Origin of the sequence: Acinetobacter sp. YH12045 (assembly GCF_013419925.1) — a bacterium.
In the GTDB taxonomy this organism is placed as follows: Bacteria; Pseudomonadota; Gammaproteobacteria; order Pseudomonadales; family Moraxellaceae; genus Acinetobacter; species Acinetobacter amyesii.
The window spans coordinates 1-57671 of sequence record NZ_VOZE01000001.1; the positions used below are offsets into that span (position 1 = coordinate 1).

The 57671-nt window shown below is 39.6% G+C and carries 53 protein-coding genes (1 of these 53 running past the window's edge); 33 read left to right on the forward strand and 20 right to left on the reverse strand.

The features are described from left to right. From FTU02_RS00005 to FTU02_RS00020, 4 genes are all read left to right on the forward strand, one after another. The coding region (locus FTU02_RS00005) for a DUF2345 domain-containing protein (RefSeq protein ID WP_180155106.1) at positions 1 to 1064 on the forward strand (1064 nt) is incomplete at its 5' end. Then, positions 1057 to 2772 (forward strand): hypothetical protein, encoded by a 1716-nt coding sequence (locus FTU02_RS00010; protein ID WP_180155108.1) that lies wholly within the window; start codon positions 1057 to 1059, stop codon positions 2770 to 2772. The genes FTU02_RS00005 and FTU02_RS00010, both read left to right, overlap by 8 nt. A 1-nt stretch (position 2773) precedes the next feature. After that, positions 2774 to 3745, forward strand: coding sequence for a PoNe immunity protein domain-containing protein (locus tag FTU02_RS00015; RefSeq protein ID WP_180155110.1), 972 nt, complete (start codon positions 2774 to 2776; stop codon positions 3743 to 3745). Positions 3746 to 3925: 180 nt separating this feature from the next. Then, positions 3926 to 4366, forward strand: a complete 441-nt coding sequence (locus tag FTU02_RS00020) for a hypothetical protein (protein ID WP_180155112.1) — start codon at positions 3926 to 3928, stop codon at positions 4364 to 4366. 71 nt (positions 4367 to 4437) lie between these two features. Here FTU02_RS00020 and FTU02_RS00025 read toward each other — a convergent pair whose 3' ends face one another. After that, the gene (locus FTU02_RS00025) at positions 4438 to 5217 is read right to left on the reverse strand and encodes a ferredoxin--NADP reductase (protein WP_078189109.1); all 780 of its coding nucleotides are present in this window, start codon (positions 5215 to 5217) and stop codon (positions 4438 to 4440) included. A gap of 106 nt (positions 5218 to 5323) precedes the next feature. On the opposite strand from FTU02_RS00025, the gene tsaA reads away from it, so the two are divergent. After that, positions 5324 to 6034, forward strand: a complete 711-nt coding sequence (gene tsaA, locus FTU02_RS00030) for a tRNA (N6-threonylcarbamoyladenosine(37)-N6)-methyltransferase TrmO (protein ID WP_180085769.1) — start codon at positions 5324 to 5326, stop codon at positions 6032 to 6034. A gap of 39 nt (positions 6035 to 6073) precedes the next feature. On the opposite strand, the gene FTU02_RS00035 is transcribed toward tsaA, so the two are convergent. Next, positions 6074 to 7045, reverse strand: a complete 972-nt coding sequence (locus FTU02_RS00035; protein ID WP_180085767.1) for a hypothetical protein — start codon at positions 7043 to 7045, stop codon at positions 6074 to 6076. 186 nt (positions 7046 to 7231) lie between these two features. Between FTU02_RS00035 and FTU02_RS00040 the strand changes: the two genes are divergently transcribed. The 4 genes from FTU02_RS00040 to FTU02_RS00055 all read left to right on the forward strand — a co-directional run bounded on the left by FTU02_RS00040 (position 7232) and on the right by FTU02_RS00055 (position 11581). Beyond that, positions 7232 to 8989 carry a GspE/PulE family protein gene (locus tag FTU02_RS00040; RefSeq protein ID WP_180027311.1) on the forward strand — a complete coding sequence of 586 codons (1758 nt, stop codon included), beginning with the start codon at positions 7232 to 7234 and terminating at the stop codon, positions 8987 to 8989. Between the two features lie 104 nt (positions 8990 to 9093). Further along, the gene (locus FTU02_RS00045; protein WP_180155114.1) at positions 9094 to 9456 is read left to right on the forward strand and encodes a NirD/YgiW/YdeI family stress tolerance protein; all 363 of its coding nucleotides are present in this window, start codon (positions 9094 to 9096) and stop codon (positions 9454 to 9456) included. 132 nt (positions 9457 to 9588) lie between these two features. Continuing rightward, the gene (locus tag FTU02_RS00050; protein ID WP_180155116.1) at positions 9589 to 10257 is read left to right on the forward strand and encodes a response regulator transcription factor; all 669 of its coding nucleotides are present in this window, start codon (positions 9589 to 9591) and stop codon (positions 10255 to 10257) included. Positions 10258 to 10261: 4 nt separating this feature from the next. Continuing rightward, positions 10262 to 11581, forward strand: coding sequence for a HAMP domain-containing sensor histidine kinase (locus tag FTU02_RS00055; RefSeq protein ID WP_180155118.1), 1320 nt, complete (start codon positions 10262 to 10264; stop codon positions 11579 to 11581). Between the two features lie 197 nt (positions 11582 to 11778). On the opposite strand, the gene hemP is transcribed toward FTU02_RS00055, so the two are convergent. After that, positions 11779 to 11949 (reverse strand): hemin uptake protein HemP, encoded by a 171-nt coding sequence (gene hemP, locus FTU02_RS00060; RefSeq protein WP_078189103.1) that lies wholly within the window; start codon positions 11947 to 11949, stop codon positions 11779 to 11781. A gap of 147 nt (positions 11950 to 12096) precedes the next feature. Between hemP and FTU02_RS00065 the strand changes: the two genes are divergently transcribed. Then, positions 12097 to 12996: an NUDIX domain-containing protein gene (locus FTU02_RS00065; protein ID WP_180155120.1), complete on the forward strand. Its 900-nt coding sequence runs from the start codon at positions 12097 to 12099 to the stop codon at positions 12994 to 12996. A gap of 544 nt (positions 12997 to 13540) precedes the next feature. Here the strand turns inward: FTU02_RS00065 and FTU02_RS00070 are convergent. Together FTU02_RS00070 and mrcB are read right to left on the reverse strand one after the other, a co-directional pair. Then, complete coding sequence (locus FTU02_RS00070) at positions 13541 to 14023, reverse strand: tetratricopeptide repeat protein (protein WP_078194433.1); 483 nt, start codon at positions 14021 to 14023, stop codon at positions 13541 to 13543. A gap of 76 nt (positions 14024 to 14099) precedes the next feature. Further along, a complete protein-coding gene (gene mrcB / locus FTU02_RS00075; RefSeq protein ID WP_180155122.1) occupies positions 14100 to 16493 on the reverse strand; it encodes a penicillin-binding protein 1B in 2394 nt (797 codons plus the stop codon). Between the two features lie 152 nt (positions 16494 to 16645). On the opposite strand from mrcB, the gene FTU02_RS00080 reads away from it, so the two are divergent. Together FTU02_RS00080 and FTU02_RS00085 are read left to right on the forward strand one after the other, a co-directional pair. Further along, positions 16646 to 17584, forward strand: a complete 939-nt coding sequence (locus FTU02_RS00080; protein ID WP_078189100.1) for an NAD(+) kinase — start codon at positions 16646 to 16648, stop codon at positions 17582 to 17584. A gap of 2 nt (positions 17585 to 17586) precedes the next feature. Further along, positions 17587 to 17853, forward strand: a complete 267-nt coding sequence (locus tag FTU02_RS00085) for a YeaC family protein (RefSeq protein ID WP_078189099.1) — start codon at positions 17587 to 17589, stop codon at positions 17851 to 17853. Positions 17854 to 17944: 91 nt separating this feature from the next. On the opposite strand, the gene FTU02_RS00090 is transcribed toward FTU02_RS00085, so the two are convergent. Beyond that, positions 17945 to 18943, reverse strand: coding sequence for a glycosyl transferase family protein (locus FTU02_RS00090; protein WP_180155123.1), 999 nt, complete (start codon positions 18941 to 18943; stop codon positions 17945 to 17947). Between the two features lie 408 nt (positions 18944 to 19351). On the opposite strand from FTU02_RS00090, the gene FTU02_RS00095 reads away from it, so the two are divergent. Beyond that, complete coding sequence (locus FTU02_RS00095) at positions 19352 to 20698, forward strand: dicarboxylate/amino acid:cation symporter (RefSeq protein WP_180115329.1); 1347 nt, start codon at positions 19352 to 19354, stop codon at positions 20696 to 20698. A gap of 170 nt (positions 20699 to 20868) precedes the next feature. Then, complete coding sequence (locus FTU02_RS00100) at positions 20869 to 22011, forward strand: acyl-CoA dehydrogenase family protein (protein ID WP_180155125.1); 1143 nt, start codon at positions 20869 to 20871, stop codon at positions 22009 to 22011. 145 nt (positions 22012 to 22156) lie between these two features. On the opposite strand, the gene FTU02_RS00105 is transcribed toward FTU02_RS00100, so the two are convergent. Then, entirely contained in the window at positions 22157 to 22687 is a 531-nt protein-coding gene (locus tag FTU02_RS00105) for a DJ-1/PfpI family protein (protein ID WP_180155127.1), read from the reverse strand. Positions 22688 to 23257: 570 nt separating this feature from the next. Between FTU02_RS00105 and pheA the strand changes: the two genes are divergently transcribed. The 4 genes from pheA to FTU02_RS00125 all read left to right on the forward strand — a co-directional run bounded on the left by pheA (position 23258) and on the right by FTU02_RS00125 (position 28265). Further along, a complete protein-coding gene (gene pheA, locus FTU02_RS00110) occupies positions 23258 to 24367 on the forward strand; it encodes a prephenate dehydratase (protein WP_180077541.1) in 1110 nt (369 codons plus the stop codon). 69 nt (positions 24368 to 24436) lie between these two features. After that, positions 24437 to 25528, forward strand: a complete 1092-nt coding sequence (hisC, locus tag FTU02_RS00115; RefSeq protein WP_180155129.1) for a histidinol-phosphate transaminase — start codon at positions 24437 to 24439, stop codon at positions 25526 to 25528. A gap of 3 nt (positions 25529 to 25531) precedes the next feature. Continuing rightward, a complete protein-coding gene (locus tag FTU02_RS00120; protein WP_180155131.1) occupies positions 25532 to 27781 on the forward strand; it encodes a bifunctional prephenate dehydrogenase/3-phosphoshikimate 1-carboxyvinyltransferase in 2250 nt (749 codons plus the stop codon). Positions 27782 to 27893: 112 nt separating this feature from the next. Beyond that, complete coding sequence (locus FTU02_RS00125; RefSeq protein WP_180009482.1) at positions 27894 to 28265, forward strand: hypothetical protein; 372 nt, start codon at positions 27894 to 27896, stop codon at positions 28263 to 28265. Between the two features lie 84 nt (positions 28266 to 28349). Here the strand turns inward: FTU02_RS00125 and FTU02_RS00130 are convergent, their stop codons facing one another. Further along, a complete protein-coding gene (locus tag FTU02_RS00130; protein WP_180155134.1) occupies positions 28350 to 28874 on the reverse strand; it encodes a hypothetical protein in 525 nt (174 codons plus the stop codon). Positions 28875 to 29159: 285 nt separating this feature from the next. Further along, positions 29160 to 29786, reverse strand: coding sequence for an alpha/beta hydrolase (locus FTU02_RS00135; protein WP_111885325.1), 627 nt, complete (start codon positions 29784 to 29786; stop codon positions 29160 to 29162). A 125-nt stretch (positions 29787 to 29911) separates the two neighbouring features. Between FTU02_RS00135 and yaaA the strand changes: the two genes are divergently transcribed. From yaaA to FTU02_RS00155, 4 genes are all read left to right on the forward strand, one after another. Beyond that, on the forward strand, positions 29912 to 30694 hold the full coding sequence (yaaA, locus tag FTU02_RS00140) for a peroxide stress protein YaaA (protein ID WP_180155136.1): 783 nt from the start codon (positions 29912 to 29914) through the stop codon (positions 30692 to 30694). A 957-nt stretch (positions 30695 to 31651) separates the two neighbouring features. Beyond that, on the forward strand, positions 31652 to 32974 hold the full coding sequence (locus FTU02_RS00145; protein WP_111885323.1) for an NCS2 family permease: 1323 nt from the start codon (positions 31652 to 31654) through the stop codon (positions 32972 to 32974). Positions 32975 to 33040: 66 nt separating this feature from the next. Further along, the gene (locus FTU02_RS00150) at positions 33041 to 34042 is read left to right on the forward strand and encodes an adenosine deaminase (protein ID WP_180155138.1); all 1002 of its coding nucleotides are present in this window, start codon (positions 33041 to 33043) and stop codon (positions 34040 to 34042) included. A gap of 56 nt (positions 34043 to 34098) precedes the next feature. Continuing rightward, on the forward strand, positions 34099 to 34473 hold the full coding sequence (locus FTU02_RS00155; protein WP_078194399.1) for a hypothetical protein: 375 nt from the start codon (positions 34099 to 34101) through the stop codon (positions 34471 to 34473). A gap of 52 nt (positions 34474 to 34525) precedes the next feature. On the opposite strand, the gene FTU02_RS00160 is transcribed toward FTU02_RS00155, so the two are convergent. Continuing rightward, positions 34526 to 35083: a cytochrome b gene (locus tag FTU02_RS00160; RefSeq protein WP_180155140.1), complete on the reverse strand. Its 558-nt coding sequence runs from the start codon at positions 35081 to 35083 to the stop codon at positions 34526 to 34528. 212 nt (positions 35084 to 35295) lie between these two features. On the opposite strand from FTU02_RS00160, the gene FTU02_RS00165 reads away from it, so the two are divergent. Next, positions 35296 to 35685 carry a hypothetical protein gene (locus FTU02_RS00165; RefSeq protein WP_078189082.1) on the forward strand — a complete coding sequence of 130 codons (390 nt, stop codon included), beginning with the start codon at positions 35296 to 35298 and terminating at the stop codon, positions 35683 to 35685. Positions 35686 to 35778: 93 nt separating this feature from the next. Then, positions 35779 to 36345 carry a ribonuclease HII gene (gene rnhB, locus FTU02_RS00170; RefSeq protein ID WP_180155142.1) on the forward strand — a complete coding sequence of 189 codons (567 nt, stop codon included), beginning with the start codon at positions 35779 to 35781 and terminating at the stop codon, positions 36343 to 36345. 95 nt (positions 36346 to 36440) lie between these two features. Here the strand turns inward: rnhB and csrA are convergent, their stop codons facing one another. From csrA to alaS, 3 genes are all read right to left on the reverse strand, one after another. Then, entirely contained in the window at positions 36441 to 36695 is a 255-nt protein-coding gene (gene csrA, locus FTU02_RS00175) for a carbon storage regulator CsrA (RefSeq protein WP_078189080.1), read from the reverse strand. 248 nt (positions 36696 to 36943) lie between these two features. Beyond that, positions 36944 to 38224, reverse strand: a complete 1281-nt coding sequence (locus FTU02_RS00180) for an aspartate kinase (protein ID WP_078194395.1) — start codon at positions 38222 to 38224, stop codon at positions 36944 to 36946. A 346-nt stretch (positions 38225 to 38570) separates the two neighbouring features. After that, positions 38571 to 41264, reverse strand: coding sequence for an alanine--tRNA ligase (gene alaS, locus FTU02_RS00185; protein ID WP_180155144.1), 2694 nt, complete (start codon positions 41262 to 41264; stop codon positions 38571 to 38573). A gap of 574 nt (positions 41265 to 41838) precedes the next feature. Between alaS and FTU02_RS00190 the strand changes: the two genes are divergently transcribed. Beyond that, entirely contained in the window at positions 41839 to 42867 is a 1029-nt protein-coding gene (locus tag FTU02_RS00190; protein WP_180155146.1) for a type I glyceraldehyde-3-phosphate dehydrogenase, read from the forward strand. A gap of 199 nt (positions 42868 to 43066) precedes the next feature. Then, positions 43067 to 43369, forward strand: a complete 303-nt coding sequence (locus FTU02_RS00195; RefSeq protein WP_078189224.1) for a hypothetical protein — start codon at positions 43067 to 43069, stop codon at positions 43367 to 43369. Between the two features lie 158 nt (positions 43370 to 43527). Here FTU02_RS00195 and FTU02_RS00200 read toward each other — a convergent pair whose 3' ends face one another. Further along, the gene (locus FTU02_RS00200) at positions 43528 to 43827 is read right to left on the reverse strand and encodes an AzlD family protein (protein ID WP_180155148.1); all 300 of its coding nucleotides are present in this window, start codon (positions 43825 to 43827) and stop codon (positions 43528 to 43530) included. Continuing rightward, positions 43824 to 44570: an AzlC family ABC transporter permease gene (locus FTU02_RS00205; protein ID WP_180155150.1), complete on the reverse strand. Its 747-nt coding sequence runs from the start codon at positions 44568 to 44570 to the stop codon at positions 43824 to 43826. Before FTU02_RS00205 ends, FTU02_RS00200 begins: the two co-directional genes overlap by 4 nt. 142 nt (positions 44571 to 44712) lie before the next feature. On the opposite strand from FTU02_RS00205, the gene FTU02_RS00210 reads away from it, so the two are divergent. The 6 genes from FTU02_RS00210 (at position 44713) to FTU02_RS00235 (ending at position 50703) form a co-directional block, all read left to right on the forward strand. Next, on the forward strand, positions 44713 to 45168 hold the full coding sequence (locus FTU02_RS00210; protein ID WP_180155152.1) for an Lrp/AsnC family transcriptional regulator: 456 nt from the start codon (positions 44713 to 44715) through the stop codon (positions 45166 to 45168). A gap of 320 nt (positions 45169 to 45488) precedes the next feature. Then, complete coding sequence (locus FTU02_RS00215) at positions 45489 to 46655, forward strand: ATP phosphoribosyltransferase regulatory subunit (protein WP_180155154.1); 1167 nt, start codon at positions 45489 to 45491, stop codon at positions 46653 to 46655. Positions 46656 to 46721: 66 nt separating this feature from the next. Continuing rightward, positions 46722 to 48041: an adenylosuccinate synthase gene (locus tag FTU02_RS00220; protein WP_078189071.1), complete on the forward strand. Its 1320-nt coding sequence runs from the start codon at positions 46722 to 46724 to the stop codon at positions 48039 to 48041. Positions 48042 to 48601: 560 nt separating this feature from the next. Continuing rightward, complete coding sequence (locus FTU02_RS00225) at positions 48602 to 49405, forward strand: M48 family metallopeptidase (RefSeq protein ID WP_078194387.1); 804 nt, start codon at positions 48602 to 48604, stop codon at positions 49403 to 49405. Between the two features lie 97 nt (positions 49406 to 49502). Continuing rightward, entirely contained in the window at positions 49503 to 49811 is a 309-nt protein-coding gene (locus tag FTU02_RS00230; RefSeq protein ID WP_180155156.1) for a hypothetical protein, read from the forward strand. Positions 49812 to 49923: 112 nt separating this feature from the next. Further along, positions 49924 to 50703, forward strand: a complete 780-nt coding sequence (locus FTU02_RS00235; protein WP_078194384.1) for a M48 family metallopeptidase — start codon at positions 49924 to 49926, stop codon at positions 50701 to 50703. Positions 50704 to 50859: 156 nt separating this feature from the next. On the opposite strand, the gene FTU02_RS00240 is transcribed toward FTU02_RS00235, so the two are convergent. The 3 genes from FTU02_RS00240 to FTU02_RS00250 form a co-directional block, all read right to left on the reverse strand. Next, positions 50860 to 51342, reverse strand: a complete 483-nt coding sequence (locus FTU02_RS00240; RefSeq protein ID WP_078194383.1) for a peptidylprolyl isomerase — start codon at positions 51340 to 51342, stop codon at positions 50860 to 50862. A 136-nt stretch (positions 51343 to 51478) separates the two neighbouring features. Further along, positions 51479 to 52780 carry an NAD(P)/FAD-dependent oxidoreductase gene (locus tag FTU02_RS00245; RefSeq protein ID WP_180155157.1) on the reverse strand — a complete coding sequence of 434 codons (1302 nt, stop codon included), beginning with the start codon at positions 52778 to 52780 and terminating at the stop codon, positions 51479 to 51481. A gap of 103 nt (positions 52781 to 52883) precedes the next feature. Beyond that, positions 52884 to 54197, reverse strand: a complete 1314-nt coding sequence (locus tag FTU02_RS00250) for a D-alanyl-D-alanine carboxypeptidase PBP6B (protein WP_180155160.1) — start codon at positions 54195 to 54197, stop codon at positions 52884 to 52886. Positions 54198 to 54377: 180 nt separating this feature from the next. Here FTU02_RS00250 and FTU02_RS00255 point away from each other — a divergent pair, with 180 nt between their 5' ends. Continuing rightward, on the forward strand, positions 54378 to 56081 hold the full coding sequence (locus tag FTU02_RS00255) for a M61 family metallopeptidase (RefSeq protein WP_180155163.1): 1704 nt from the start codon (positions 54378 to 54380) through the stop codon (positions 56079 to 56081). A gap of 185 nt (positions 56082 to 56266) precedes the next feature. Here FTU02_RS00255 and FTU02_RS00260 read toward each other — a convergent pair whose 3' ends face one another. After that, on the reverse strand, positions 56267 to 57295 hold the full coding sequence (locus tag FTU02_RS00260; protein WP_078194377.1) for an ELM1/GtrOC1 family putative glycosyltransferase: 1029 nt from the start codon (positions 57293 to 57295) through the stop codon (positions 56267 to 56269). Positions 57296 to 57436: 141 nt separating this feature from the next. Next, positions 57437 to 57671, reverse strand: the 3' portion of a protein-coding gene (locus FTU02_RS00265; protein ID WP_078194376.1) for an rRNA large subunit pseudouridine synthase E. 554 nt of this gene lie beyond the right edge of the window; only the last 235 of its 789 coding nucleotides appear in the window; its start codon lies beyond the right edge, outside the window; the stop codon is at positions 57437 to 57439.

A 57671-nucleotide genomic window follows, 5' to 3' on the forward strand; every position in this document is an offset into this window, starting at 1 on the left:
GCACACACCCACAACAACAAGCAGCAGCAATGCACCTCGACGCACAAGCGGCGAAAGAACAAATCGAAGCCAACTTAAACAGCAGTAAAGCCTTAAGTGAAGTGGCGAAAAATCAACAAACTGACCCGCTTGAAGTCTTAGATAACCTAAAAAACTTCCTTGCACAAATCGAAAAAGGAAGTAAAGAAAAAGCTGATGCCTTTAAACAAGCCCTAATGATTTTATCTGCACCAAACTCAATTGCTGTGAGTAGTCAGGAAGATATTCATCTTTCAGCCGATGGGCAGATCAGCCAAAGTGCAGGCGATAGCATCAACCTCAGCAGTCAAAAATCCTTAATTGCCCATGCACAAAGCAAGATCAGTCTATTTGCAGCACAAGAGGGATTACGTGCTTATACAGGCAAAGGCAAAGTTGAAATCCAAGCCCAAGGTGATGGGGCGGATTTGATTGCCCGAAAAGGTATTCAAATTATTTCCACAGAAGAAAATGTTGATATAAAAAGTCCAAAGGAAATTATTCTTACCGCTGGTGGGTCACAACTTAAAATTACTAGTGCAGGAATATTTCCAACAACTGCGGCAAAGTTTGAGGTAAAGGCGGGACAGCATAAGTTTGTGGGTGGAGCTCAAGTCAGTCCAGTAATTCCACCGTTACCAACTTTGAATATTAAGCCTGCATGGATTGAGCTGGCATTGCATACTGAAAATTTAGAACCAGTGTCTAATGCACCTTTTACAATCATTTTTGAAGATGGATCAACACTCAAAGGAACACTGGATAAAAGTGGATTTAAACGGATTGAAAATGCACCCAATATGAAATATGAAGTTTTCTTTGGTGATACGGATCATATAGAACCATTACGGCCTGTAACAGAATTAGTTGTAACAGAAGAAAATATTTTAGATGATTTAAAAAGTATTGGAATTGATGTAGAAACACCAGATTTTGATTTAGAAGGCTTCTTAAGAGAGTGTTCGGGAAGAGATTTAGACCCATTTAATGCTTTAAATGATTTGATTGCACAACAAGAACTAAATGAGGGCGAAAATAATGGCTAATACACAAGCCCCAAAGACTTTAACAAATGATCCTAAAGCAGATGCTATTGTTGCGATTGGTACTGCTATCACTTTAGGCGCAGTGCCATTCGCAGGTCAAGCAATAGATATCTATGATACAGTTGAAGGGATATGGGGAGTATATAGTAAAAGAAATAGTACCCAAAAAGAGAAAGATGAAGTTACTGTAGATCTAATTTTAGCTTTAATTGGGTGGATGCCTGGACCAGGTGATGGAATAAAAAAAATATTTAGATTGGTCAATCGTGAACCTAAGAAATATGCTCCAGTGATGATGGATTTAGTTCGTTATGTTGCACAAAAGAGCGGTATAAATACAAATATAGAACAGCTTATTTTAGATGCTACAGACAGTTCTAAATTAAAACCCTATCTTAATAGTGCTAAAAAAGTCATAGAGGATTCAAGCCTTTATGAAAGTCTTCCTAAAGATAAGCAAAAAATAGTTGGTGATGTATTCAAGATATTGACTCAAGTATTTATGGCTTCAGTAGCATTATTGGAGAGACGTGTTATTGATTGGCTGAGTTTTGCTCCTAACAATGTTGCCTTTTCGAATAAGATGAAAAAACGAGGAGGACATAAGGAAAAAGTTCCTGAGCCGAAGAAAGAAAACACGAGTAATAGAGGATCAAATGCTCCCAAATATGGGAAACCAAGCAAGCAGCTATTAGCTACAATTGCTTCGCAAAACCTAGATAAGATTACGACAGGTTTAGTAGGTGATATGGGGGAGCATATTGCTGATTATTATTGTGCAGAAAAATTAGGATGGGGGAAATCTTGGAAAGGCCATGATCTAGGACCAAATGGAAATTGGGGCAAAACCAATCCCTCAAATACTGTTGCAGGTAAATTAAGTAATTCACATAAACTTTTTCTATTGAAAACAGGAAAATCGAATGGTCAAGGATTGGATGCAGTTTGGAAAGTCAGTTCGAATGCGCAAAATGGTGGTAAGCCATTTGCTATTGTAGAAGCTAAAAGCCATTTACCAATCACAAAAAAACCACATGGTTATTTCAAAGGGAAAAACCCGAATAAGCCATCTATGGCAAGTCGTTTAGATGTGAATGGGATGGAGGCTGTAAAAAGGGAATTAAAAACACTAGGTGCGTTATTACTTGATGGTGAAAAATCAGGTACAGCTGATGCAAAATCTTATGCCAATGATGGAGGCTCGGGGAAACCTAGTGGTGGGGGAGCAGGTAAACCAGGCGGGAAACCAAATACTACTGGAAGTGGAAAACCTAGTATGGGTAATTCTGCAAATCCTCCTAAGCCTGCTGGAAAGCAGAATAAAACTCAATTAATTGTGCAAATGAGTGAGGAATGGATTTCAAAAAATATATCAAAGTCCGTACATAGAAACATTTTTTCGATATTTAAAGAAGATGGTGGAAAAGTATATTCTCGGTATATTATTTATAGCCCCCTATATTCAGATTCGTCAATTGAAGCATTAAAAGTTTCACAAATTCCTGCTGCGATAAAGGATGCAATAAATCATGCAAAAGTTCTTATGGCTGGGCAAGATGATAATGAGCAGTTGCATAGGGAGCATGCAGCTGTTTTATATAATGAAAATGAGGTGAAGGCGATAGTTAACAAAATAAAAGCTAAATTAAAAGCTAAATACTCTAAGAGTCTAAATGTAGATATTTCAAATTTGAATCAGGAAAAATAAGATGATACAGCAACATAAAAGACGACAAATTTTTTTAACTGAGGATACTTATATTGAAACCACGAAGTATTTATTAAACTCTTATCAAAGGTTGGTTCAAAAAAAAATTGAGTATAATGGATCCATAAATGATTTAAGACGGTTAAATTATTATATCGCTGAAGAAGCTTATCAATTATTTAGTTTACATTATACAATTGGTAAGTCGATTCAACCTCTCAGAATAGAATTAGAAAATATAATTACGAAATATGAAGAATATACAATAGCATTACGCAAAGACGAAGATGATGAAGATTGGGCGCCATTTTATTTTACAGCTATAGATGAGTACGAAAGATGTATGCAGTTGATAGGACTGTGTTATCTATTACACAGAAGAGACTTATTACCACGTATTGCAGCGATGCAAGACAAAATTTACCATGAGCAAACAGAACAATTAGATACGCTGTATGAGGATTTTTTATCATTTGAGTTGACGGATAGATATGATGTGGATCAATGGTTTTTTGATAATCCATATCGCCCATTAATTTTTAGTAAATATAGAGATACTAAACAAGAGAGTATTCAAGATATACAGGAATATTTGAAATTATGGTATCCCGCATTTGAAAGTGCAGCTTGGCATGATACCCATAAAATGGATGAAGGTTTGTACTTTGGCTATTGGGCTATAGAAGCTGCTGCTTACGTTTATTTGCTAGATTTAGATGATAGCGAAATAACACATATGATTTATCCAAAAGATTTGGTTAAATTTGCCAGAGAATTTATACCTTCCGAGAAAGATATAAGTAATCCAAGTACAAAAACTCTAAGATGCGAAGCAGGACAAATTTGCCCTAAAACAAGTGAATGGTATAGTCCTGCGAATAACATGGAAAAACGTTATTTTAGACAGGGTGATGTTATGCCTGAGATTAAAGATAACCCTTGGGGTTTAACGATTTGGTATCTGACTGAATAAGTAGATGCCATTCGGGGGGGCATTTTGAAATGGATGCGAATGTATATTGGCAGTTTACTGGTGATAAATAGGATAAATTTTCCTTTTGGTTCTTCGTTTCTAATGGATAATATTTTTAATTTTCTTTGATTATTATTTTATTTAAATAAATTAAAACCCCATATTTTTTAAAGGATAATAATGAAAGTTTTAAAAACGAATTTAATGCTTATTATGCTTTCAACAATGAGTTTAATAGGGTGTAATACACATTCAACAAAAACTTATGTATTAACGACAACATCTTATGGCTATGATGTCAATTATATTCCTTATATAGTCGAATTAAATGGTGAAGAGTTGGGTGGTGGATTTGGTAGTGGAACAAAAAGATCAGCAGTGTTAACAGGGTCCCAATATGTTAAATGGGGTGAAACAAACAGTTCGCGTAAACATAAAGCTATAAATGTTCCTTTATTAATTTCTAAAGACTTAAAAGATAAAAAATATTTAGCAGTCCATTTATACCCAGATGATAGTGTTGAGATTACTCTTTCAAATGAATTACCTCGTGCTACAAATAAAGGTTTAGAGTGGAGAGCAAAAATTATTGATGAATTGAAGGTAAAAGAAGAAAAATAGCTGTATTAGTCATGAGTGGCATATAGATAAAAAAAAGCGCATGATGACATGCGCTTTTTAATTTACACTAATTATTTTTCAACGAATGCACGCTCGATCACGTAGTCGCCTAGAACTCCCATCTTAGGAGATTCTTTCAGGCCGTGCTGGTCAAGTAGTGCAGCAACGTCGTCTAGGAATGCAGGTGAACCGCAAAGCATTGCGCGGTCAGTTTCAGGGTTGAAACGAGGAAGACCAATTTTTTCGAAAAGTTGACCAGATTCAATGGCAGTAGTTACACGGCCCTGAGTATGGAATTCTTCACGAGTTACCGTAGGGTAGTAAACCAATTTTTCTTTCGCGCCTAATTCACCAAAGAATTCGTGGTTAGGAATTTCATCTAAGATTAAATCTTGATAAGCCAATTCCGAAATGAAACGTGTACCATGTACAACGATGATTTTTTCAAAACGTTCGTAAGTTTCAGGGTCACGAATTACAGAAAGGAACGGTGCAAGACCTGTACCTGAAGAAAGTAGGTATAAGTTTTTACCAGGGTTTAAGTCATCTAGAACTAAAGTACCTGTAGGTTTTTTAGACACTAAAATTTCATCGCCAACTTTTACTTTTTGTAAAATAGACGTTAAAGGACCATCTGGAACTTTAATAGAGAAAAACTCTAATTCTTCTTCATAGTTTGCGCTTGCAATAGAATAAGCGCGCATTAAAGGCTTACCATTTACTTCAAGGCCGATCATCACAAATTGACCGTTTTTAAAACGTAACGCAGTATCGCGAGTGGTTTTAAAAGAGAATAAAGTGTCATTCCAATGGTGGACGTGAGTAATCTTTTCGACGTTAAAAGCAGCCATTAAAGGTCTCAATAAAATTATCAAATTAGAACAGCTTACTATTCTAATCTAAAATCATTCTCGATAAACTGAATATATTTAATTGAACTTATCAGAAAAAGTGATTATGTCTGAGCTTAAAATGCCAATTATCGGGTATATGAAATCTCCCTACCGAGAAAAGTTTGGTATTCCACGTCAGCCAAATTTGGTGCAAGTCGAATCTTATATTGAAATGGTAGAACCTTATAACGATTTAATGGCTTTTGAAGGGATTGAAGATTTTAGTCATCTTTGGTTGATTTGGCAGTTTCATGAAAATAAAAATGTAGATTCGACAAAATTTCGTCCGCAAGTTCGTCCTCCGCGTTTAGGTGGTAATCAAAAAATCGGGGTATTTGCGACACGAAGTATGTATCGACCGTCACCTATGGGCTTGTCGGTTGTGCAGCTCAAAGGGGTGAAAAAAGTCGGTAAATCGGTACGTGTCTATGTTGTCGGTAGTGATTTGTTGGATGGAACACCAATTTTAGATATCAAACCCTATATTCAATATTCAGATGCAGTTATGGATGCGCAAAGCGGTTATGCGCAGGATGAGCCAGAAAGAAAATCTGTGATTTGGTCAGAGCACGCTGAGCAACAAAAACAGGTATTTTTGAATAATGGCAATTTAACCGAACAATTAACAGCAGAACTGGAACAAGTATTGAGTTTAGATCCACGTCCTGCTTATCAGCATGATGATGAACGTGTGTATGGCATGTTATTTGGTGGACTGAATGTAAAATTTCAGGTCTGTGATCTACAAATTCTGATTATTGATATATCTCAATAAAAAAGGAGCTTTTAGCTCCTTTTTTATTAAATGTGTAAATTATTTATTTGCCGCAAAACTTTGTTTGATCGCGTTAAGAGCAACATCGTTATACATGCTGCAAGAGTTCTCAGCTAATTGTTTAAACTCTAAAAATTGAGTTTTTTGAGTAGGATTAGTTGAAGTATTTATCCAATTATCAATAACCTTAATTAAATCCTGCATATTGTATTCCACTCCTTTAGGAGATAGGTAAGCGTCATAAAAACGATTTTTATATTGAGCTACGCCATATTCACTCTCATCATCAGCTACGGTATAGGCTACAGTATCTTTCATGATGTATTTTTTCGCAGTAATATCTGTACTAAGATCAGCCCACCAGTCAGCTAAAAAACTTTGACTATCACTATCTGAGGAATCTGTTAAATCTAAATACTGTTCACTATTTGATACTTTATTTAATTGTAAACAGCGAGAACCAGCGGGAAACTTAATATTTGAAATAGCTGTTAAGTATTTGAGAGCATCGTTAGAAATATAGTTGCTTGAATCAGTAATATTATTTTTTATGATCCAATAATTATAGGCATCAACCTGAGATGCTAGGATTTCACCTTCAAGATTGAAAGATTTCATTGTTGTCGTAATTTTTAGACCTGATGAATTAATAGAGGAATGAGGACTTAGCGTCCACACATTATTTGCAATGGATATATTGCCATTCAGATAGCCATACGAACTGTGTAGAGATCCTTCATCATACAAGCCATTCGCTGTGACCATAAATGAATCGCTACTTTCTGAAGTATATAGTTTACCATTATCGATAGTTGCAGTATCACTTTCGTATGACAGCACATCACTTTCACTGTCGAGTTCAAAAGTTGACCACTGTTGGAAAGCAGCATTTGGTATCGTTGGATTTTCGCTGGAGTCATTATTAGAGGTTGAGTTTCCACCGCCACCGCCGCAGGCAGTTAAGCTAAGAATAGTCATGGTACAAATTGCTAATATTTTTATTTTCATCATAAATCTTCTTATATCGTTGTTATAAAGCCCTGATAGGCAACTTTATTATAGCTTAAATTTATGAATGTTTTCATTAATAACAAAAATAGTATGCTTTCAGAAAACCTATGTGCAAAACACAAATGACACAAGCGTGCCTTTAGAATTTTTTGCTATAGTAGTTTTATGTTTGGGGAACATAGAACAATGACTTTTAATTTTGAAATTGACACTTCTTGGTGTTTAGACCAATTACAAAAAGATGGACGTATTACTGAACGGGACAAAATACTGATTCAAACCACGCACCGTCAGCGTGAGCAGTTGAAATGGCATCCTTTACAATGGATTGCCAATTTTAATTTAGTCGATCAGAGTCATCCACAGTCTACCTTAACATTGAATAGACTCTGTCAATGGTTAGCAGAAAAGTCTGGTGTACCGTTTTATATTATCGATCCTTTAAAAGCTGACGTGCCTGCTTTGACAGCCATTATGTCGCAAGAATTTGCAGTACGAAATCGCATTTTAGCGGTTGAATTACAAAATGAGCATGTGTTGATTGCAACGGATCAACCTTATAAAAATGAATGGATTGCCAACTTAGAAAGAACGGTATTACCACGCAAGATTCAACGTGTATTACTCAGTCCAGATCAACTACAGCGTTATTTGGTTGAATATTACCAAGTGAGTCGTGCGGTCAGTAATTCGCAAAAATCATCGAGTTATGACCGTGAAAATAAAGGCGTTGAAGCGCTATTACAATTAGGTGATACACAAAATCCAGATGCCAATGATCAGCATATTGTGAAGCTTGTGGATTGGGTCTTACAGTTTGCCTTCGAACAAGGTGCAAGTGATATTCACCTCGAGCCGCGTAAAGATACAGGAAAGGTTCGTTTTCGTATCGACGGTGTATTGCATACCATCTACAACATGCCTGCAAATACACTGACAGCTGTGGTTTCACGAATTAAGATCTTAGGACGGATGAATGTGGCGGAAAAGCGTAAGCCGCAAGATGGACGTTTAAAAACCCGTACACCCAAAGGCCAAGAAACAGAGCTACGTTTATCGACGCTGCCAACAGCCTTTGGTGAAAAGTTAGTCATGCGTATTTTTGACCCTGAAGTCTTGGTACGTAGTTTCCAACAGCTCGGTTTTGAAGGGCGTCTGTTGGATGATTGGAAGGCCTTAACCAGTCATAGTCACGGTATTATTTTAGTGACCGGTCCGACGGGTTCGGGTAAAACCACCACGCTTTATTCATCACTCAAACAATTGGCAACCGAAGAAGTGAATGTCTGCACCATTGAAGACCCGATTGAGATGTTAGAGCCGAGCTTTAACCAAATGCAGGTGAATACAGGGATTGATCTGGGCTTTGCCGATGGTGTACGGGCTTTAATGCGTCAAGACCCTGACATTATCATGGTCGGGGAGATCCGAGATCATGATACGGCAAATATGGCGATTCAAGCCGCATTAACAGGTCATTTGGTGCTTTCAACTTTACATACCAATGATGCACCATCGAGTTTGACGCGATTACATGATTTGGGTATTCAGCCTTTTTTAACGGCAGCGACTATTTTAGGGGTTTTGGCACAACGTCTAGTTCGTCAACTGTGTCCACACTGCAAGCGTGAGACTTTTATCAATGAACAAGAGTGGAAACATTTGACCTTTGAATATGCGATTCAAATGCCTGATTTTGTCTACGAGGCGGTGGGCTGTGATGAATGCCGTCAAACGGGGTATAAAGGCCGTGTGGGGATTTATGAATTTATGCCGCTCAGTATTGAAACCAAGCAATTGATTGGTGCCAATGCAGATTTAACCCAATTACGTACACAGGCACGTAAAGAGCATGTCGAACCATTACGAATTGCAGGTGCGCGTAAAGTACTTGCAGGTGTGACGACTTTAGAAGAAGTTCTGCGTGTCGTACCGCTCAACTAATGGTTCGATCAAATAAATAAAAACGTCTTTGCAGCTTAAGATTCGACTCATCTTGCTTTGTTTAAATAGCGCTATCGAAATAGACAAAGTAAGAGAGATCGAAGATGAAAACATTCACTCAATTGGTATGTGGTTTAGCATTTGCAGGTGTGACATCGGTTGCAGTCGCGAATACAGCAGTTAATCAAACAGCTGTTGCACCGATGAAAACCACATCAGTGAAACATGCCTTAGGCTTAAAAGATGATAGTAAAGTTCAATTGAAAGGTTATGTTGTCAAATCGATGGGCGATGAAAAATATCAGTTCCGCGATAGCACAGGCAGCATTACGGTGGATATTGATGATGAACTTTGGCAAGGCAAAGCGATTTCAGCTAAAACACCAGTAACGCTCATTGGTGAAATCGATATTGATTACAAACCGACGAAACGCGTTGAAGTTGATGTCGATCAAGTAAAATTTTAATTTAGCCTGTTATTCATTTCAGTGCTGCTCCATAAAAAAACCACGGCTTGCTGTGGTTTTTTTATGATATGAGTAGATATGAGCAAAAGTTCGATACACTGAAGTCGGAACCATAGAAATAGGGTAGGTAAGATGCGAATTTTATTGGCAGAAGATGATACATCCCAAGCAGACAGTATAAAAACATGGCTTGAAATGGATGGCTATAGTGTCGATTGGGTTGAGCGAGGCGATCACGCTATTTTGGCTTTAGAACAACATCAATATGACTGCATACTTTTAGATCGTGGCTTACCAAAAGTAACTGGTGATGAAATTTTAAAACGTATCGTACAGTTGCATCCGCTTACACCAGTTTTATTCATTACTGCTCGGGACAGTATTGCAGATCGTGTTGAAGGTTTAGATCTGGGAGCCCATGATTATTTGGTGAAACCCTTTAGCTTGGAAGAGTTGTCAGCAAGGGTGCGTGCCCAATTACGCTTGCATCATCAACAGCGTGATAATTGTCTGACTTTTGGTGATTTAAGTTTAGATGTACATGCCAAAACGCTGCGTAAAAATGCGGAATTGATTACGCTGACATCGCGTGAATATCAAATCTTGTATAAGATGTTGTTAAATCCTGAGCATATTATGACGCGTAGCCAACTCGAAGAATCACTCTATGCTTGGGGCGATGAAGTTGAAAGTAATGCGATCGAAGTTTTTATTTACCAATTACGTAAAAAGATTGGCAGTGATTACATTAAAACCTTAAGAGGTTTGGGTTATCGCATGAATCTTCCTCAACAAAGTTAAGTCTATGAGTGATAAAAAAAGCATTTCCTTACAGTCGCAACTGATTAAAACCTCACTGCTCAGTGCAATTTGGGCGGGAGCAATCTCCCTGTGTTTGATGTTGGGATTTGGTCTTTATCACATCATGAGTGTACATGATGCCCTGATGGACGAAGTGGCTGACATGCTCACTGCTACTGATCTCACGCTGAAGCAAGACGAACAAATAGATGAGCTGAGTGAAGAGTTTGATATGCAATATCAACTCATGCAAGAGCAGCAAGTCTTAACCACGTCGGAACAACACACAGCATTTGAACATCAGCTCAATTTAAAACATGGGCTGCATTATCAATGGAGAGAAGGCGCGTTATGGCGTAGCTATGCACTTCAGGACGATGGATTAACCGTACAAATCATTCAACCGATGAAAACACGGCTCAGAGAAACGCTGCAAAGCGTACTAGGCTATGCAGGGATTCTATTGATTGTCTGGTTGATCCAATGGCTCTTACTGCATATTTTGATTAAACGTCAATTGAAAGTTTTACAGCTTTTTTCAAAACAAATCGCTGAAAAAAATGTAGATGACTTACAAGCCATTGTCTTAGCTGAACCTGTATTACAGGAACTAGAGCCGATCCAAACACAACTGAATTTTTTATTAAACCGATTAGATCAAGCCTTAGAGGCGGAACAACGCTTTACCTCCGATGCCTCACATGAATTACGCTCACCGCTGTCTGCGATTCAAATGCGACTTCAGGTATTAAAACGAAAATATCCCGACATTCAGCAGGATTTATTGAGCATACAGCACGATGTTAATCGAGGAACACGCGTGTTGGAAAATCTACTAATTTTGGCACGGCTCGACCCGACGCAATCGGAGCAATTAGATAAAAAACAAGACGACTTAGAACAGCTGAGTTTACAAGTCCTTGACGCTTTACAGCCTTTTATTGAAGAAAAGCAGATCGAATTGAAGCTACAGACCCAGTCTGTACAGTTTGAGATGAACGCAGAGTTGATGTTTAGCTGTCTACGCAATTTAGTCGATAACGCTATTCGCTATAGTCCTACGCAAGGACAGGTCAAGATTGATTTAACGGTAACAGCACAGCAGGCGGTTTGGACGATTGAAAATCAAGGTGCAGGACTGACAGCCGCAGAATTGCAACGTATTGGCGAGCGGTTTTACCGCGTATTGGGAACGAAGACGCAAGGTTCAGGTTTAGGTATTTCAATTGCCCAAAAAATTGTACAGTTACATCAAGGCCATTTAAGTGTGGATGCATCTGAACTGGGTGGCTTAAAGGTACAACTCATTTTTCCAATCCGCTAAAAACATAATTTGCCCTATTGAATTTGAGCGAAAGAGTATTGTGAGAGGAAGATGAGTGTTGCGATTTAAATTAAGTTTGAGTAGCTATAAAGCTTAATTTAACTAAGTACAAAACTTAAAAAGCAGTAAGCGTATGGCTTACTGCTTGTGTCCACGATTATTTTTATTGCGCTGATAATTATTATTTTTATCAGAAATTATTTGGTCAAAATAAGGCGATTATTTCGTGTTAAACGTAGTCGATATTCTTCACCTGCATGCATAATTCGAATTTCACGTCCTAATGCAAAAAGGTTGTTTGAATGTAGCATTGGCAGTGAGTGGTGTGCTTCATTGCTACGAGTAAATAGGCTAAATGGTGCGTTCATTCCGTCGACTCCGTGGTGTATTTCTGAATGGTTTAAATGATAATCATTATCGAATAGGCCTGTCAACGGTAATTTTAGGATTTTATAAAAAAGATAAATTTGCTTACACTTGGATATCAATTGGAACAGAGTAGAGAGCAGGGAACTATGTCGAAACCGCAAATCGATGTCGCCATTGCGATTTTATTGCATCAAGACAAAGTACTGGTGGGTTGGCGTGAAGCAAAACAACATCAGGGCAATAAACATGAGTTTCCGGGTGGTAAAGTCGAGCAGGGTGAAAGTCCTGAACAAGCGTGTCGTCGTGAAATTTTTGAAGAGGTTGGAATTGGTTTACATGACTGGCATGCTTTTGATTTTATTCAACATGAATATGATGATGTTGTTGTGAAATTACATTTATTTCATGCCACCGTCCCGCATGCGTTGCTGAATGAAATCCAAAAGCCATGGGCTTGGTATTCGCGTCAACAACTTATGAGTTTGAATTTTCCAAAGGCCAATCAAGCTATTTTGCAGCGCTTATATTGGCAGCAACAGATCAAAATCACCGCCGATCTACCAACATTTGAAACGCTTCAAGAGACGCTGTTGTATTATTGGCGAGTCGATGCCAGCGCAGAAAATGCAGAGGCATTAAATCAATTACCTACCGTGATTTTAAAACAACTGATAATTAATGAAGATCTATGGTCATTGCTCTCTACAGAGGTGCAAGCACATATTTCAGCATTACATCTTAAACAGCACCAATTGCTGCAAAAAAATAAAGGTGATTTACAACTTGGGAAGCGCTATATCGCCGCTTGTCATGATCAAGTTTCTGCACTGCATGCGCAAAAAATTGGCTGTGAGGCTATTTTTATGAGCCCAGTTCTCGCGACACAAAGTCATCCAGAGGCGCAAGGTATGGGATGGGCGCATTTTTCTGAGATTGCACGAGGCATAGAAATCCCTGTTTTTGCTTTAGGTGGCATGCGTCCTGAATTGCTACCTATTGCACAGCAACATCATGCTTATGGGGTGGCAGGTATTCGCAGTTTTTAGAAACTAGAATGTGTATATTGAATTAAAGTCGTATTTGAAAGTCGTTATGTAAAATTCAGTGTAGGTTGGTTAGAAATAGACTTACTATTTGTAAGCTATTTACTGATGTTACGCCCGTAAAAATAATTACGCATTTTTAAAATGATTTTTAAACCGATACGACGGAGTCTTAAATCTAGAGATTGAGTAAAGGGATTAGCCTTCGGCTGGAGTTACTCTTACGAAACGATGCTTCTCATTAGGCAAAATGAGAAGCGTGCTTCACAAGGAAACCATCTTGCGGTGCAATGCACCTCACTGACAAAACTCGTTCACTAGCGTCAATTTATCCAAAGTATCGCAAACATTTTTAAATAGATGTAGTCTTGTCTCAAACGCTTGCGGATGACGTTACCGTGTATCGTACTTTTATTTAGATCAAATTATGCTTCTGATGTTACTGCGTAACATTATTTAATAATAACTATGAGAAATAAACTTACTTTTAGTATGTTTTAAATAAAAAAGCCTGATCTCAATTGAGATCAGGCTTTTTTATGGGTGCTTAAAGAGCTTTGATGGCTTGTTGGGCTTTTTGAATGGTGCTGCTTTTCTTTTGCATTTGACCAGCTTTTAAAACAACATTCCAAAGCTGTTGTTTCATTGGCTTGGTTTGAGCATAGCTTAATCCGCGCAGTGCCAACGATTCTGCATTCGCAGGTTGATTTTTTCGATTGGCGATCATTGCCAAATATAAAAAAGTTTCCGCAGATTGTGGTGCCAAACGCTGTGCTTGAGTTGCCGCACTTTCAGCTTCATTCCATTTTCCATTGGCATAAGCGGTTTGCGTAGTTTGCATCAATTTTTTGAATGCAGGTAAGTCGCGGCCATCATCAAACTTTTGAATTTGGGTTTTCTGCTCAGGAATAACGATACGTTGACGCTTAATTTCTGGATGGTCATATGGAGTAATAATGACCCCAGAAGGGTCATGGATATCTGCCTTTTTTTCAGGTGCAGCAGGCGGCTTTTGCTCAGGTTCGATCATGGTTTGGCAACCTGCCAAAATAATCGTCAAAACGCTCAGAATACTGAACGTTTTTAAAACTTTAATGTTGTGCAGTTTAATTTGAATACTCTCCACTTGAGATGATGCGAGGTTGATCAGATGAACCCTGATCATTATCGACATCACTTTCACGAATGTAGTCACCTAAACTATCATTTTGCTCCTGAGTTGGCTGCGTCTCTTCAGTATCAACTGTGTAAGGTTCTACTTCATATTGTGTCGAACCACATGCCGTAGCTTGATTTGGAATGGAGTTGCGCGAAAGAGGAATATACATCGCACCTGTACAATGCTGCGCAGATAAATTACCTGAATAACGGTCTAACCAATGCCACTGTACGCTGTCTGGTTGACGTAAATTAACTGGTTTTTGACGTAACTGCTTCATGACATTGGTCCAAACCGGAAGTGCTCCTGACGAACCAGTTAAGCCTGTAACTTTGTTGTTGTCTAAACCTAACCAAACCACACTTAAGTAATTACCTGAATAACCTGCAAACCATGAGTCACGCGTATCATTGGTTGTCCCTGATTTACCTGCAAGTTTAAGTGAAGCTGGTAATGATGCATAAGCAGAACGGCCTGTCCCTGAACTCATGACTTGTTGTAAACCATAGTTCAAGATAAAGGCTGCATCAGGTGCAATAGTCGGTTGTACCGTTAAGCTATAACGATCTAATAAACGACCATTGGCATCGACCACTGAACGAATAGCTTTCACTGGATATTTGAAGCCACCGGTTGCAAAGTTGCCATAGACACTCATCACTTCCATCGGTGACATATCGATAGCGCCGAGGTAAATCGAAGGGTAGTTTGGAATATTAGAAGTCACACCAAACTTTTTCAGATGGTTAATAAAAGTCGACATACCGAACTCTTGACCTAAGCGTACCGCAGAGAGGTTATAAGAGTTTGATAGGGCATCGACCATTGGTATGACACCATGTGCACCACCACTATAGTTTTTCGGTGTCCAAGCTTTGCCATCACTTTGAATGCTGATAGGACTGTCTTCGATTTGACTCGCCCAGTTATAGCGGTTGGATTCTATCGCACTGAGGTAAATCACAGGTTTTAGCAATGAACCCACTTGACGTTTAGCATCCATCGTACGGTTAAAGCCAGTAAAGTCCTGCGTTGAACCGACTGCTGAAACCAATTCACCATTTTCAGGATGAGACACCAGTACCGCGCCTTGTAATTCTTTCAAGCGTGCTGGATTGGCATTACTTAAACGTGCCACAGATTCTTTAAATGCAGTTTGTACACGGGTTTGAGCAATCGGGTCCATCGCGGTGAAAATACGAAGACCTTGATTGGTCAAATCGCTTTCTTGGTATTCAGTACGCAGTTGACGACGCACAATATCCATATAGTCTGGGAAGCGAGAAGGGCCCAATGTTGGTTTTGTAATGACATTTAATGGACGTGCTGACTCAGTTTCATATTGTTCCTGAGTTAAATAGCCCATCACCACCATATTGTTTAACACAATATTACGGCGTTTAATCGCACCTTCAGGATTTTTCCACGGATTAAATAGGGTTGGGCCTTGAACTAGACCGACTAAATACGCCTGCTGAGCAATATTTAGTTCACGTAGGGGTAAACCAAAATAGAATTGTGAGGCTAAACCATAACCATTGATTGAATAATTACCGTTTTGACCTAAGTTCACTTCATTTAAATAAGCTTCAAGAATTTCATCTTTGTCATAGTGAAGTTCAATCAGCATCGCCATTAAGGCTTCATTGGCCTTACGCTTAATGGTTTTTTCAGGCGATAAATAGAAATTTTTCACCAATTGCTGAGTGAGGGTCGAACCACCTTGACGTTTACCACCAGTGACATTACTTACGATGGCACGTGCTGTACCACGAATGGAAATACCATGATGCTGATAGAAATTACGGTCTTCTGTAGCAATTAAAGCTTGGATTAAAGGCTTAGGTACTTTATCAAGTTTGATCAGCACACGGTCTTCATTGTGCTGAGGATAAATACCACCAATTAACATCGGCTCTAAACGGGCAATACCACTACTTGATGGCTTAGTCGCACTTACTTCAGTGATTTGATCTTCACCAAAGGTCACTTTAAGGACTTGTTCAGGGTCGACACTATCACCAAAGTCAAAACCACGCGTATGGATATAGGTCACATTGCCAGAAGTAACGTAACTTCCTGTTTTCGCATAGCTATCTTGAGCGTTATAGCCCAAAAGTTTCAGTTCTTGGTTGAGGTCTGCTTGGCTTACAGGCGCATTGGTGTAAATTTCTAAAGGACGAGCAAATACCTTGGCTGGAATATCCCAACGTTGACCTTCGAATTTGTCCCGTACAATATTATCTAGACGAATAAGATAAATGCTGAACACGAGAAATCCGCCGATAATCAACAGCGAAAAAATCAGTGCAATTATGCCTATGCCACGTTCAGACTTCATAAATAGTGATAAGACCCTGAGAAATTTTGCTAATCATGCGAAGCTTTTCAGTATTTTGCAATATTTAAACTGTTATATGTATGCAAAATATTGGAAGCTACTTCACTAAAGTCGAAACTTTAAAGTTTTTTTAAATCATTTCTGTTAGTGATATGATACCAATGAGGCGAAGCGGAGCAAAAGCGCAGGTGCAAATTTCACATAAATCATTTCGAAACATTGGGTTGATTGGTCGTCCAGACAAATCATCAGTGATCGAAACCCTATGTTTGATCCACGATCATATTTTGAGTTTGGGATTACATCCTGTATTTGATACGCAAACAGCGCAGCTGGTTCCCTATAATAATACTCAGACGGTCAGCCGTAATTTATTGGGTGAAGTCGTCGATTTGGTGATCGTTGTCGGAGGTGATGGTTCATTGCTTCATGCCGCACGTGCCTTGGTGAAATACAATACCCCTGTGATTGGGGTGAACCGTGGTCGTTTGGGCTTCCTGACCGATATCAAACCGACAGAAGTGATTTTCAAGTTAGATCAAGTGCTCAAAGGTGAGTTTCAGCTAGACCGACGTTTCTTGCTAGAAATGGAAATTCGCTCGAAAGGCGAGTCGATTTATGATGCTGTGGCTTTAAATGATATTGTGCTGCACTCCGGTAAATCGGTACATATGATCGACTTTGAACTGAATATTGATGGGCAATATGTGTACCGTCAACACAGTGATGGTTTAATTGTTTCGACGCCAACCGGCTCTACAGCTTATGCATTATCTGGTGGTGGTCCGATTGTCCACCCAAGTATGGATGCGATTGCCTTAGTACCAATGCATCCGCATACTTTGTCTTCACGTCCGATTGTCGTGGGCGGACAAAGTGAAATTAAAATTTTGATTCGTGAAAACCGTGTTTTACCAATGGTCAGTGCCGATGGTCAACACAGTGTATCATTGGGTGTAGGCGATAGTTTACATATCCGCAAACATCCATTTAAGCTCAACTTATTACATCCACCTGGTTATGACTTCTATATGGCATGTCGTACCAAGCTAGGCTGGAACCAAGATTTTGACTCATTAAAGCAGGATTAATTATGAATATTGAACAGATGCTTGCCGTACTCGATCCTGAAATTGTTGGTCGATTAAAAACGGCAATTGAAATTGGTAAATGGCCAAATGGTGTAGCGCTGACTCAAGAACAACGTCAAATTTGTATGCAAGCGGTGTATGCATGGGAAATTAAACATTTGCCAGAAGATGAGCGTAGTGGTTATATCGACCGCGGGACCAAAGAAGAAGATGAGCATTGCGACTCACATGTGGAAGAACCTGAGTTCAAGCCGATTCGTTTCGTTTAATCTATTTTCTTTCTGATTGAAAAAGCCAGCTTAATGCTGGCTTTTTTATTAGCTGATGCATACCTAAATTTGTTGCTTCATATCTGCTTATTTAAGCGTGACGATTTGCCCACATGGTTTTGGCAGTTTGCATTGCTTCATCAAAACTTGCGATGGCACCCATGGTATACAGTGCGATTCCCATGGTTTCGGTGACCGCGATTTCACCATATTCATGTGCCTGCTGACCGTCCCACACGGCTTTAAAAATGGCCAAATCAAGTTCTTCTTCGACTGGACTGCGGTTGTCCGTCAGTTTAGGCAATTCATGTTCATACATTTCACCATCTTTGATACCACAAATTAATGTTTTTGCATCGGGATTACGTTCGAATTCACCACCTTCACCCTTAATGACAGCACTATTTTGATAACCCAATTGAAATGCCGCACGTTGGTGTGATCCACGATAGGCTGGATGGAAAATCGCTTGCATGGTGGCTTTTGCATTAAATGGATTAATCAGACGCGCAAGGGTGTGAATTGGAGAACGTAAACCCATCACGTTGCGCAGTGAAATTAAATCACTGAGTATTGGCGAAATGACATCGAGCGGAATATAAGCGAAATGACATTGTATTAGTTGTTCTTCCACATCTGTGTCATTTTGGCAAATAGGAAAACCCAAATACTCTAATACTTGTTCTGTATAAAGGCGGTTAATGGTATGACCTGAAGCCCCATGCATCACGACATTGTAACCGTGTTTTGCCAGCGTTAATGCTGCTAATAAAAACCATGGATAATGTTTGCGTTTACCTGCATAAGATGACCAATCTAAATCGACATCTAGCTTTTTAAACTTGAGTTGATCACGTGTAGCTTGGACGAAGCCTGTAAGTTCATCGACTGACTCTTCTTTTACACGCAATAACATCAAGAAAGCGCCCAATTGAACGTCCAAAACCTCATCTTTTAAGATCATGCTGAACGCTTGGTAGGCTTCATCATAAGTGAGCGAACGTGCGCCATTTTTACCTTTACCCACGATACGGACAAATTGCGCAAAAGGATGTTCAAAATCTTTGTAAATATTTCGTTTATTGTTCATGCAAATACGGGGCTTAAAATTAGGACTTAAGGGTAGTTTACTTCTATAGTTGGTATTTTTCAGCCTGATAATGAGCGTAAAAAATGCAGTCTTTAGACTATAGTCTAATGATCTCGGTCTATTATTTAACCGAAATTAACATTTGTGGCAGAACAAGCCATTAAAAAACAGGTAAAATTTAACCTACTTTAGTATGCATTTCATCTCCTGATCAATGTGCTGATTCTATATCAGGTCCTGATGTGATTATTTAATCACCATACATATTTCGTTTTTCTGTATTTGGCTAAGTCAAATACCTTTGGTGCTCTTTTGTCGAAGACAAAGGGGTTTTGGGCTGTTTATTTTTTGAAAATAGACAAAAACTGAATATTTCTTTGAAGCAGAAATATATCGTGAAGTAATGTCATGGCTAAAAAACCAATTTATAAGTCACTATATTTTCAAGTGATCGTTGCCATTATTGCGGGTGTATTGGTGGGTCATTTCTCACCAAGTGGTACGCAAATTATCAATGGTACCGAGCAATACGTAAAAGGCTGGGGTGAATTGTTCTATCCACTAGGACAAGGTTTCATTAAGCTAATTAAAATGATTATTGCACCTGTGATCTTCTGTACCGTGGTAAGTGGTATTGCAGGCATGGAAAGCATGAAATCTGTGGGTAAGACAGGTGGGGTCGCTTTACTATACTTCGAAATCGTTTCGACCATCGCACTCATTATTGGTCTTGCAGTGATTAATATTGCAAAACCAGGTGTGGGCATGAACGTAGATCCAGCATCTTTAGATACTTCAGGTATTTCTAAATATGTTGAATCTGGTGCAGCACAATCTACACAAGAATTCTTTATGAATATCATCCCAAACACCGTTGTTGGTGCGTTTGCTGAGGGTGAAATTCTTCAAGTTCTATTATTTGCCTTATTATTTGGTTTTGCTTTGCATAAACTTGGTGATGCAGGTAAGCCTGTATTGAAGTTTATTGATCAAATTGCACATGTATTCTTTAACATTGTAAACATGATCATGAAGCTTGCACCAATTGGTGCTTTCGGTGCGATGGCTTATACCATTGGTAAATATGGTATTGGTAGTTTGGCGCAATTGGGTCAATTGATCATCTGCTTCTATATCACATGTTTGCTGTTTATTTTCATTATACTTGGCTCAATTGCACGTATTTGCGGTTTCAGTATTTTGAAAATGATTCGCATGATTCGCGAAGAGTTACTGATCGTACTGGGTACGTCATCTTCAGAGTCTGTACTGCCACGTATGTTGAAAAAACTCGAACTTGCTGGTGCAGAAAAATCTGTAGTGGGTCTTGTTATTCCAACAGGTTATTCATTTAACCTAGATGGTACGTCTATTTACCTAACCATGGCAGCAATCTTTATTGCACAAGCGACCAATACACCGCTTGATATTTCGCATCAGATCACATTGTTATTGGTTCTACTCATTTCATCTAAGGGTGCTGCGGGTGTGACGGGTTCAGGCTTTATTGTGATGGCTGCAACATTGTCTGCTGTGGGTCATATTCCTGTTGCAGGTTTGGCATTAATTCTTGGTATTGACCGTTTCATGTCAGAAGCACGTGCATTAACGAACCTTGTAGGTAACTCATTGGCAACGATTGTGGTTGCGAAATGGGTGGGTCAATTAGACAAAGAAAAACTAGATTTTGCTTTAGCAAATCCTGAAGAAATTGACCGTCAGATGCAAGAAGAAGGCAATGCACATCATGCATAACGCTGATGCTGTGATGTAAAAGATGTAATTAAAAAGGAAGCTTCGGCTTCCTTTTTTTATGTAAGCCCAAAGCCAAATTTGAACGCTTTAGTTTTTAGGCATGACGGCTGTTCTAAACTGCAATAGGATGAAGCTCAACAAAACAACAAACTCAACCAAGGAAGAAACACATGCTGGCTTATGATGCAGACTTAGAATTATTTCGAGATAACTTTCGCCGTTTTATGGCAGAGCATGTCGCACCACATTATGAGCAATGGGAACGTGAAGGCATTATGCCGCGTTCAGTATGGAATGCTTTGGGTGAAAATGGCTTTTTATGTGTCGATGTGCCTGAAGAATATGGCGGCTGTGGCGTCCCAACGCATTATTCACTGATGCTAGTCGAAGAATCTGCGCGAGCAGGTTTTAGTGCATTATCGACAGGTATTTCATGCCATTCTGAAATTGCAGCGCCTTATATTTTGCACATTGGTTCAGAAGAACAAAAACAATATTGGTTACCGAAAATGGTCACAGGTGAAGTGGTCGGTGCTATTGGTATGACAGAGCCGGGAGCAGGTTCGGACTTGCAGTCTATGCGCAGTAGTGCAATTTTGCAGGGCGATCATTATCTGCTCAATGGTTCGAAAACTTTTATTTCAAATGGTCAACATGCAGACCTTGTGGTATTGGCTGCGAAAACTGATCCACAAGCACGTGCCAAAGGTGTGTCATTACTTTTAGTCGATACACATTTGGATGGATTTAAGAAAGGTACCAACCTCGACAAAATTGGTCTGCATGCGCAAGACACTTCAGAGTTGTTTTATGACAACGTCAAAGTGCCAAAAGAGCAACTTTTGGGTCAAGCTGGACAAGGCTTTGCTTACTTGATGCAAGAGTTACCGCGTGAACGTACCGCAATTGCCTCGACTGCAATTGGTGCGATTCGTGGTTCCATTGATGTAGCAACGCAGTATGTTAAAGAGCGTCAAGCGTTCGGACAGGCGATTGGACAGTTCCAAAATACTCGTTTTGTCTTGGCACAGGCTAAGATTGACGAATTGGCTACAGCGGCATTTTATAATCAAAATGTTGAACTTTATATGCAAGGCAAACTTGATGTTGAAACTGCAGCAGCACTCAAGAGCTTTTCTACCGATATGCAAATGAAAGTGGCCCATAATCTACTTCAATTATTTGGTGGCTATGGTTATATGACCGAATATCCAATTTCACGTTTCTTTGTTGATGCACGTATTCAGCAAATCTACGCTGGCACCAATGAAATTATGAAAGAAATCGTGGCACGAAGTATTTTAGGTCGATAAACAATTTATCAGGCTGAAATTAAAATAGCGAAGTGAAGACTTCGCTATTTTTTTGAGGATGTATTTCTATAGAGACGATGTATTTCTATAGATTTGCTTATTTGAATTAGATTGTGTGTTTAATTTTGCGTGAATATTTTGAAACCTATGATAATGACGGTTGCCCCAAAACTTGCAGACAGACTTCGATAAATTCAGGTATATCTAAAGTACTGCGAGACGATATATATAGGTTATTATCATTCACGACCGATTGATCCGACACCACCACACCTGCGTTTAACAAAGCAGATTTCAGCGTTTCAGATTGGGCGAAATGGCGACCTTGTATGACACCAGCTTCTAATAACAACTGTGGACCATGGCAACTGCTCAAGATCGGCTTTTGGCTATCTGCAAAATTACGTACAAAATAGATAAAACGGTCATCTAAAGAGAGTTTCTCTGGGGAATAACCGCCGGGAATAAACAAAGCATCAAAATCATGTACAGAGGCGTCGTCGATACTCTGGTCAATGGTGATCTGGGAACGGCGTTTAATACCGTAAACGATTTTTCCAACCTGATCTTCGATATTGATAATGCTGTGCCGAGCGGCTCGAAATGCCTCTACAGGCTCAAGATACTCAATATCTTCAAAATCGTAGGTCACTAACACTGCAATTTTCTTGTGCATACTTGTACCTATGGGTCTGTTATTTTTTTTCTGATATTTAGACTACAAAGCAACGATAAAAATTACCTGTGTCTTTTGTAATAAATGCGTCAATGACTGTAAACACTAGATGAAAGTGCCTATTAAGGCACTGAAAAAACGATCAATGACCAAGTGTTTATATAGATCATCTTTAAGTTTTAAATTATTTCTATGCCATGAAAGCCAAGTTTTGAATTTTTTCTTTTGCTTCAAGTATTGAAAGCAAAATTTAAAACTGCAATGACCAATGAAACAAATTGATTGATGGGCTTATAAGGGGATGGATCTGATGCAAATTTGGAGGAAAAGAGAAGGTCTATTTATTGTGCTGCTCAAGATGAATGATCAATAAAGCCGTCAAAAGGTAAGATTTGCCTTAATTATGGCTTTACCTATCAGTTTGGCTGTTTTGGCTCTTAAGTTAAGCTGATGAAGCTTTAATCAACTGTATGTTTTTAAGGCTGAAACCATCAAAGTCGTATTGCGCAACATTTGAAAGCTAACTATTGTTATACTGTTTGCAAAATTTTTTTGAAGGGCGACATAACAATGATCAACGATGATCAAAACACTCCGACTTCTCTGGACTTAGCTCAAATTCGTGAAGATATCGACTCTGTTGATATGCAGATTCAACAACTTATCAATCGTCGTGCGAAACTAGCTGAAGCTGTGGCAAAAGCAAAATTTGCTGCAGAAGAGAATCCATTGTTTTATCGTCCTGAACGTGAAGCGCAAGTTTTACGTAAAGTTATGGATCGTAACGAAGGCCCATTGTCTGATGTGACAATGGCACGTTTATTCCGTGAGATCATGTCGGCTTGTTTAGCCCTTGAAGCACCGCAAAGTATTGCGTTCTTAGGTCCAGTTGGGACTTATACGCATTCGGCTGTTTTAAAACATTTCGGTCAAGACGCTGTTGTTCGCCCTCTTCCAACGATTGATGAAGTATTCCGCGAAGTAGAAGCAGGCAGTGCGCACTATGGTCTTGTGCCTGTAGAGAACTCATCTGAAGGTGTAGTGAACCATACCCTAGATTGCTTCAAATCTTCACATCTGAATGTTATTGGTGAAGTGGAGCTGCGTATTCATCATCAGTTCCTAGTGTCTGAAAACACACGTAAAGACAGCATTAAACAAATTTATGCTCATCAACAAACTTTGGCGCAATGCCGTGGTTGGTTAGATGCTCATTATCCAGGTGTAGAACGTGTTGCACTCAGTTCAAATGCAGAAGCTGCACGCCGTATTCGCAATGAATGGCACTCAGCAGCAATTGCTTCTGAAGTCGCTGCGAACATTTACAACCTTGAAATTTTGCATAGCAATATTGAAGACAATCCTGAAAATACTACTCGTTTCTTGGTGATTGGTCGTGAGAAAGTACCGCAATCGGGCAATGATAAAACTTCATTGTTGATTTCTGCGCATGACCGTGCAGGGGCGCTGCTTGAAATTCTTGCACCATTTGCAAAACACAATATCAGTTTGACCAGTATTGAAACACGTCCTGCCTTGCCTGAAAAATGGGCCTATGTCTTCTTTGTTGACCTTGAAGGCCATGTAGAACAAGACAATGTCAAAGCAGCGATTGAAGAAATTCGTCCATTGGTTAAAGAAATTCGTGTATTGGGTTCATATCCGATTGCTGTTCTTTAAGATCACAACTGTGATCAATTCCATCAGGAGTTGATCACCTTCATCATTTGAAAAAACTGGAAGTGTAAAATGACGTTTGTCCCAGCCAATGAAGGCATTGCAAAGCTAAAGCCTTACCAACCAGGTAAACCAATTAGTGAACTTGAGCGTGAGTTGGGTATTACAGATATCGTAAAACTCGCATCAAATGAAAACCCATTGGGTTGTTCTGACAAAGTGAAAGAAGCTGTTGCTGCTGAACTTGCAGAAATTGGTCGATATCCGGATGGTGGCGGTTTTATTTTGAAAGACCAAGTTGAAAAACAATTTGGTATTGCACATGACCGCATTACGTTAGGTAATGGTTCAAACGATCTTCTGGAAATTTTTGCTCGCGCATTCGTTTCTGAAAATGATTCAGTTGTTTATAGCCAACACGCATTTGCTGTGTATGGTCTGGTTACTCAAGCGATTAATGCTGAAGCGATTGAAGTGCCTGCAAAAGGTTTTTCACATGACCTAGATGCAATGGCTGCAGCAATCAAAGACAATACTAAATTGATTTTTATTGCGAACCCAAATAATCCAACAGGTACATGGTTTGAAGAAGCTGAATTTGAAGCGTTCATGCAAAAAGTACCTGCAAATGTGATCGTGGTTTTAGATGAAGCCTATGTGGAATATTTCCCAGAAAACTTCAACAGCTTGAAATTCTTAGATCAATACGCAAACTTAATCGTTAGCCGTACCATGTCAAAATGCTATGGCTTGGCTGCACTACGTGTTGGGTTTGCTTTGGCTTCAGTTGAAGTGACGGATTTCCTCAATCGTATTCGTCAACCATTCAACGTCAACCATTTAGCAATGGTTGCTGCAGTTGCTGCACTTAAAGATGAAGCGTTTATTGAAAAATCACGCGTAGTGAACAAAGCGGGTATGGCTCAACTTGAGTCAGGCTTTGATGCTTTAGGTTTAGCGTATGTGCCTTCACGTGCCAACTTCATTTTAGTAAATGTAAAAGCAGATCCTGCACAGACTTTCAATGCTTTATTAAAAGAAGGTGTGATTGTTCGTCCAGTTGGTATCCCTGAGCATTTACGTGTATCAATTGGGACTGAAGCTGAAAATGCTAAATTCTTAGCTGCATTGGCTAAAGTTTTGGGCTTAGAGGCTAAAGCTTAAGTCATGTCTGTACCACTATTTGAAAAAGTTGCTTTTATTGGGCTTGGGCTAATTGGCTCAAGCCTAGCTCGTGTCATGATTGCTGAAGGTTTAGCTAAGGAAATTGTGGCGTCTACGCGTTCACAAAAAACTTTAGAAGATGCAAAAGCTTTAGGGCTTATTCAGCAGGGTTATAGCGATCCTGCTGAAGCGGTCAAAGGTGCAGATCTCGTTGTCTTGGCTTTGCCTGTACGTGCGACACAAAAAGTCCTTGAAGCGATAAAGCCTTATCTATCCGAACAGACGATTATTACCGATGTTGGGAGTACCAAAGGCAATGTCGTTGATGCAGCGAAAGCAGTCTATGGTGAGCAATTACCTGCTGGTTTTGTACCGGGGCATCCGATTGCTGGGGCTGAACTAACAGGTGTGCATGCAGGTAAGGTAGATTTATTTGCTAATCACAAAGTGATTTTGACACCATTACCTAGCAGTGCAGATTGGGCTGTAGAGAAACTAATTCAATTGTGGCAAGCTGCCAAAGCGGAAGTAATTTGTATGGATGTGGAAAAACACGATGAAGTGTTGGCCCATACCAGTCATCTTCCGCATTTGATGGCATTTAACTTGGTTGAGCAACTTGCGAACCGAGAAGACAATTTAGATATTTTCCGTTATGCCGCTGGCGGTTTTCGTGATTTCTCACGCATTGCTGCAAGCGACCCACATATGTGGCATGACATCTTTTTTGCCAATAAAAAGGCAATTTTAAATGCGGTGGATGGCTTTGAAAAACAATTGGCTATTCTTCGCAAACTGATTGAAGATGAAAACTCACAAGCGTTGATGGGACTGTTGGGGCATGCACAAGCGGCACGCCAACATTTCAATCACATGCTCGCAAAGAAACCACTGATGGAGAAAAATAAAGTGACGACACAGCAATTCAAAATTTTACCGGGTCCAAAGCAATTCCAAGGTAAATTTACTGTGCCAGGTGATAAATCTGTGTCACATCGCTCTATCATGTTTGGTGCTATTGCAGAAGGCACAACGCATGTCACTGGTTTCCTTGAAGGTGAAGATGCCTTGGCAACTCTCCAAGCATTCCGCGATATGGGTGTGAGTATTGAAGGCCCTAAAAATGGCGAAGTTACCATTCATGGTGTAGGCATGCATGGTTTAAAAGCACCTGCAGGCGCTTTGTATATGGGGAACTCAGGCACTTCCATGCGCTTGCTTTCAGGCATGTTGTCGGCACAAAAGTTTGATTCGGTGATGACGGGTGATGCGTCATTATCAAAACGTCCAATGGAACGTATTGCAAAACCATTACGTGAAATGGGTGCGCAAATTCAAACCACAGGTGAGCGTGGTACGCCGCCCGTGTCTATTTCTGGATGTCAAAACCTTAAAGGTATTCACTACGACTTACCAATGGCATCTGCACAAGTAAAATCTGGTATTTTGTTGGCAGGTCTTTGGGCGGAAGGTGAGACGGTTGTCACTGAGCCAGAACCGACACGTGACCATTCAGAGCGTATGCTTCGTGCATTTGGTTATGACGTGAAAACAGAAGGCAACCGCATTTCACTTCAAGGTGGTGGCAAGTTAGTCGGTACGGATATCCAAGTACCCTCTGACATTTCATCTGCAGCATTCTTTATGGTGGGTGCAGCGATTACTGAAGGTTCAGATGTCACACTTGAAGCGGTCGGCATTAATCCAACACGTACAGGAGTGATCGAAATTTTAAAACAGATGGGTGCTGACCTGACTGTTGAAAATGAACGTATCGCTGGCGGTGAGCCGATTGCCGATATTCGTATTCGTGGTTCACGTACACTCAAAGGCATTCATATGCCAGAAGATCAAGTACCATTGGCGATTGATGAATTCCCAGCGTTATTTATTGCTGCTGCATGTGCAGAGGGTCAAACCATTTTGACTGGTGCAGCTGAACTTCGAGTGAAAGAGTCGGATCGTATTCAAGTGATGGCAGATGGCCTAAAAATTATGGGTATCGACTGCACGCCAACAGATGATGGCATCATCATTGAAGGTCAAGGCAAAGCGGGTGAGTGGGGTGCAATCTTCACAGGTGGTCAAATCGAATCACATCATGACCACCGTATTGCAATGAGCTTCTCAATGGCAGGTTTACGTACTTCGGGTGAAATTAATATCGTGGGTACAGAAACTGTTGCAACAAGTTTCCCAACATTTACAGAGCTAGCGACTCAAGCCGGTTTAACGATTGCGGTAAGTGAATAAATAATTCACTAAATTTGTATATTTATTCAACAACAGCCAAGCAAATGCTTGGCTGTTTGGTTTTAATTGCTTATGCTAAAACTATACAACAAGAATGTCTTTGGATAGATACATGAGAAAACTACAATTCACCGCCCATAGCGATTCAAATCGAGTTGAAAGCAGTACTGATACTCAAACTCAAGTGGCTGAGTTTTTAGCAAGTAAGCTTGAGAAATATGGCTTTCAAACATTATCGCAAAGTGGTGATCAGATTGCAGTCAGTGTCGATCAGCATGAATTGCCACTTTCAGTGACATGTCAGGGGCAGGATGAATCCGGTCGTCTAGTCTGTGAAATTACCTCTTATCCAGATGAAGACCAAGATTGGTTAGATCGTATTACCGAGCAAAGTCTATTGAACCAATTGGCTCAAGCGGTTGAAAACAGTTTAAAAGAAGAAGAGTCATATAGTGAGTTTCAATGGAAACAAATGACGAAATGATCTGAAAAATTGAATTAAAAATCATCTATAAAAAAGTAGCATAGTGCTGCTTTTTTATTTTTTAACGGAATGTATCGAACAACGTTATAGACATTCAATATTGATAGGATTAATAGTTCGATTGCTCTTTTTCACATAGTCACACATTTTTTCTGACTCTTGTTCATTGAGTCCCCAAAACACGATCACACCACGTTGATCAGTCAATTTGCTATCGCTTAAATAAATATAATGGGTGTCATGATAGTTTTTATCGAGCATATCTTTATATTTTTGATCGGTAAAAGATGAACAAGACGAAATATCTGCTTCTTTACATACCGAGTCACTCGAACAGCGTTGCTTAAAGGTTGAAATCATATTCATGGTGTCAGTGCTGTTGAGTTGGGCTTCACACACTTGGCTGTTGGGAAAGTCATAGACCATCTTTAAGCTAAAATCACGACCATCGACATTCATCTTGTATGATGCAGTCAAATAGGCTTTGGGACCATCGTTCACAGCAACCGTAGACGCTGGCAAATTTGTCGTTGTGGATGGGGTTGAATTAAAATAATAAACCAAAGCTGCAATGCCTAGACTTAAAATCACAGCAACAATAAATTTCATTTTTCCCTCTAAATTTTATGTTCATTTTTCTGGGTATTATTTCTGCAGTTGGTCATATAAACAAGTAAATAATTGGTTTTTCGATAAAAAAATATTGCGTAATAAAAATTAAACTAGCGACGAATTAGGTCATTACATGTTGAATAGATAATGATGGCCAATGCACTAAAAAGATGGATAAATCGAAGTGCTGTAGGTGAATTTATCTGAAATATTGGTGGGGAATAGAGCGGTCATTAGGCAAAAAAAAATGAGCCAGTTAAGCTGACTCATTTTTGGTATTTTTTATACTAAAAAGCGTGAAATCGCAATACGAAGCTGTTTGAGATAACCCGTAAAGAAGTGGTTTGCACCTGGCAAAACCGTGATTAAATGGCGCTGTGGTTTGGCCCACTGAATCAAGTCAGATAACAGTGTGACATTATCTTCTTCACCATGAATAAATAAAATATCACCCTTAATATGCGGTGTCACATAGTGACGTACACCTGCAACTGTTGTGGTTGGTAAGCCGCATAAAATAGTCTGTACAGGCTGTAATTCTACAGGCAAAAGGGCATAGCATTTAGTCATGACATTTGCACCGAAACTAAAACCGCCTGCATAAAATGGCAGGTTCGGATGTTGGTTGCGAGCAAATTCAATGACTTGCATAGTGTCTTTAGTTTCACCATTGCCTTCGTCATGTATTCCTGCACTTTGGCCAGAGCCGCGGAAACTTGGGCGATAGACAACATAGCCACGTTCTAAGAACATTTGCGCTAAAAGCACAGGTACTTTGTGCTGTGGTGTGCCACCTTGCAATGGGTGAGGGTGTGTAACTACCGCGAATCCTTTCACTTCACCCTGTGGATAATCAACAAAAATTTCAAGCTGACCAACAGGCCCTTGAATGAACAGTTGTTCTGACATAATGACTAAAATGTGAAAGCGGGAGAGTCGCATAGTTTACAGATTATGTTTATCAAAAACACAGATTGGATTTGAAAATACTCTACTGTTATAGTTTGTTTAATTAAAAATTAATCAGGATGTTTATGCTCGCTTTAATTTCTCCAGCAAAAACTTTAGATTACGAAACCGCTTTACCGACTGAAAAATTCACTCAACCACGGCTATTAGATTATTCTGAAGAATTAATCTCAGTCGCACGTAAATTGTCGGTAAGTGAAATTTCAAGCTTGATGAGTGTCAGTGAGAAAATTGCGACTTTAAATGTTGAGCGCTTCCGAGATTGGCAGCCTGATTTTGATTTTGCCAATGCACGCCAAGCAATCTTTGCCTTTAAAGGTGATGTATATACCGGTTTAGATGCTTATAAACTTACAAACTCAGACCTTGAATATGCACAAACCCATTTGCGTATGCTCTCGGGTCTCTATGGTTTATTGCGTCCGCTTGATTTAATGATGCCATATCGTTTAGAGATGGGGACCAAGTTACAAAACCCACGTGGACATAACCTATACGAGTTTTGGGACAATACCATCACCAATCTCATCAATGACGATTTGGAAAAAGCCGGCTCTGAACTTTTGGTCAACATTGCTTCAGATGAATACTATAAGTCGGTCAAAGAATCAAAAATCAAAGCCGAAATCATCAAGCCTGTTTTTCTCGATCAAAAGAACGGCAAATATAAAGTCATCAGCTTCTATGCCAAAAAAGCACGTGGCCTAATGGCGCGTTATTTGTTGGAAAATAAAATTGAACGTATTGAAGATATCAAGTCGTTTAATACCGATGGATATTATTTCGATGCTGAGAGTAGCTTAAAGGGCGAATTGGTCTTTAAGCGAGATGAGCAACAAGCCGCTTAAGTTCAAGATTGAAAATTTTGAATCTGTAAAAAATATGAATAGCCGCTGTTTTTAAGTCAGCGGCTTTTTTATCTTCTTCACTCGGGATGTAACGGTGGGCCTGTGAAATTGATGGTGCTTTAAATTTCGTATATGAAATGATCTACAATTTGAGGCTTTTTGAGGAAAAGGATTTAAAAAAACATTCAGCGATTATCTTGTCTATCAGTCTAAAATATATTACAAAGTTAACATTGATCGAACAAATAGCTTATTAAATGACTTAATAAGATATAGAATTGTGAAATACGTCACTTTTTTGTTTAAGTTTTTTGTTATTATAGCCAAATATTTAAACATGAATAAAATTTTGTTATGGAAAAAATACTGATACCAATTTTTATACTCAGCATTGTGTTCTTAGGGTTTAGTGTTTATAAAAATGCAGAGTTAAAGCGACAGCAAGAAATTAATCAGGTGTTCAATGATGATTTGAACGCATCACCTTATATGCGCTAAAAAAAATCAATCTTGCTGCTTTTGAATTGAGCTCAAGCATGATCTTGAAGAGTTCGTCTAAATATTGATATTTTATTTTTACATATAATAATTTGAAACTTTATAAAGAAAACAATGTCTTAAATTTACTAAATTGAAAAGCGATGAAAATGTGGAAACATTAAAAAATCAATGTGTTATAATTTGCCGAAATTAATTTGATCAGTATTTATTGATATTAAATACGAATTAAATGACATAAATAGAGGAGCTGCATAGGTTTATGCAGCTTTTTTGTTTGCAAATTTCAACATTTGTACCGTGTTGTATGCTGTTGAAAATAGGATTTTTTAAAGCCTGCAATCTGCCGAATTGGCATATTCGTTGCTTAGGCATACACAAAATTAATGATGAATACATGACATGATTAATTTTGTGGAATGCTTATATGCATAAAGTTTACTTCATAGGGGCTAGGTCATGACGACTCCTAATCCATCTTCCGAGAACATGCTTGAACGTCTGTTTAAACTGAGCGAAAACAAAACCAGTTTCAAAACAGAAGTCATTGCAGGTGTAACTACTTTCTTGACAATGTGTTACATCATTATTGTCAATCCAATGATTTTGTCCGAAACGGGTATGGATCATGGCGCTGTTTTTGTCGCAACCTGTCTAGCAGCAGCCATTGGCTGTTTGGTGATGGGTCTTGTTGCTAACTATCCAATTGCCTTAGCACCCGGTATGGGCTTAAACGCTTACTTTACCTATTCTGTATGTTTGGGTATGGGCGTGGAATGGCAAACTGCTTTAGCAGCTGTTTTTGTCTCTGGCCTTGTTTTTATCGCTATCAGCATGTTCAAAATCCGTGAAGCGATTGTCAATGCGATTCCAATGTCGCTTAAACTCGCGATCGGCGGCGGTATTGGTTTATTCCTTGCGCTGGTTTCTTTGAAAAATGCCGGCATTATTGTTGATAACCCTGCAACACTGGTTAGTCTGGGTGATTTAAAACAGCCGTCTGTCTTGTTAGCTTTACTTGGCTTCTTGATGGTTGTGGTTATGCATCACTTCAAAGTACGTGGTGCAATCATCATCAGTATTTTGGTGATTACTGCAATTTCAACCCTGCTGGGCTTCAACGAATTTAAAGGTGTTGTGGGTGCTATTCCTTCAATCGCTCCAACATTCATGCAAATGAACTTCGAAGGTCTATTCACCGCAAGTTTGATTGGCGTGATCTTTGTATTCTTCTTGGTCGATTTATTTGATTCTACAGGTACATTGGTCGGTGTATCACACCGTGCAGGTTTATTAAAAGACGGTAAATTACCACGTTTGAAGAAAGCATTATTTGCTGACTCATCTGCAATTGTTGCGGGTGCGGCATTGGGTACGTCATCAACTACGCCTTATATTGAATCATCAGCAGGTGTTGCTGCCGGTGGTCGTACAGGTTTAACTGCAGTTGTAGTTGCTGTATTGTTTATTTTGGCATTGTTCTTAGCACCACTTGCTCAGTCAGTACCAGGTTTTGCAACTGCGCCAGCATTGTTGTTTGTCGGTGTGTTGATGATTCAAGGTATCGTTCATATTGAGTGGGATGATATTACTGAAGCAGTCCCTGCATTCTTGACAATTGTATTTATGCCGTTTACGTATTCAATTGCAGACGGTATTGCAATGGGCTTCATTAGCTATGCATTGGTTAAATTGCTTACAGGTAAGGCGAAAACTGTACCATATATGGTCTGGATTATTGCTGCACTTTGGGCATTGAAATTTGCTGCATTTGGCGGTTAATACTGTCAAACAGCGAAAGGGTGTAAACTCAGTTTGCACCCTTTTTTATTTTTATGAGGATAAGAGATGGATCAACTTGAGCTGATTCGCGCTTTGCCAAAAGCAGAGCTACATGTGCATATTGAAGGGACATTTGAGCCTGAACTCATGTTTGCAATTGCCCAACGCAACAATATTGCAATCCCTTATCAATCAGTCGAAGAATTAAAAGAAGCGTATAATTTTCATAATTTACAGTCTTTTTTAGATATTTATTATGCAGGTGCAAATGTACTGATTCATGAGCCAGATTTTTATGATTTGGCATGGGCATACTTTGAAAAATGTGCAGAAGATCATGTGGTTCATACCGAAATGTTCTTCGACCCACAAACCCATACAGACCGTGGTGTTGCTTTTGAAACTGTTTTGAATGGCTTACAACGCGCTTGTGATGATGCTAAAACGAAACTGGGCATTAGCTCACATCTGATTATGTGCTTCTTGCGTCATTTATCTGAAGACGCAGCATTTGCAACATTAGAACAAGCTTTACCATATAAAGATCAAATTATTGGTGTCGGTTTAGATTCGAGTGAAGTGGGTCATCCACCATCAAAATTCGAACGTGTTTTTGCAAAAGCCCGTGAAGCAGGTTTTCTTATCGTTGCGCATGCAGGGGAAGAAGGTCCAGCAGAATACGTATGGGAAGCCTTGGATCTACTGAAAGTAAATCGTGTTGACCATGGTGTACGTTCAGAAGAAGATCCAGCCTTAATGCAGCGTTTAATTGCAGAGAAAATGCCATTAACCGTTTGCCCGCTGAGTAATTTAAAGCTCTGTGTGGTCAATGATATGGCTGAGCATAATATTCGCCGTCTATTGCAACAAGGTGTGCATGTAACTGTCAATTCAGATGATCCATCGTACTTTGGTGGCTATATGAATGATAACTTTATTGCGATCACCAAAGCGCTTGATTTAAGCAATGCAGAGTTAAAGCAACTGGCAATTAACTCTTTTGAAGCATCATTTATTTCAGATGCGGAAAAACAAACTTGGATTAAAAAGATTGAAGCGTTGAATTAATAATCAGCGTATAATCTCAGGCAGTGAATATTCACTGCCTTTTTTATGTTCAAATCATGCTTTTCTCTCATTCAAATCGCTCTATATTTGCCTCATCGATTACATTTTTAGCCGTAGTATTGATTTCATCGGCTGCTATTGCAGATAAATCAAGTTTAAGTCAGCGTATGCTAAAGCCCGTGATTGAATATCAATGCTCGCAAGAGTTAAATAGTTCTAAAATTTGGAAAGGTGCTGCGTTGTTTATGAGTGCTCAACAGAAAAAAGACAATCAAGCTGCGATTTGTCAGTGCGTGAGTGAGCATGCTATGGATGATATCGGTGCAAAAGATCTGATGACTGCTGCAGTGAATGAAACTGAAAAGAATAAACTGATATCTAAAGCGGTTTTGAATAGTATGCGCGGCTGTGCTCAGCAAGTGCTGAATTAAAAGATGATGCTCAAAATAAAAGCCACATGATGTGGCTTTTATTTTGTCTTTATTAGGGTTTTGGTTGTCGTGTCATGCTTTTGAGCACATGGTCTTTATCAATAAAATGATGTTTCAGTGCTGCCAAAATATGACCGACTAAGAGCAAGCCTGCTGCCCAAGAAATCCAAATATGTAGCGGTTTCACGATGGCAAGTAATTCAGGATTATCTTGGACCAAGCGTGGTATTTCAAACAAATACAGGATAGGGGCCGGGTGACCTGCGCTCCAACTAAATAAGCAACCTGTAATAGGTAAAGCCAGTAGTACAAAATAAAGTGCTAAATGACCCAAATGTGCCAAGGTTTTCATGCCGGAGGACATGTTGTCAGGTAAATCTGGAGCGGGGTGGGTATAGCGCCAAAAGATTCGTATCACCACCAGAAAAATAATCGTAGTAGCAATATTTTTATGGAGGGTAATGACTTGCCCTTTAAAGCTGCCATCGACGTCATAACTCAGAAAATTACCACTATAAAAGCCAATTAACCATGCCACGATGAATATGATCGCCATCAGCCAATGTAAGACCTGAGCTGTTCGAGTGTAGTATTGTGTGTTATTGCTCATGTTGATTATTTAAGCGTCCAATCTTATGCAGATTCTAATACAGACCACAAAAATATGCGTCGTTTAAAATCGGGACACTGTGTTGTGAATATGCAACACAGGCTTTGATGATTAACTACACAACTACCGAATTTATTTTAAATAGTCATATCAGATGGTGTGTGATTTGGGGCACAATATGCGCGTTAATTAACAGAACAAAGGAAATATTCGTGAAAAAATTAGTTGCTGTTCTAGCGCCATTAGCGCTTGTACTTTCTGCATGTGCTGCGACTGGTACAACAGGTACAAGTACATCTACAGGTACAACTTCAGCAAACAGCTTGGCAATGATGGCTGTTAAAGTGGGTGTTCAAGCGAAATGCGTGACTGAGCTAAATAACAACAGCTACTGGAAAACAGGTTCAAAACTATTAACAGAAACTCAAAAATCTGAACTACAAACTGAAGTGTGTTCATGTGTAGGCGAGAAAGCGACAACTAGCGTGACTGCAACGGATTTGGTTGTAGCAGCAATGGATAAAACTTCACAAGCTAATCTTGCAGCTAAAATCGTGACAAATACTTTAAATGCTTGCGTGATCGAAACATTTAAAAACTAAGATTTAGAACATTTTATACGACCCAGACATTGGTATTGCTGAGTATTAGCAAATCCAAATTAAGGGTCGTATTTTATTTTGAGTGAGAGATATATGAAAATTGCTGGTACAGATGAAGCGGGTCGCGGTCCATTGGTGGGTTCGGTTGTTGCGGCAGCTGTCATTTTAGATCCAAATAACCCGATTGAAGGTTTAAACGATTCTAAGAAACTCACTGAAAAAAAACGTGAAAAGTTATTTATTGAGATTCAAGAAAAAGCCTTGGCTTGGGCGATTGCTGAAAGTTCCGCACAAGAAATTGATGAGATCAATATTTTGCAAGCATCATTACTTGCAATGCGTCGTGCAGTGGAAAAACTCAATGTACAGCCAGAACACGTGTTGGTAGATGGTAATAAAGTCCCAGCTGGTTTAGCGATGAGCTGTGATGCTGTGGTAGGCGGAGATGCGATTCATCCAGAGATTTCGGCTGCGAGTATTTTGGCAAAAGTGACTCGAGACCACGAAATGGTTGAGCTAGATGCAAAATATCCACAGTATGGTTTTGCGAAACACAAGGGCTATCCAACCAAAGCGCACTTCGAAGCGATTGCGCAGTATGGGGTGATTGATGAACATCGCCGCAGTTTTGGCCCCGTACGTAAAGTTCTAGAAGGGTAGTAATAAAGCTTAGTTGAACGTCTATAGTAAAAGCATGTTCTAGATAAATTTAAAGCGGCCTAATGAGCCGCTTTATGATTTAAACAACTTAAATCTTAGCGATTATAGTTATTTTGGGAATAATCAGTTTCTTCAAAAGATGGCTGATATTCTTGATCAATGTTTTGGAGATGTTCGTGCATTGCGCGTTCATGTTGAATTCGTTGGTAAATTTCTTCACGATGAACAGATACTTCTTTTGGAGCATTCACGCCAATACGAACCTGATTACCTTTAACACCAAGTACAGTCACGCTAACTTGGTCTCCAATCATTAATGTTTCTCCGACACGACGAGTCAGAATCAGCATGTTTCTCTCCTTGCAAAATGCAAAACCTGCAAATGATCTGTTATGTAAAATTCATAACTTGTAAAAGCAAAAAATTTAGCAGTGCATCTGAAACAATCATTGTGACAGTCGCAAACTGAGTAAATTTTAAAATCCTCAGGTTTAATATAACAGAGCCACTATAAAAAAAACTATAGTGGCTCTGAATTTTTACGATGTTTTTCAAAATCTGTCTAACAATGACAAATTTTGACACACAGCAAGGTTAATTAAGCACGTGCGCTTGATTCACCTGTTTCACGGTCTAGACCGAATGCAGTGTGTAGAGCACGTACAGCAAGCTCTAAGTATTTCTCATCAATAATCACTGAAATTTTGATTTCAGAAGTCGAAATCATCAAAATATTAATGCCTTCTTTTGCAAGAGCAGTAAACATTTTGCTTGCAACACCTGCGTGTGAGCGCATACCAACACCTACAATCGATACTTTTACGATGTCCGCGCGAGTTGCAACTTCACGTGCACCAATTTCTTGTGCAGTCGCTTCAAGAATGGCTTTCGCTTTTGATAATTCACTACGGTTAACTGTAAATGTGAAATCAGTTGTGCCGTCTTCTTCAACGTTTTGGATAATCATATCCACTTCAACATTGGCATCACCAATTGGTGAAAGGATGTTTGAAGCGATACCTGGTTTATCCGGTACACCAAGAATAGTTAATTTAGCTTCATCACGGTTGAACGCGATACCTGAGATGATTGGTTGTTCCATGTTGTCTTCCGCTTCAGTGGTGATTAGTGTCCCGACGTTTTGTTTAAAGTTTTCGTCGAATGCGCCATCATCGTCATTATCAAAACTTGATAATACGCGTAAAGGCACTTGGTATTTACCGGCAAATTCTACAGAACGAATTTGAAGGACTTTAGAACCAAGTGATGCCATTTCAAGCATTTCTTCAAAAGAAATACGATCAACTTTTTTCGCTTTTGGAGCGACACGAGGGTCAGTGGTGTAAACACCATCAACGTCTGTGTAAATCTGACATTCATCAGCTTTAAGTGCGGCGGCCAATGCAACACCCGAAGTGTCAGAACCACCACGACCTAGAGTCGTAGTGTTACCTTCGGCATCAAAGCCTTGGAAACCTGCCACTACAATGACACGTCCAGCGTCAAGGTTTGAAGTCAATACATCCGTATCAATCGCTTCAATACGCGCCTTGGTAAATGCGCTGTCGGTTTTAATACCGACTTGACGGCCTGTAAGTGATTTAGCTTCAACACCAATAGAGTTAAGTGCCATTGCTAACATAGAAATCGTTACCTGTTCACCCGTAGACACCATTTGGTCTAATTCGCGTGGATCAGGGGTTTCGGTAATGGCCTTCGCTAAAGCAAGTAGACGATTGGTTTCGCCACTCATTGCAGATACAACAACCACAACTTTGTGACCGTGATCATGCCAACGCTTTACACGACGAGCAACATTTAAAATGCGCTCTGGAGTACCCATTGAGGTACCGCCATATTTTTGAACGATTAATGCCATAACTATCCTTACCAAGTAAATAAGTCTAAAGACTTAAAGCACTTACACATATTTTAAGACCGCACTTCGGCGCGATTTTAATATACCACGTAGCTTATGAACTCCAAGGTAGGAGGAGTTCAAATAGATACTTTGTGTCTGCAGGGGATTCACATGAACCCAGCCTTTTAGACTCCATTTTCATCATTTAGCCAGAGGTTGAATATTGGTTTCAACATGATGATTGAGTTTGCGCTTTCACGCATCAACAGTGTTTAAGCAGGATCCAGCATTAAAAAACACACTGCTTAAACCTGTTGATTTGCTCAAAGGAGGTGAGTCACTTTGAGCTATAGGACTTTTGGTCTTATTTTGCAGCTAACCATGCAACGAGGTCAGTCATTACCGCTTCAAGTTTGTCGCTATAAGGCGCACCACCTTGAGCCATATCAGGTTTACCACCACCTTTACCGCCAAGTTCTTGACCAAGGTGTTTGATGATGTCACCTGCTTTTACAGCAGCAGTGTATTCTTTAGCAACCGAAGCAATGAGGCTCACTTTGTCGGCATCAACCGCTGCGATCACGATCACAGCATTGTCTAACTTAGATTTCACACCGTCGTGCAAGTTGCGAAGTGATTTCGCATCTACACCTTGAACCGTGGTGATTAATGTTTTACGGCCAGCAATCTCTTGAACTTGACTCAATAACTCAGCGGCTTGGAAGCTTGCCAATTTTTGGTTCAATTGTTCAATTTGTTTTTGCAAGCTAGATGCTGTGTGAGACAAAGCTTCAACTTTTTCTAAAGTTTGATCTTTTTGCGCTTTCAGCAAGTCGTTAATTGCATGAATGTCACGATCTGCTTTTTGCGCAGCTTCAACTGCCTTAGTACCCGTAACGGCTTCAATACGACGTACGCCTGCAGCAACACCGCCTTCAGAAGTGATTTTGAATAGACCAATATCACCGGTGCGTTTTACATGAATACCGCCACAAAGTTCGATAGAGAAGTTTTTCTCATCTTTGGTTGTACCCATTGAAAGTACACGTACTTCGTCACCGTATTTCTCACCGAACAACATCATTGCGCCTTTTTCTTTGGCCGCATCGATGTCTAAAAGTTCAGTTGAAACAGCAGTATTGGCAATCACTTCGGCATTGACAATGCGTTCAATTTCTTGAAGCTGTTCAAATGAAACAGGTTGGTCATTGGCAAAGTCAAAACGTAAAAGTTCGCTTGCAACCAATGAACCTTTTTGCTGTACGTGCGTACCTAAAACTTGGCGAAGTGCTGCATGTAATAGGTGAGTTGCAGAGTGGTTGCGTGAAGTTGCTTCACGGATATCCGCTTTAACAATCGCCTCAACTGCTTGAGCTGCTTTTAAGTTACCCATGGTCACGATGCCTTGGTGTACAAAAGCGCCGCCTGATTTTTTGGTGTCTTGAACTTCAAAAATACCAGTTTCGTTTTTGAAGATACCTGTATCGCCAACTTGACCGCCACTTTCTGCATAGAACGGAGTTTGGTTTATAACGATTAGTGCTTCGTCACCTTCAAAAACTTCATCAACTTGTTCGCCATCTTTGTAGATTGCAACAATTTGACCTTGGCCTTGAGTTGCGTCATAGCCGTCAAATTGAGTCTCGCCTTCAACTTTGACAATTGAGTTGTAGTCGACAGCAAATTTACCAGCATCACGCGCACGTTGACGTTGAGCCGCCATTTCGACTTCGAAACCAGCTTCATCAATGGTTAAATCACGTTCACGTGCAATGTCTGCTGTTAAGTCAGTCGGGAAGCCGTAAGTATCGTAAAGTTTAAATACAGTTTCGCCCGGAATTACTGAACCTTTAAGTTGAGCCAATTCGCCTTCAAGCAATTTCAAACCTTGCTCTAAAGTTTTTGCGAATTGTTCTTCTTCTTTCAAAAGCTGTGCTTCGATACGTGCTTGCTGTGCAGCAAGCTCAGGATAAGCAGCGCCCATCACGTCGATCAGCGGCTGCAACATTTTATGGAAGAATGAACCTGTTGCACCCAATTTGTTACCATGACGTACTGCACGACGGATAATACGGCGAAGTACATAGCCACGGCCTTCGTTAGACGGGTTAACACCGTCTGCAATCAAGAAGCAGCAAGAACGTGCATGGTCAGCCACAACTTTAAGTGAAGCAGGGTATTCAACTGGTTTGTTTTCTGCTTGTGCTTTTGCTTCAAGTTCAGTGGTATCTAAACCAATGATTTCAGCAGCAGCTTTAAGTAGGTTTTGGAATAGGTCAATTTCGTAGTTTGAGTTTACATGCTGTAAAACTGCAGAAATACGCTCAAGGCCCATACCTGTATCTACAGAAGGTGCAGGAAGGGCATGCAGAACACCATCAGCAGTACGGTTGAACTGCATGAATACGTTGTTCCAAATTTCGATGAAACGATCGCCATCTTCTTCAGGAGTGCCCGGTAAGCCGCCCCAAATGTGGTCACCATGGTCAAAGAAGATTTCAGAACATGGACCGCAAGGACCTGTATCGCCCATTGCCCAGAAGTTATCTGAAGCGTATTTTTCGCCTTTGTTGTCACCAATACGGATAATGCGTGAAGCGTCTAGACCAATTTCTTTGTTCCAGATATCAAATGCTTCGTCATCTGTATGGTAAACAGTGGCATAAAGTTTATCTTTTGGCAGACCTAACCATTTTTCGTTGGTTAAGAAATCCCAAGCAAATGTGATGGCATCACGTTTGAAGTAGTCACCAAATGAGAAGTTACCCAACATTTCAAAGAACGTGTGGTGACGTGCTGTATAACCAACGTTGTCTAGGTCGTTGTGTTTACCGCCGGCACGGACACATTTTTGTGAAGATGTAGCACGAACGTAGTCACGTTTTTCAAGACCAAGGAAGCAGTCTTTAAACTGGTTCATACCAGCATTTGTGAACAATAGTGTTGGGTCGTTGGCAGGTACCAGAGAACTCGACGCGACACGTGTATGCCCTTGCGATTCAAAGTAGCTTAAAAAAGCTTCGCGAATTTCAGCTGATGTCATAAAACGAGTACTCACAACCAAGTCTCTCCTAATTTCGATTTGGTAATAGCCTATCAAGCAAGTCTTACAAAATTTTCAAGCTGGCTTGAGATGCTGACATAAAATTTAAAAACGCTAAATTATAACGGAAAAAGGTGTAGTGACCAATGATTTTCGGCTATCTCTATGACTTTTTATATGTTTTAAATTTGGCACCTATATTTTTAGATTTTTAAACCTTTGGAACGCTGAAAGTATTCATTGATTAATCTAGTGAGCGTACTGTTGCGGCGTTTTATTTATATGTCTTGAAAGGTTTTAAAAGTTCAAATTCAACATGTTGATGAATGGTCTACATGAAGGTGTTTTGCATTTATATTTTTCAGTTCATTGGGAAAATTGCATGTTTGCATCCATTTTATTAAGAGTGATTGAACTTGATCTTGGTGCTGTACATGTTTAGTAAAGCTAATATTTGGATCTATACAGGTGCTAAAGTTTTATAAAAATAAAGCCCAATAAGCATTAAACGAATAAATGATAACGTTTTCATGTTGAAATCCATTAACATATAGATGCTTTATTTTTGTTTCAAAACGAAGGATTGGTCATGCAGCGAGTGGCAATTAATGGATTTGGTCGAATCGGACGCAATGTATTACGCGCTTGGTTTGAAAATCCAAAAGAATTTCATTATGAAATTGTTGCCATAAATGATGTCGCTGATGTGGAAACCATGGTGCATTTGTTTAAATACGACACCACGCATGGTCGTTTTGCAGGCCAAGTCGACATTCTTGAACAAGATGGCGCTATTTTTCTAGATATCTCTTGTGCTCAAGCGCATCTCAAAGTGCAAGTTTTAAATGAGGCACAGCCGAGTCTTTTGCCTTGGCAGCAACTGAATGTCGATGTGGTACTCGAATGCACAGGTTTATTTAGATCGCGAGAGGCAGCCACACAGCATATTGGTGCAGGTGCCAAACGTGTGATTATTGGTGCGGCGCCGTTTGATAGTGTTGATGCTGCGATTGTGTATGGTGTTAATCATCATGAAGTCAAAGCGACGGATCAAATTATTTCCAGTGTGTCGTGTACCACGCAGGCTTTGGTGCCTTTAGTCAAAATTATTGATGATGCCTTTGGTATAGAGACAGCACTGATGACTGAGATTCATGCTGTGACTGCGGATCAGTCTGTATTGGATCATGCACATCGTGACTTACGTCGTGCGCGAGCTTCGGGTCAAAATATTATTCCAACGACTTCTTCAGCTCTAGGGGCATTGAAACGGGTGATGCCGAAAATGGAAGATCGAATCGATGGCTATTCGATTCGTGTACCGACGATCAATGTCGCTGCAATCGATTTAAGTTTTGTGTCCCAATCGCTTATCACCAAGCATGAGTTAAATGCAGTGTTAAGCAAAGCTGCACGTTTTGATTATCATGAAATTATGTCAGTAACCGATGAACCTTTGGTCTCAAGTGATTTTAATCATTCACCTTATTCATTGATTGTCGATTTGAATCAAACCATGGTGGTAGGAAAACAAGCAAAAGTCTTCGCATGGTATGACAATGAATGGGGCTATGCGAACCGCTTACTCGATTTATGTGAAAGCTTTCATTCTCTTTAAAAATTCAAACTTATCCGATATAAAAAACATCTACTAGCTTGTAGGTGTTTTTTATTTTCTAAAATTAGATGAAAAATCATGCGTAATGACGTTGATGTATCTCGAAAATATTGAAAAACTTTAAAAAATATTCAAGCACAGCCAATTTATTGTTTAAGATGAAAGTCAAAGAAATATATAAAGAGTATTGAGCATGATGTTGATGTTACTTTGGGGATTTATTTTATTATTGGCGCTGGCGGTTATATTTTTAATTTGGCTACAGTTTAATCGTGACGTATCGCAATCTACCGCGCATGAAACCTTGCCACTTGAAGAAAAAGTGGTGCATTTAGAAGCCAACCTGAAAAAGACCTTGGAAATTATGCAAGATCTTGCAAAGAAAATGCATATCCAGCAAGAAGTTTTAGATCAGACCACACATAAATTACAGCAAGTTGAATTGCAAAATGCAGAGTTGGTAAACCTTTTGGCAAAAGTGGTCAAGACAGATCAAAGCTAATCGAAAAATACAAAAGATTGCCCATACCTCGATATTTGCTGAAAGCATGTAATCTCAAGGTATGGGTATTTTTTTATCCAATAAGATGATTCCCAATATTCATCATCATTGGTTTCAAATCGTAGTTCACGCGTTCTTCAACATATGATTGTATGGGATTAAATCAAAATTTGTCTTAACACGGCTGCTGAAAGCATGCTAATCACAACGGTAGGCAATAATGAAAAACGAGATGCTGCAAATAGAGTAATGGCCATCGCGATCAGATCAGCAGGATTATCTTTAACAAAATAAGGCGCGATCACTGAGATCAACACACAACCGGGAACAACTTCCATAATTTGACGTTGTTTATTGGTGAGGCTGCGGTTTTTCAGTAATATATAACCCAAGATACGGGTTAAGTAAGTGGTTAAGGCAATAAATAGAATCGCGATCAGGGTGCTGGTGTTAATCATGCATCATCTCCAATCAGGAAAAATGCAGAAGCAATACCCGTAATTGCGCCAATCGGAACATACCAGCCCGCAGGGAGATACAAATACGCCAGAGATGCGGCAATCAAACTGACCAGCCATGGACGCGCCGCTTTAAAGCCTTTCCACATGCCACGCAGTAAAACAAGAAATACAGCAGGGAAGGCCATGTCAAAACCAAGTCGACTAATATCGCCAAGTATTGGTCCGATCATTGCCCCTAGCGTGGTAAAGCCAACCCACATCAAATACAAAGCACAGCATAAGCCTGCATAGAACATCAAACTAAAGGCGCGCTGAATTCCCAAGGTTTTGGATTTGTTTTGAGCATCGGCCAAACCTACGGCCCAACTTTCATCGCACATAAAAAATAAAGCGGTATAAACCGTGCGATTCGGGAGATGTCGTAAATACGGGACAAGGCTCGCCCCCATTAATAGGTGCCGACTATTCACTAAAAACGTAATAAACATCAGCATGATGATATTAGGGGGATTGGTCCAAACTTCTAAAATGGCAAATTCAGAACCACCAGCAAAGTTAAGACCAGTCAAAAGCGGAACTTCTAAACTAGAAAAGCCTTTATGTGTTGCCTGAGCACCCAAAACTAATGCAAAAGGAATAATGCCCAGCAGCATTGGAATAGATGTTTTTAGACCTCGTTTAAACTCAATAGAATGCTCTGAATGGGGATGATTGAGTGTACTTTGTCTAAACATCAACATGACGTTTTCCATGAAGCGAGATCGAAAGCAATATTTTATGGATATCTGAGCAGCATTTGGCAGCTATTTTATGAAAGATTGCTTTTATTGTGCAATGAAATTGCTAAAATGAAGATTATTGTGAAATTTAGTGCCTTTGTTGATGGATCAGATAGATAAACGCATTTTGCAAGCATTACAGCAAAATGGAAAACTACAAAATAATGAATTGGCCCAACTTGTTGGTTTATCTCCTTCGCCATGTTTGAGACGGGTTAAGCAACTAGAAGATGAAGGCTATATTGAGAAATATGTGGCTTTACTGAACCAGCCAAAATTGAATTTAAGTTTAACGGTGTTTGCGCGGATTTGGCTAAAAGGTCAAGATGCAAAAACCGTGAATGATTTCGTTGCAGCCATTCAAACGATGCCTGAAGTGGTGGAGTGTCAACTCATGGCAGGGGATTGTGACTTTTTCTTACGTATCGTCGTGGCAGATTTAGAAGCCTATCGAAAGTTTCAGATTCATCATTTAACGCAGATCGCCAGTGTGCAAAATGTAAAAACAGAGATACCGTTACAGGCCGTTAAACAAACTACAGCGCTTCCATTGGATTGATGTTCGTGTCTTAAATTAAGTTATTGAGCCTGATCATATTTATAACTTTGTTTAAAACTTCATCTATAGAAAGTAGGATGCTTATTATTTTTTATCAAATGGTTAAAAAATAACGTTCACAGAATTTTAAAATATAAGCATAAACATTGATTTAGTTGTAAAAGTTAAAGCTGTTGATGAAGTAATGAATGCTGAAGCATCTTTTATGAAAAAGTCGTGTGCAAGCGTAAAACTATCGTGCTAAACTAGGAGAAATCGGGTGTGCTCCCGATTTTTTTATGCGGATTTGTTCCGCGCTGACAAGAATTTAGGTTTACAACATGCCCATTTCAGAGACATGGTTATTACCTGATGGTGTAGCTGATGTACTGCCAGAACAGGCGCAAGTGATTGAATCTTTGCGTCGTGAAGCATTAGATTTCCTCGCATCTCGAGGTTATCAGTTGGTGTACACGCCATTCATTGAATACATCGAATCTCTATCTTCTCTTTCAGAATCGAATCAAGATTTAGACTTAGCCACTTTTAAAGTGATCGATCAACTTTCAGGTCGTTTGCTTGGTGTGCGTGCCGATATGACACCACAAGTGGCTCGTATTGATGCGCATGTACATCCTGTCGAAGGTGTAGCTCGTTATTGCTACGCTGGTACAGTACTACATACTAAGCCACAGGGTTTTAATACCACACGTGCACCTTTACAGTTAGGTGCAGAATTATTTGGTTCAGACAGCATTGATGCTGACGTTGAACTGATTGATGTCATGATCAACTTGCTTGCTAAAGCAGGTCATGCAGATGGTATCCATCTTGATTTAGGGCATGTCGGTTTATTCCGTAGCATGGTAAAACAAGCTGGCTTGAGCAAAGCGGTTGAACGTCAGTTATCTGACTTGTATCAACGTAAAGCTCTACCTGAACTTGCTGAATTCACACAAAGCATTCCAAATGGTGCTGACTTCTATACATTAGGTCGTTTTGCAAGTGACTTAGATGCACTGCAAGCCAATTTAACGGCTGATGTATTGGCAAATGAAGCATTTAAACTGGCTTTTGATGCAGTGAAATCGACTCAAGCGGCAATTCAGGTGCGTTGGCCAGAACTACATATTGGTATCGATGTTGTAGAACTTCGTTCATACCATTATCACACTGGTTTAATGTATGCCGTATATGCACCAAACCGTGCTGCGCCATTGGCTCAAGGCGGTCGCTATGACGGTATTGGTGAACACTTCGGTCGCGCGCGTCCAGCGACAGGTTTCTCTTGTGATCTATATGCATTAACTGCAGGTCAAGTTCAGAAAAACCAAGTTTTGGTTGCACCAAAAGGCATCGAAGCAGATTTATTAAAGGCAATTGAAGCAGCACGTACCGAAGGATTCAGTGTTGTTCAATTGTTAGGTAATGATGATTTAAGCTCAGCACCGTATGCAACGCACCAGTTGGTGAATGCAAATGGCGAGTGGACAATCAAACAAATTTAATCTCGGATGTGCCTGCGGGCACACACGTTTTTTCCAATTTTAACAGCATGATGCAATGAGGCTATTATGGGCAAGAATGTTGTGGTACTTGGTACCCAATGGGGCGACGAAGGTAAAGGTAAGATCGTCGACCTGCTCACAGATCAAGCGGCTGCGGTAGTTCGCTATCAAGGCGGACACAACGCAGGTCATACACTTGTGGTTGGTGGTAAGAAAACTGTTTTACACCTCATTCCATCTGGTATTTTACGTGACAACGTATTGTGCTTAATTGGTAATGGTGTTGTTTTATCACCTGAAGCTTTAATCCACGAAATGGAAGTTTTAGAAAAAGAAGGCGTGCCTGTACGTGAACGTCTACGTATTTCTCCAAACTGTCCGTTGATCCTTCCACACCATATCGCCCTTGACCAAGCACGTGAGAAAAAACGTGGCAATGCGAAAATTGGTACAACAGGTCGTGGTATCGGTCCTGCATACGAAGACAAAGTGGCTCGTCGTGCAATCCGTGTTGCTGACTTGGTTCGTGGTGGTGCTCATCTTAAAGCTCAACTAGAAGAGCTTCTTGAATACCATAACTTCCAATTGACTCAATTCTTCGGTGTTGAAGCCGTTAAAGTTGAAGATGTAATCGCTCTATGTGACGAATGGCGTAAAGTCATCGAACCTATGGTGATGGACGTGACTGGCGAACTTCATGCTTACCGTAAAGCAGGTAAGAAAATCATGTTTGAAGGCGCGCAAGGTTCACTTCTTGACGTTGACCACGGTACATATCCGTATGTTACATCTTCAAATACAACTGCTGGTGGCGTAAGCTCAGGTTCAGGTCTTGGTCCATTACACCTTGACTATGTATTGGGTATTACTAAAGCGTACACAACTCGTGTAGGTGCTGGTCCGTTCCCAACTGAACTTGTTTATGATGCTGCTAACGATGTTGGTGATGCAATCGGTAAACACTTGGGTACTGTCGGTTCTGAGTTTGGGGCGTCTACAGGCCGTCAACGTCGCTGTGGTTGGTTCGATGCTGAAATTCTACGTCGTTCAGTAGAAGTAAACTCACTTTCTGGTATTTGCTTAACTAAATTAGACGTTCTAGATGGTTTAGAAGAAGTGAAAATCTGTGTAGGTTACGAAGCAGCTGATTCTGGTTGTGTAGGTTCTTCTGATGCGCTTGCATTTGAAACTTTAAAACCAATCTACGAAACCATGCCAGGTTGGTCTGAGTCTACTTTCGGTGCGAAATCACTAGATCAATTGCCACAAAATGCAATTAACTACGTGAAACGTTTAGAGCAATTGATTGAATGTCCAATCGACATCATTTCAACTGGTCCAGACCGTGATGAAACAATCGTATTACGTCATCCATTCGACGCATAATGTGCTGTTGAATTAAGATGTAAAAGCCTCGCGAAAGCGGGGCTTTTTTATATAGCGAAGAACATAACTTCAAAAAACGGCATGTATTATAAACTGATAGTACTCAGTAACATCCGAAGTGCCATTTGATTAAAATAAAAGAATGATAAGCGGTAAGGTCATCCGCAAGTGTTTGAGACAGGACTACTTTTTATTAAAAATGTTTTTGCAATACTGTGAATATTTTTACACTAGTGAATGAGTTTTGTCGGTGAGGTGCATTGCACCGCAAGATGGTTTCCTTGCGAAGCACGTTTCTCATTTTGCCTAATGAGAAACATTGTTTCATGTGTGTACCTCCAGCCGAAGGCTAATCCCTTTATTTAAACCCTAGATGTAAGACTCCGTCGAATATACTTAAAAGTATTTAAAAAATGTGAAATTATTTTTACGGGGTAACATCAGATATTAAATTTAAATAATGGAAAAATAAAGATTTTGAAAAAAATAAGCATAAAAATATTGAGTCAGTCAATTTTTTGTATATATTTGACACTCTTTATAAATAACTAGAGATCATGATGAATTATAAAAAATCTTTGGCATGCTTTGCCGTAGCAGCTTCTTTGTCTGGTTGTACCACAATTGCTGATCTTGCAGGTGCTGATTCTGCATCTTTGAACTTACAGGCAACACAGTCTTATAACGCAATGCTGAAAGACGCACAGACCAAACAAGTGCTCGATACCAAGTCTGCGACTTATCAAAAAGTAAACCGTGTTTTCTGGAAAATGAAACCATTTGCAGATCAGATGAATCAAACGGGTCAGGCTTTTGATTGGAAAGTTGCCGTAATCAAGTCTAAAGAAATCAATGCCTATGTTGCACCCGGCGGGAAAGTTGTTTTCTATACAGGAATCGTCGAAACCCTCAAACTCACGGATGATGAAGTCGCAGCAATCATGGGTCACGAAATGGTTCATGCTTTAGAAGAACATGCAAAAAATAAAATTGGCGCTTCAGCACTGACCAATCTTGCAGTGAGTATAGGTTCACAATACGTAGGTAATGCAGCAGGTGGCTATGGTGCAACCTTGCTTGACTTGGGGAGTCAATTTGGTGTGGGCTTGCCGTATTCACGTAATTTGGAAAGTCGCGCGGATAAAGGTGGCCTAGTGATGATGGCAAAGGCTGGATACAATCCAGAAGCGGCGATCTCGTTGTGGAAAAAAATGAATGCAAATGACAACAGTGGCAATGATGCACTGAGCAAATTTATGTCTACACACCCAAGCAATAATGACCGTATTGCTGCTATGCAAAAAATGATGCCAGAAGCACAGCAATATTATAAAAATGCGACACCTTCGAGTGTACGTCGTTAATATCGGCTGTTTTCAAGACTAAAGTTGCATTTTAGTACGCTATACACATTGTGTTGAGTTGCTAAAATGCAATTTGAATTAGGAAGAGAAGTGCAGGATGCAAAAGAATATTTCGACCACCATTTTTTATTCTTTATTATTTGCGATGGGGGGAGCACCCACTATTGCTATGATGATCATTCGTGCCCAAACTCAAGATCCACAATTAATTTATCAAGCCCTGATTGGGTTGTCGGTGATTATTGCCTGTATTCTTGTGCCCATAGCTTTGATACAAAATGCTGTCCTATTTTTTAAGCGAAAAAATGTGCAGTTAGAAGAAAAAATTAAGCCATTAATGCATGTGTATTTGGGCTTGAATGTGGTTTGTTTAATCTATTGGTTGGTTCTTCAATTTTCAGCTTAAAAAAATTACATAAATACTATTATAAGTCGCTATAACTTCGTTTTAAGCTCCAAACCATAAGAATATAATATCCATAAATTCACTTATATTTTAATGGTCTGGAGTATCCTTAATGAAAAAAATAATTCTAACGAGCCTGTGTATGGCCGGTGTAATGACGATTTCGGGCTGTGCGACAGTGGCAGATATGGCAGGAGCGGATACTGCTACATTGAACGCGCAAGCAACACAAAGTTATAACAAAATGGTGACAGATGCGCGTTCTAAAAATCAGCTCGATACCTCTTCGAGTACATATAAGCGCATTAATACTGTATTCCAAAAACTGCGTCCTTATGCAGACCAAATGAACCAAACGGGTCAAGCGTTCCAATGGCAATTGGCGGTTATGAAATCTGATCAAGTCAATGCCTTTGTAGCTCCAGGCGGTAAAGTTGTATTTTATACAGGTATCGTCAATAAACTAAATTTAACTGATGCAGAAATTGCAGCGGTTATGGGACATGAAATGGTCCATGCTCTTGAAGAACATGCAAAAAGTAAATTGGGTGCTCAAGCCTTAACGGATCTTGCGCTGAATATTGGTTTAAGTGCCGCAGGCAATAATGTCGGTCAATTGGGCACTGCTGCTGCGCAGTTAGGTAGTCAAATCGGTATAGGGTTACCGTATTCACGTTCTCTGGAAAGCCGTGCTGACCAAGGTGGTTTAATGTTAATGGCACGTGCAGGTTATAACCCACAAGCGGCGATTACGCTTTGGGAAAAAATGAATAAGCTTGAAGGTGCGGGAGGTTCATCATTCTTATCAACGCATCCATCAAACTCACAACGTATTGAAGCGATGCGTAAAAATCTACCTGCAGCGCAGCAGATTTATAACCAACGTCGTTAATTCATAAGAATTAATTATCCGTTTTAAAAAAGCAGGCCGTGGCCTGCTTTTTTGTATTTAATAGTTTGAAAAGTTCTTATATGGCATACCTATATCAGGCGCATTAAAAAAGGCAAAGTAAAAACTTTGCCTTTTTGCACTAGAGATCAGAAGATCTTAGTGGTGGTGACCGCCTGCACCGTGTACGTGACCGTGTTCAAGTTCTTCAGCAGAAGCCTCACGGATTTCAACGATTTCAACTTCGAAAGTTAAATCTTGACCAGCAAGTGGAAAGTTCGCATCAACAACAACGTTGTCGCCTTCAACCGCTTTAACTGTCACGATTTGAACGCCGTCATCAGTTTGAGCTTGGAATTGCATACCTGGTTGGATGTTGTCCACGCCTTGGAACATTTGAGCAGGAACTTCTTGAACGAGATCAGGATTGTATTCGCCATAACCTTCAGCAGCAGGTACAGTTACAGTGAATTTTTCACCAACTGTTTTGCCTAAAAGAGCTTTTTCAAGACCTGGAATGATGTTACCAGCGCCGTGCAAATATGCTAGTGGCTCACCTTGAGATTGGTCGAGAGTTTCACCCTCTGCATTAGTCAATGTGTAGTGGAAAGAAACCACAGAGTTATTTGCAATAGCAGTCATGTTATTGATCCATTCAATTTTTTAAGGGTTACATCATAAAGTGAAATTGCACTTTTGTAGACTAAATTTATCAAAAAAATGCAATTTTTAAATGCTTATGATGCTTTTTTCATTAATCGGGGCAAATCTGTAAATTTCAATGCAATTTAATTTTAGGCGCAATTTTTCGTGTAACAAAATCTTTAGCCGTTAATAGTCCTGCATGTGCATAGCCGTAAATTGTAGCTTGATGCAGTCGATATAATGAAACATACATTGATTTGGCAACAAAGCCTTGAACATTAACCTGACCTAAAAGTTCACCTACTGCTTTATGTTTACTTAATGAGACTAAGGAACCTTTGTCTGAAAATACGAACATCGGGAGTTGCTGACCACGGATACGCGCCTTTAAGCAATCCACGAGAAATGACGCTTGTTGGCTAGCAACTTGAGCGCGTGGGCCGAGGACAGGCTCATCTGCACGCGGTTGGCAATGTGCACAATCACCAAACGCGAAAATATCTGGGTGTGCCTTAGTTTGTAGTGTTGCATATACACTCAAACGCCCCATACGGTCTTTTTCAAAGCCTTCAAGCTTCGAAATTACTTCTGGTGTTTTAATGCCTGCTGCCCAAACCTTCAGTTCAGCTTTAATTTTACTGCCATCATTAAAATAAACATGTTCAGCATCGACTTTTTCCACACGTTTAGAGGTTAAGACCTCAATTTTCATGCGTTGTAATTGCTGCTGTGCATGCTCGGCCATTTTTTCAGGGAGTGCAGGCAGAATCCGATCAGCACCTTCAATCAAATTGATCTGTACGCTTTGAGGATGAATTTTATTTAAACCATATTTATAAAAATTATTTTTGGCTTCAACCAATTCTGCTGAAAGTTCAACCCCCGTTGCACCTGCGCCAATAATGGCAATTTTCAACTCACGTGCTGTATTGCTATTTTGCGCATCCAAATACAACTGTAAGAGATCTTGTTGGAAGATTTCAGCTTGTTGTAGGCTGTCTAAATAGTGGCAATGTTCATACACGCCTGGTGTATTAAAATCGTTGGAAACTGAGCCTAAAGCAAGAACAAGGGTGTCATAACTCAGTTGCAGTTGTTCTTGAGTAGATTCATATTTACCTTGTTGGACTTTGCTAAGCTGAATGGTTTTTTCAGTAGGATGAACATTTTCAAACTTAGCCAAGACAAATTCATAATGATGCTTCGCAGCATGTGCATAGTAGTTAATTTCTTCTTCACTAACCGACATCGTCCCTGCGGCAATTTCATGTAAAAGGGGTTTCCAGACATGCGTGAGTTTCATATCTACGAGGGTAATGCGTGCTTTCTTTTTTTTCCCGAGTAAATCACCGAGTTGAGTGACCAGTTCTAAACCACCGGCACCACCACCGACAATGACAATATGGTGTAACTTGGAGTCATCAGCGTTATTCATTGAATTACCTATTTTATTATTGTTGAAAAAAAGAAGATGGCACGAGTATGCCATCTTCTTTTTTGCACGAATAACGAATTGTCTTACAAGTTACATAATCACATCATTGACCTAGAGGGTAGGTTTTAACTTCTGCTGCATCCGTATTAAAGATGCTAAAAAGACCTTTGATCCACATCATGAAACGCTCAAAAATATTGGCTTCTTCAATTTGCACGTCATCTTCAATATCAAAGGTATTGATCAGCTGATTATTTTGATAAACCGTAACGGTGGCTAATTTCATCACTTCAGCCAAAGGCGCAGTGAGTTCTTTTTCATTCACTTCAACACTCAGTTTGGTCTGTGTTTCATGAAGTGGTTCAATGGCTTGAATTTGACCATTGCCGGTATTTAAAAGAATACGTTGCTGCATAGGGTCAAACGCTTTTAAATCGATGGCATAAGCTTGATCATAAAGTGAAGTAGTAATCAGCTTAGGTTGTTGAGTTTCTACCTTAAATATTTTCAAGGTTGATTTAACCACAGGTAATTCTGCAATTAATTGCTTATCTTTGATTGCAACTTCATTACGTGTATAGGTATAAGCCAAGTTCATGAGGTTGTGTGCTACTTCTGCACGTTTTAATCCACTTTTTGCCCCTAATACCACAACAATCAAACGACGTTCTGGCGCGTCAGGATTCGCGATCAAACGGTTGGCTGTTAAAGCTAAATTATAACCTGCAGCTTTAGTAAAACCTGTTTTTAAACCATCCACAGTAGGATCTTGTTTGAGTAAAATATTAGTTGCATGGTGGAAACGGTGATTATAACTAAAACTTTGTTGTTTAGAATAATTCAAATAGTCAGGTGTTTCGGTAACAAGTGCTTGCCCTAAACGTGCAAGGTCAGCCGCCGATGAATAATGTTCTGGCATGGTAATACCGGCTGGATTTTGAAAATTGGTATCATTCATGCCCAAAGCTTTAGCTTCTTTGTTCATGCGTTCAATAAATTTTGGAATATCACCAGAAATGCGTTCAGCTAAAGTCACAGCGGCATCATTGGCAGACATGACCACAAGACCTGCCAAAAGCTGATCAACTGAAATTTGTTCACCTGCTTTGAGATACATTTGTGATTCATCCCATTGAACCACTTGCACGACTGGGGTGGCGGTCAGGATTTCATTTTTCTTTAAATGACCTGCTTTAATTTCCTTTAAAGCAATATAAGCCACCATCATTTTGGTAAGTGAAGCAGGAGCACGTTGAACATGGCTATTATGTTCTGCAATCACCTGACCCGACTGAGGGTCTAAAATGGTCCAAGCTTCAGCTTCCACGGTTTCAGGGACAATATTTAAAAGGGCAGCATTTGCTATCGTGGAGCATAGAAAACTAAGCAGCGCGATGAGGTAGATCACGTGTTTCAATGAGGTTCCTTAACCAACCATTCCGTTGGTGGTAAAACGAAAAAATTTTTAGGCATGCTATGCCTTTTTTTTTCTGCTGACTAGTCATAATTGTAGACAATTGCGACAGTTCCGCATTCAGTTGTAAAAAATGTTAATCTAATTGATAAGTTATCTTTTACTAATTTTATATCGCCCATTATGTTGCATTATCAAATCGAATTTGACGATTATCGTCAGCATCTAGTCCATGTCACTGCACGTTTCTTGGCAAATCCAACACAGGTGCTTTCTTTGCCAACTTGGATTCCCGGAAGTTACTTAATCCGAGAATTTTCGAAGCATATCGAAGCTGTTCGAGCTTATGATGAAGATGGGCGTTTGTTACAAATTGAGAAATTTGAAAAAAATAAATGGCGCTTATTCAATACAGATCATGAGTTGATCACGGTTGAATATGATGTATATGCCTTCGATTTGTCGGTCCGTGGTGCATATGTTGATCAAAGCCGTTTATACGTCAATCCAGCTTGCGCATGTTTAGGTTTAGTTGACCAAGAACATACAGCTATTGAGATTGAAGTATTCTTGCCACCAGAGTTAAAACATTTCCAACTTGCGACTGGATTGAAGTCAAAAAGTTTAGTGAAAGGTCGTTATACCTTGTATGCTGATAACTATGCTCAGTTAATTGATGCACCGTTTGAATTGGCGGAACAAACCCGTTTTAGTTTTGAAGCCAACGGCATTCCACACGAATTTGTGGTTTCGGGCAAACATGCTATGAACGCGCAGCGTATGCAGCAAGACATCGAAAAAATTTGTTCGACAGAAATTTCCATGTTTGGTTCAGCACCATTTAAAGACTATACCTTTATGACCATGGCAACGGCCAATAGCTATGGTGGTTTAGAGCATCCAAATAGTACAAGTTTAATTAGCCCGCGTGATGATTTGCCAAAAGCCAATGAACCTGTAGAGCCATCGGCAGATTATCAACGTTTCTTAGGGTTATGCAGCCATGAATATTTCCACTCATGGTTGGTAAAATTTATCCGTCCAGAAAACTTTGTGAATTATGATTTGAACAAAGAAGGCTACACTTCTTTGCTTTGGATTTTTGAAGGTTTTACATCGTATTATGATGATTTGATTTTACTGCGTAGCGGTGTGATTAATCAGGATTCTTATATCAAGCTTTTAAAAGCACAAATAGATCGCTATTTGCAAAATCCGGGTCGTGAAATTCAAACCGTTGCTGAGTCAAGCTTTGATGCGTGGGTGAAATTCTACCGTCAGGATGAAAACTCAAATAATGCAGGTACCAGTTACTATAATAAAGGCTGCCTCGTGGCGCTGTGTTTAGACCTTGGCTTACGCCTACGTGGTTCAAGTCTTGATGCCTTAATGCGTAAGCTATATGAAAATGCACAAAACGGCATTCAAGTGAATGAACGGACTATTTTCAATTTATGCAATGAATTGACGGGTGATGATTGGTTAGAACAAATCAATCATTTGATTAATACTACGAATGAATTGCCGTTAGACCAGTTGTTCCCAGAGTTTGGCTTGAGCTATACGCTAAAAAATGACAAATCATTGCCATTTGGTCTAAAACTGGCTGATAAGCCTGAAGGTGTGTTGGTTCAGTCTGCTCGTCGTGATGGTGCAGCGGCAAAAGCTGGCTTGTCTGCAAATGATGTGATTATTGCAATTGATGGTTTAAAAGCGACGGTTAAATTGGCAGAAAAATATGCCAAGCAAGACGGTACTTATACCGTACTAGCATTTCGCCGCGATGAACTGATGAGCTTTGAAGTGAAAGCGGCAGGTTCAGAATTAACTGAAGTTGAACTTAAAGTGGAAGATCAGGCTAAAGCGGAGAAGTGGTTGAAGGCTTAATGCAAATCTAATTAACTTGTTAGATAAAACCCATACACTCGTATGGGTTTTATTGTTGAAATTCTAATTGATTAGTATCTTGTCGGCATTTATTCTTGCCCATAGTCATTAAAACATTCATGTACTGAACGTATTAAATTACTTTAAAAGTTTGAGCTTTAATTTCTATCGAATAAAATTTTTAATTAATAGATAACAGCTTTTTTTGCATGACATTTATAAAAACTCAGTTCTTGAGATTTTGCCCTCAAATCTTCTGCAAGTTGTTGAGTCACGATTTGTTCAATATGTTGAGCATTTAATTTTGGCTTGATATATGCAGCTTCAGTAATCTGCCCAATAGTTTTACGTTGTATTAATTCGAGATCTAAATAATTTTGAATAATTTCATCTTTTTCAGAATATTCACGACAAACTGAAATAACAATGCGACCGGTTTGGATTGATTCGGATAACATCGTTGCACTATCTTCAGTAACAAAAATATATTCACTTCGCTTTAACACATCGCAAATAGAAGTTTTAGAACAAGTATTCACAAGCTCAATATTTTTATCTTTTAACATTTGAATCACATGTTCTGATAACGCAGGTGTTCTACGAGAACATACGACTGACGCCTGAATTTGATGGTGATCTGCGAATTGAACAAATTGCTGAATCATCTCTTCAAAGTCTTGATGGGTAAAAGGGTACTCTTTTGTCGGTCCACCAATTAACAGGCATGCTTCATGATTCGACGGAATATGCGCTAAGCGAGTAATTTTAGAAGGTACAGCACCTGTAGGAATAATGATTTGTCTACCAGAATGATCTTCTGGAATCGTCGTAATAGTCCAATCAATAAGTCGCCAATTAAATTTACGTGTACCGCCTGCATAAATAAGTGGGATATTGAAACGTTGAGATAAATAAGCGGCATAAATTAAATTAGGCATACCTGAACAGACGATAACGTCGGTATGCTCTAAATTTCTTGGTAAGAATTTAAAGTATAAACGCCCGAGCGTGCGAAACAAATTCGGGAAATTAGACAGTTTCTTAAAAACGCTCACTGTACGCTTAGGTAAAGTAGGAATTGCAAACTGCTCAGATTGTAGATAAAAGCGCTTCTCAATCATTTCACTCACAGCGAGAGCAGGATTTAAATGTCCAATTCGGTTGTCATGAATAATTAATACTTTGCTTCTATTGTGTGTAGATGTGCTGCTCATTTTTGAAGTTCAAATAATCAACGTTTATATTGTTATAACTTATTATAGTGTCGAAATATGAAAATAATCTTAAATAATTGTTAGGTTTATAAAAAAATGTAAAGGCCTACGTAGATTGTAGGCCATTTTTGAAGCTTTTTATCAACGTCCGTTACGACCGCGGCCACGAGGGGCTTTAGTATTCGGACGAGTTGTGCCATTGGTACGGCGTTTGGGTTTTTCGCTCTCATCCATTTGCCAGATACGTTTTGTACCTGACTTTTTCACTGAGCCATCTTTATTCTTACGAACCATTGGCTTACCACCTGTACCGCCTGGTTTTTTCACATAAGAGCGCGAACGGTAAGGTTCTTCTGCAGGTACATTTTGAAAGTCA

Excerpts from the sequence above, each read along its gene's own strand:
- FTU02_RS00010 (WP_180155108.1), top strand. The coding sequence starts at position 1,057 with ATGGCTAATACACAAGCCCCAAAGACTTTAACAAATGATCCTAAAGCA.
- FTU02_RS00015 (WP_180155110.1), top strand. The coding sequence starts at position 2,774 with ATGATACAGCAACATAAAAGACGACAAATTTTTTTAACTGAGGATACT.
- FTU02_RS00020 (WP_180155112.1), top strand. The coding sequence starts at position 3,926 with ATGAAAGTTTTAAAAACGAATTTAATGCTTATTATGCTTTCAACAATG.
- FTU02_RS00025 (WP_078189109.1), bottom strand. The coding sequence starts at position 5,217 with ATGGCTGCTTTTAACGTCGAAAAGATTACTCACGTCCACCATTGGAAT.
- tsaA (WP_180085769.1), top strand. The coding sequence starts at position 5,324 with ATGTCTGAGCTTAAAATGCCAATTATCGGGTATATGAAATCTCCCTAC.
- FTU02_RS00035 (WP_180085767.1), bottom strand. The coding sequence starts at position 7,045 with ATGATGAAAATAAAAATATTAGCAATTTGTACCATGACTATTCTTAGC.
- FTU02_RS00040 (WP_180027311.1), top strand. The coding sequence starts at position 7,232 with ATGACTTTTAATTTTGAAATTGACACTTCTTGGTGTTTAGACCAATTA.
- FTU02_RS00045 (WP_180155114.1), top strand. The coding sequence starts at position 9,094 with ATGAAAACATTCACTCAATTGGTATGTGGTTTAGCATTTGCAGGTGTG.
- FTU02_RS00050 (WP_180155116.1), top strand. The coding sequence starts at position 9,589 with ATGCGAATTTTATTGGCAGAAGATGATACATCCCAAGCAGACAGTATA.
- FTU02_RS00055 (WP_180155118.1), top strand. The coding sequence starts at position 10,262 with ATGAGTGATAAAAAAAGCATTTCCTTACAGTCGCAACTGATTAAAACC.
- hemP (WP_078189103.1), bottom strand. The coding sequence starts at position 11,949 with ATGAACGCACCATTTAGCCTATTTACTCGTAGCAATGAAGCACACCAC.
- FTU02_RS00065 (WP_180155120.1), top strand. The coding sequence starts at position 12,097 with ATGTCGAAACCGCAAATCGATGTCGCCATTGCGATTTTATTGCATCAA.
- FTU02_RS00070 (WP_078194433.1), bottom strand. The coding sequence starts at position 14,023 with ATGATCGAACCTGAGCAAAAGCCGCCTGCTGCACCTGAAAAAAAGGCA.
- mrcB (WP_180155122.1), bottom strand. The coding sequence starts at position 16,493 with ATGAAGTCTGAACGTGGCATAGGCATAATTGCACTGATTTTTTCGCTG.
- FTU02_RS00080 (WP_078189100.1), top strand. The coding sequence starts at position 16,646 with ATGATACCAATGAGGCGAAGCGGAGCAAAAGCGCAGGTGCAAATTTCA.
- FTU02_RS00085 (WP_078189099.1), top strand. The coding sequence starts at position 17,587 with ATGAATATTGAACAGATGCTTGCCGTACTCGATCCTGAAATTGTTGGT.
- FTU02_RS00090 (WP_180155123.1), bottom strand. The coding sequence starts at position 18,943 with ATGAACAATAAACGAAATATTTACAAAGATTTTGAACATCCTTTTGCG.
- FTU02_RS00095 (WP_180115329.1), top strand. The coding sequence starts at position 19,352 with ATGGCTAAAAAACCAATTTATAAGTCACTATATTTTCAAGTGATCGTT.
- FTU02_RS00100 (WP_180155125.1), top strand. The coding sequence starts at position 20,869 with ATGCTGGCTTATGATGCAGACTTAGAATTATTTCGAGATAACTTTCGC.
- FTU02_RS00105 (WP_180155127.1), bottom strand. The coding sequence starts at position 22,687 with ATGCACAAGAAAATTGCAGTGTTAGTGACCTACGATTTTGAAGATATT.
- pheA (WP_180077541.1), top strand. The coding sequence starts at position 23,258 with ATGATCAACGATGATCAAAACACTCCGACTTCTCTGGACTTAGCTCAA.
- hisC (WP_180155129.1), top strand. The coding sequence starts at position 24,437 with ATGACGTTTGTCCCAGCCAATGAAGGCATTGCAAAGCTAAAGCCTTAC.
- FTU02_RS00120 (WP_180155131.1), top strand. The coding sequence starts at position 25,532 with ATGTCTGTACCACTATTTGAAAAAGTTGCTTTTATTGGGCTTGGGCTA.
- FTU02_RS00125 (WP_180009482.1), top strand. The coding sequence starts at position 27,894 with ATGAGAAAACTACAATTCACCGCCCATAGCGATTCAAATCGAGTTGAA.
- FTU02_RS00130 (WP_180155134.1), bottom strand. The coding sequence starts at position 28,874 with ATGAAATTTATTGTTGCTGTGATTTTAAGTCTAGGCATTGCAGCTTTG.
- FTU02_RS00135 (WP_111885325.1), bottom strand. The coding sequence starts at position 29,786 with ATGTCAGAACAACTGTTCATTCAAGGGCCTGTTGGTCAGCTTGAAATT.
- yaaA (WP_180155136.1), top strand. The coding sequence starts at position 29,912 with ATGCTCGCTTTAATTTCTCCAGCAAAAACTTTAGATTACGAAACCGCT.
- FTU02_RS00145 (WP_111885323.1), top strand. The coding sequence starts at position 31,652 with ATGACGACTCCTAATCCATCTTCCGAGAACATGCTTGAACGTCTGTTT.
- FTU02_RS00150 (WP_180155138.1), top strand. The coding sequence starts at position 33,041 with ATGGATCAACTTGAGCTGATTCGCGCTTTGCCAAAAGCAGAGCTACAT.
- FTU02_RS00155 (WP_078194399.1), top strand. The coding sequence starts at position 34,099 with ATGCTTTTCTCTCATTCAAATCGCTCTATATTTGCCTCATCGATTACA.
- FTU02_RS00160 (WP_180155140.1), bottom strand. The coding sequence starts at position 35,083 with ATGAGCAATAACACACAATACTACACTCGAACAGCTCAGGTCTTACAT.
- rnhB (WP_180155142.1), top strand. The coding sequence starts at position 35,779 with ATGAAAATTGCTGGTACAGATGAAGCGGGTCGCGGTCCATTGGTGGGT.
- csrA (WP_078189080.1), bottom strand. The coding sequence starts at position 36,695 with ATGCTGATTCTGACTCGTCGTGTCGGAGAAACATTAATGATTGGAGAC.
- FTU02_RS00180 (WP_078194395.1), bottom strand. The coding sequence starts at position 38,224 with ATGGCATTAATCGTTCAAAAATATGGCGGTACCTCAATGGGTACTCCA.
- FTU02_RS00190 (WP_180155146.1), top strand. The coding sequence starts at position 41,839 with ATGCAGCGAGTGGCAATTAATGGATTTGGTCGAATCGGACGCAATGTA.
- FTU02_RS00200 (WP_180155148.1), bottom strand. The coding sequence starts at position 43,827 with ATGATTAACACCAGCACCCTGATCGCGATTCTATTTATTGCCTTAACC.
- FTU02_RS00205 (WP_180155150.1), bottom strand. The coding sequence starts at position 44,570 with ATGTTGATGTTTAGACAAAGTACACTCAATCATCCCCATTCAGAGCAT.
- FTU02_RS00210 (WP_180155152.1), top strand. The coding sequence starts at position 44,713 with ATGGATCAGATAGATAAACGCATTTTGCAAGCATTACAGCAAAATGGA.
- FTU02_RS00215 (WP_180155154.1), top strand. The coding sequence starts at position 45,489 with ATGCCCATTTCAGAGACATGGTTATTACCTGATGGTGTAGCTGATGTA.
- FTU02_RS00220 (WP_078189071.1), top strand. The coding sequence starts at position 46,722 with ATGGGCAAGAATGTTGTGGTACTTGGTACCCAATGGGGCGACGAAGGT.
- FTU02_RS00225 (WP_078194387.1), top strand. The coding sequence starts at position 48,602 with ATGAATTATAAAAAATCTTTGGCATGCTTTGCCGTAGCAGCTTCTTTG.
- FTU02_RS00230 (WP_180155156.1), top strand. The coding sequence starts at position 49,503 with ATGCAAAAGAATATTTCGACCACCATTTTTTATTCTTTATTATTTGCG.
- FTU02_RS00235 (WP_078194384.1), top strand. The coding sequence starts at position 49,924 with ATGAAAAAAATAATTCTAACGAGCCTGTGTATGGCCGGTGTAATGACG.
- FTU02_RS00240 (WP_078194383.1), bottom strand. The coding sequence starts at position 51,342 with ATGACTGCTATTGCAAATAACTCTGTGGTTTCTTTCCACTACACATTG.
- FTU02_RS00245 (WP_180155157.1), bottom strand. The coding sequence starts at position 52,780 with ATGAATAACGCTGATGACTCCAAGTTACACCATATTGTCATTGTCGGT.
- FTU02_RS00255 (WP_180155163.1), top strand. The coding sequence starts at position 54,378 with ATGTTGCATTATCAAATCGAATTTGACGATTATCGTCAGCATCTAGTC.
- FTU02_RS00260 (WP_078194377.1), bottom strand. The coding sequence starts at position 57,295 with ATGAGCAGCACATCTACACACAATAGAAGCAAAGTATTAATTATTCAT.